General features: G+C 67.8%; 50 protein-coding genes, 4 tRNA genes and 3 pseudogenes (2 of these 57 only partly in view). 29 read left to right on the top strand and 28 right to left on the bottom strand.

Annotated elements, in window-relative coordinates:
- The 5 genes from E1288_RS09900 to E1288_RS09875 all read right to left on the bottom strand — a co-directional run.
- Positions 1-2082, bottom strand: the 5' portion of a protein-coding gene (locus tag E1288_RS09900) for a tetratricopeptide repeat protein (protein WP_132483520.1). Its footprint begins 1806 nt before the window's first position; only the first 2082 of its 3888 coding nucleotides appear in the window; the start codon lies at positions 2080-2082; its stop codon lies off the left edge, out of view.
- 269 nt (positions 2083-2351) lie between these two features.
- Positions 2352-3581 (bottom strand): SAM-dependent methyltransferase, encoded by a 1230-nt coding sequence (locus E1288_RS09890; RefSeq protein ID WP_132483518.1) that lies wholly within the window; start codon positions 3579-3581, stop codon positions 2352-2354.
- 19 nt (positions 3582-3600) lie between these two features.
- Entirely contained in the window at positions 3601-4980 is a 1380-nt protein-coding gene (locus E1288_RS09885) for an FAD-binding oxidoreductase (RefSeq protein WP_132483516.1), read from the bottom strand.
- 234 nt (positions 4981-5214) lie between these two features.
- Positions 5215-6192 carry an adenylate/guanylate cyclase domain-containing protein gene (locus tag E1288_RS09880; RefSeq protein WP_235883456.1) on the bottom strand — a complete coding sequence of 326 codons (978 nt, stop codon included), beginning with the start codon at positions 6190-6192 and terminating at the stop codon, positions 5215-5217.
- Positions 6173-6625 carry a universal stress protein gene (locus E1288_RS09875; RefSeq protein ID WP_093275862.1) on the bottom strand — a complete coding sequence of 151 codons (453 nt, stop codon included), beginning with the start codon at positions 6623-6625 and terminating at the stop codon, positions 6173-6175. Before E1288_RS09875 ends, E1288_RS09880 begins: the two co-directional genes overlap by 20 nt.
- Before the next feature lie 337 nt (positions 6626-6962).
- Here E1288_RS09875 and E1288_RS09870 point away from each other — a divergent pair, with 337 nt between their 5' ends.
- From E1288_RS09870 to E1288_RS09860, 4 genes are all read left to right on the top strand, one after another.
- On the top strand, positions 6963-8414 hold the full coding sequence (locus E1288_RS09870) for an amino acid permease (RefSeq protein ID WP_132483514.1): 1452 nt from the start codon (positions 6963-6965) through the stop codon (positions 8412-8414).
- Between the two features lie 40 nt (positions 8415-8454).
- Positions 8455-8577, top strand: a complete 123-nt coding sequence (locus tag E1288_RS49810; protein WP_268951823.1) for a hypothetical protein — start codon at positions 8455-8457, stop codon at positions 8575-8577.
- Between the two features lie 150 nt (positions 8578-8727).
- Positions 8728-9660 carry a type I pantothenate kinase gene (gene coaA, locus E1288_RS09865; RefSeq protein ID WP_132483512.1) on the top strand — a complete coding sequence of 311 codons (933 nt, stop codon included), beginning with the start codon at positions 8728-8730 and terminating at the stop codon, positions 9658-9660.
- Between the two features lie 104 nt (positions 9661-9764).
- Positions 9765-10046, top strand: coding sequence for a hypothetical protein (locus E1288_RS09860; RefSeq protein WP_132483510.1), 282 nt, complete (start codon positions 9765-9767; stop codon positions 10044-10046).
- Positions 10047-10136: 90 nt separating this feature from the next.
- On the opposite strand, the gene E1288_RS09855 is transcribed toward E1288_RS09860, so the two are convergent.
- Positions 10137-11030 carry a helix-turn-helix transcriptional regulator gene (locus E1288_RS09855; protein ID WP_132483508.1) on the bottom strand — a complete coding sequence of 298 codons (894 nt, stop codon included), beginning with the start codon at positions 11028-11030 and terminating at the stop codon, positions 10137-10139.
- Between the two features lie 147 nt (positions 11031-11177).
- On the opposite strand from E1288_RS09855, the gene E1288_RS09850 reads away from it, so the two are divergent.
- Positions 11178-11759 carry a short chain dehydrogenase gene (locus E1288_RS09850; protein ID WP_132483506.1) on the top strand — a complete coding sequence of 194 codons (582 nt, stop codon included), beginning with the start codon at positions 11178-11180 and terminating at the stop codon, positions 11757-11759.
- Between the two features lie 244 nt (positions 11760-12003).
- Here the strand turns inward: E1288_RS09850 and E1288_RS09845 are convergent, their stop codons facing one another.
- A complete protein-coding gene (locus E1288_RS09845) occupies positions 12004-13671 on the bottom strand; it encodes a PucR family transcriptional regulator (RefSeq protein ID WP_408013190.1) in 1668 nt (555 codons plus the stop codon).
- Positions 13672-13819: 148 nt separating this feature from the next.
- Between E1288_RS09845 and pruA the strand changes: the two genes are divergently transcribed.
- From pruA to E1288_RS09830, 3 genes are all read left to right on the top strand, one after another.
- The gene (gene pruA / locus E1288_RS09840; RefSeq protein WP_132483504.1) at positions 13820-15448 is read left to right on the top strand and encodes an L-glutamate gamma-semialdehyde dehydrogenase; all 1629 of its coding nucleotides are present in this window, start codon (positions 13820-13822) and stop codon (positions 15446-15448) included.
- A gap of 167 nt (positions 15449-15615) precedes the next feature.
- The gene (locus E1288_RS09835; RefSeq protein WP_132483502.1) at positions 15616-16545 is read left to right on the top strand and encodes a proline dehydrogenase family protein; all 930 of its coding nucleotides are present in this window, start codon (positions 15616-15618) and stop codon (positions 16543-16545) included.
- Between the two features lie 141 nt (positions 16546-16686).
- The gene (locus E1288_RS09830; RefSeq protein ID WP_132483500.1) at positions 16687-17334 is read left to right on the top strand and encodes a Pr6Pr family membrane protein; all 648 of its coding nucleotides are present in this window, start codon (positions 16687-16689) and stop codon (positions 17332-17334) included.
- A 50-nt stretch (positions 17335-17384) separates the two neighbouring features.
- On the opposite strand, the gene E1288_RS09825 is transcribed toward E1288_RS09830, so the two are convergent.
- Entirely contained in the window at positions 17385-18035 is a 651-nt protein-coding gene (locus E1288_RS09825) for a hypothetical protein (RefSeq protein ID WP_132483498.1), read from the bottom strand.
- Positions 18036-18409: 374 nt separating this feature from the next.
- Here E1288_RS09825 and E1288_RS09820 point away from each other — a divergent pair, with 374 nt between their 5' ends.
- From E1288_RS09820 to bla, 3 genes are all read left to right on the top strand, one after another.
- On the top strand, positions 18410-21268 hold the full coding sequence (locus E1288_RS09820) for a DEAD/DEAH box helicase (protein WP_235883455.1): 2859 nt from the start codon (positions 18410-18412) through the stop codon (positions 21266-21268).
- 192 nt (positions 21269-21460) lie between these two features.
- Positions 21461-22237: an SWIM zinc finger family protein gene (locus E1288_RS09815; protein ID WP_132483496.1), complete on the top strand. Its 777-nt coding sequence runs from the start codon at positions 21461-21463 to the stop codon at positions 22235-22237.
- Positions 22238-22512: 275 nt separating this feature from the next.
- A complete protein-coding gene (bla, locus tag E1288_RS09805) occupies positions 22513-23400 on the top strand; it encodes a class A beta-lactamase (RefSeq protein ID WP_408013201.1) in 888 nt (295 codons plus the stop codon).
- On the opposite strand, the pseudogene E1288_RS48690 reads toward bla, so the two are convergent.
- Positions 23400-23522, bottom strand: a pseudogene (locus tag E1288_RS48690) (thioredoxin-disulfide reductase); the annotation flags it as partial. The gene bla and the pseudogene E1288_RS48690 overlap by 1 nt on opposite strands.
- A gap of 408 nt (positions 23523-23930) precedes the next feature.
- Between E1288_RS48690 and uvrA the strand changes: the two are divergent.
- Positions 23931-26789 carry an excinuclease ABC subunit UvrA gene (gene uvrA / locus E1288_RS09795; protein WP_132483492.1) on the top strand — a complete coding sequence of 953 codons (2859 nt, stop codon included), beginning with the start codon at positions 23931-23933 and terminating at the stop codon, positions 26787-26789.
- A gap of 28 nt (positions 26790-26817) precedes the next feature.
- The gene (glnA, locus tag E1288_RS09790; RefSeq protein ID WP_132483490.1) at positions 26818-28242 is read left to right on the top strand and encodes a type I glutamate--ammonia ligase; all 1425 of its coding nucleotides are present in this window, start codon (positions 26818-26820) and stop codon (positions 28240-28242) included.
- Positions 28243-28387: 145 nt separating this feature from the next.
- Here glnA and E1288_RS09785 read toward each other — a convergent pair.
- The 4 genes from E1288_RS09785 to E1288_RS09770 form a co-directional block, all read right to left on the bottom strand.
- Positions 28388-28462: transfer RNA gene (locus E1288_RS09785), tRNA-Val, on the bottom strand.
- Between the two features lies 1 nt (position 28463).
- Positions 28464-28535 (bottom strand) — tRNA-Cys (locus tag E1288_RS09780).
- A gap of 47 nt (positions 28536-28582) precedes the next feature.
- Positions 28583-28655: transfer RNA gene (locus E1288_RS09775), tRNA-Gly, on the bottom strand.
- Between the two features lie 143 nt (positions 28656-28798).
- Positions 28799-29224, bottom strand: a complete 426-nt coding sequence (locus tag E1288_RS09770) for an SsgA family sporulation/cell division regulator (protein WP_093261194.1) — start codon at positions 29222-29224, stop codon at positions 28799-28801.
- Positions 29225-30144: 920 nt separating this feature from the next.
- Here E1288_RS09770 and E1288_RS09765 point away from each other — a divergent pair.
- Positions 30145-30564 carry a TIGR02611 family protein gene (locus E1288_RS09765; RefSeq protein ID WP_235883454.1) on the top strand — a complete coding sequence of 140 codons (420 nt, stop codon included), beginning with the start codon at positions 30145-30147 and terminating at the stop codon, positions 30562-30564.
- A gap of 57 nt (positions 30565-30621) precedes the next feature.
- Positions 30622-30693, top strand: a tRNA-Val gene (locus E1288_RS09760).
- A 117-nt stretch (positions 30694-30810) separates the two neighbouring features.
- Here the strand turns inward: E1288_RS09760 and E1288_RS09755 are convergent.
- From E1288_RS09755 to E1288_RS49805, 3 genes are all read right to left on the bottom strand, one after another.
- Positions 30811-32058, bottom strand: a complete 1248-nt coding sequence (locus tag E1288_RS09755; protein ID WP_235883453.1) for a tyrosine-type recombinase/integrase — start codon at positions 32056-32058, stop codon at positions 30811-30813.
- Positions 31950-32291, bottom strand: coding sequence for a helix-turn-helix domain-containing protein (locus tag E1288_RS09750; RefSeq protein ID WP_132483488.1), 342 nt, complete (start codon positions 32289-32291; stop codon positions 31950-31952). The genes E1288_RS09755 and E1288_RS09750 overlap by 109 nt, the downstream gene beginning before the upstream one ends.
- A 1013-nt stretch (positions 32292-33304) precedes the next feature.
- Positions 33305-33721, bottom strand: a complete 417-nt coding sequence (locus E1288_RS49805) for a helix-turn-helix domain-containing protein (protein WP_268951822.1) — start codon at positions 33719-33721, stop codon at positions 33305-33307.
- Between the two features lie 2 nt (positions 33722-33723).
- On the opposite strand from E1288_RS49805, the gene E1288_RS09740 reads away from it, so the two are divergent.
- The 4 genes and pseudogenes from E1288_RS09740 to E1288_RS09725 all read left to right on the top strand — a co-directional run bounded on the left by E1288_RS09740 (position 33724) and on the right by E1288_RS09725 (position 38374).
- Positions 33724-34599: an alpha/beta fold hydrolase gene (locus E1288_RS09740; RefSeq protein WP_132483486.1), complete on the top strand. Its 876-nt coding sequence runs from the start codon at positions 33724-33726 to the stop codon at positions 34597-34599.
- A 41-nt stretch (positions 34600-34640) separates the two neighbouring features.
- The gene (locus tag E1288_RS09735; RefSeq protein WP_132483484.1) at positions 34641-35639 is read left to right on the top strand and encodes an NADP-dependent oxidoreductase; all 999 of its coding nucleotides are present in this window, start codon (positions 34641-34643) and stop codon (positions 35637-35639) included.
- 72 nt (positions 35640-35711) lie between these two features.
- Complete coding sequence (locus E1288_RS09730; protein WP_132483482.1) at positions 35712-36602, top strand: alpha/beta fold hydrolase; 891 nt, start codon at positions 35712-35714, stop codon at positions 36600-36602.
- A 612-nt stretch (positions 36603-37214) separates the two neighbouring features.
- Positions 37215-38374 (top strand): annotated as a pseudogene (locus tag E1288_RS09725) (thiolase family protein).
- Between the two features lie 354 nt (positions 38375-38728).
- Here E1288_RS09725 and E1288_RS09720 read toward each other — a convergent pair.
- From E1288_RS09720 to E1288_RS09710, 3 genes are read right to left on the bottom strand one after another with little or no spacing between them, the layout of a single operon-like run.
- A complete protein-coding gene (locus tag E1288_RS09720; protein ID WP_165968047.1) occupies positions 38729-39976 on the bottom strand; it encodes an MFS transporter in 1248 nt (415 codons plus the stop codon).
- A complete protein-coding gene (locus tag E1288_RS09715; protein ID WP_132483478.1) occupies positions 39973-40494 on the bottom strand; it encodes a PaaI family thioesterase in 522 nt (173 codons plus the stop codon). Before E1288_RS09715 ends, E1288_RS09720 begins: the two co-directional genes overlap by 4 nt.
- A gap of 7 nt (positions 40495-40501) precedes the next feature.
- Positions 40502-41557, bottom strand: a complete 1056-nt coding sequence (locus E1288_RS09710; protein ID WP_132483476.1) for an aldo/keto reductase — start codon at positions 41555-41557, stop codon at positions 40502-40504.
- 129 nt (positions 41558-41686) lie between these two features.
- On the opposite strand from E1288_RS09710, the gene E1288_RS09705 reads away from it, so the two are divergent.
- Together E1288_RS09705 and E1288_RS09700 are read left to right on the top strand one after the other, a co-directional pair.
- The gene (locus tag E1288_RS09705) at positions 41687-42094 is read left to right on the top strand and encodes a tautomerase family protein (protein ID WP_132483474.1); all 408 of its coding nucleotides are present in this window, start codon (positions 41687-41689) and stop codon (positions 42092-42094) included.
- Between the two features lie 42 nt (positions 42095-42136).
- Positions 42137-42619, top strand: coding sequence for a winged helix-turn-helix transcriptional regulator (locus tag E1288_RS09700; protein WP_132483472.1), 483 nt, complete (start codon positions 42137-42139; stop codon positions 42617-42619).
- 40 nt (positions 42620-42659) lie between these two features.
- Here E1288_RS09700 and E1288_RS09695 read toward each other — a convergent pair whose 3' ends face one another.
- Entirely contained in the window at positions 42660-43262 is a 603-nt protein-coding gene (locus tag E1288_RS09695) for a TetR/AcrR family transcriptional regulator (protein ID WP_132483470.1), read from the bottom strand.
- A 164-nt stretch (positions 43263-43426) separates the two neighbouring features.
- On the opposite strand from E1288_RS09695, the gene E1288_RS09690 reads away from it, so the two are divergent.
- The gene (locus tag E1288_RS09690; RefSeq protein WP_132483468.1) at positions 43427-44506 is read left to right on the top strand and encodes an alkene reductase; all 1080 of its coding nucleotides are present in this window, start codon (positions 43427-43429) and stop codon (positions 44504-44506) included.
- A 37-nt stretch (positions 44507-44543) separates the two neighbouring features.
- Positions 44544-45257: an SDR family oxidoreductase gene (locus tag E1288_RS09685; RefSeq protein ID WP_132483466.1), complete on the top strand. Its 714-nt coding sequence runs from the start codon at positions 44544-44546 to the stop codon at positions 45255-45257.
- Positions 45258-45630: 373 nt separating this feature from the next.
- Here the strand turns inward: E1288_RS09685 and E1288_RS09680 are convergent, their stop codons facing one another.
- From E1288_RS09680 to E1288_RS09670, 3 genes are read right to left on the bottom strand one after another with little or no spacing between them, the layout of a single operon-like run.
- Positions 45631-46467 (bottom strand): anti-sigma-D factor RsdA, encoded by an 837-nt coding sequence (locus tag E1288_RS09680; protein ID WP_165968052.1) that lies wholly within the window; start codon positions 46465-46467, stop codon positions 45631-45633.
- Positions 46464-47054: an RNA polymerase sigma factor gene (locus E1288_RS09675; RefSeq protein WP_132483464.1), complete on the bottom strand. Its 591-nt coding sequence runs from the start codon at positions 47052-47054 to the stop codon at positions 46464-46466. The genes E1288_RS09680 and E1288_RS09675 overlap by 4 nt, the downstream gene beginning before the upstream one ends.
- Positions 47038-47286, bottom strand: a complete 249-nt coding sequence (locus tag E1288_RS09670; protein ID WP_132483462.1) for a hypothetical protein — start codon at positions 47284-47286, stop codon at positions 47038-47040. The genes E1288_RS09675 and E1288_RS09670 overlap by 17 nt, the downstream gene beginning before the upstream one ends.
- A 916-nt stretch (positions 47287-48202) precedes the next feature.
- On the opposite strand from E1288_RS09670, the gene E1288_RS09665 reads away from it, so the two are divergent.
- The 5 genes and pseudogenes from E1288_RS09665 to E1288_RS50335 form a co-directional block, all read left to right on the top strand.
- Complete coding sequence (locus E1288_RS09665) at positions 48203-49174, top strand: alpha/beta hydrolase (RefSeq protein ID WP_132483460.1); 972 nt, start codon at positions 48203-48205, stop codon at positions 49172-49174.
- A 138-nt stretch (positions 49175-49312) separates the two neighbouring features.
- Positions 49313-50320, top strand: a complete 1008-nt coding sequence (locus tag E1288_RS09660; protein WP_132483458.1) for an AraC family transcriptional regulator — start codon at positions 49313-49315, stop codon at positions 50318-50320.
- A 70-nt stretch (positions 50321-50390) separates the two neighbouring features.
- Complete coding sequence (locus E1288_RS09655; RefSeq protein ID WP_132483456.1) at positions 50391-50753, top strand: hypothetical protein; 363 nt, start codon at positions 50391-50393, stop codon at positions 50751-50753.
- A gap of 100 nt (positions 50754-50853) precedes the next feature.
- Entirely contained in the window at positions 50854-51153 is a 300-nt protein-coding gene (locus E1288_RS49800; protein WP_132483591.1) for a transposase, read from the top strand.
- A 30-nt stretch (positions 51154-51183) separates the two neighbouring features.
- Positions 51184-51761, top strand: a pseudogene (locus E1288_RS50335) (IS1634 family transposase); the annotation flags it as partial.
- Positions 51762-52089: 328 nt separating this feature from the next.
- Here E1288_RS50335 and E1288_RS46830 read toward each other — a convergent pair.
- Complete coding sequence (locus tag E1288_RS46830) at positions 52090-52638, bottom strand: carbohydrate-binding protein (protein WP_207954274.1); 549 nt, start codon at positions 52636-52638, stop codon at positions 52090-52092.
- 759 nt (positions 52639-53397) lie between these two features.
- On the opposite strand from E1288_RS46830, the gene E1288_RS46825 reads away from it, so the two are divergent.
- Positions 53398-53634: a hypothetical protein gene (locus E1288_RS46825; protein WP_165968050.1), complete on the top strand. Its 237-nt coding sequence runs from the start codon at positions 53398-53400 to the stop codon at positions 53632-53634.
- 83 nt (positions 53635-53717) lie between these two features.
- Here E1288_RS46825 and E1288_RS09635 read toward each other — a convergent pair whose 3' ends face one another.
- From E1288_RS09635 to E1288_RS09620, 4 genes are all read right to left on the bottom strand, one after another.
- On the bottom strand, positions 53718-54425 hold the full coding sequence (locus tag E1288_RS09635; protein WP_235883452.1) for a vWA domain-containing protein: 708 nt from the start codon (positions 54423-54425) through the stop codon (positions 53718-53720).
- A 3-nt stretch (positions 54426-54428) separates the two neighbouring features.
- Entirely contained in the window at positions 54429-55490 is a 1062-nt protein-coding gene (locus tag E1288_RS09630) for a protein kinase domain-containing protein (protein WP_132483452.1), read from the bottom strand.
- The gene (locus E1288_RS09625; protein ID WP_132483450.1) at positions 55487-56452 is read right to left on the bottom strand and encodes a protein phosphatase 2C domain-containing protein; all 966 of its coding nucleotides are present in this window, start codon (positions 56450-56452) and stop codon (positions 55487-55489) included. The genes E1288_RS09630 and E1288_RS09625 overlap by 4 nt, the downstream gene beginning before the upstream one ends.
- Before the next feature lie 110 nt (positions 56453-56562).
- Positions 56563-57671, bottom strand: partial view of an SPFH domain-containing protein gene (locus E1288_RS09620; RefSeq protein WP_165968049.1) — the 3' portion only. It continues 637 nt past the right edge of the window; 1109 of the gene's 1746 nt are visible here — the last part of the coding sequence; its start codon lies off the right edge, out of view; its stop codon occupies positions 56563-56565.

Below are 57671 nucleotides of genomic sequence, written 5' to 3'. Positions count from 1 at the left end.
CGTCCGGCTCAGTTCCAGCAGGAGGAACCGGGAATCCGGATCCAGCGCCAACTCCTCGCGCAGCAACGCGGCGGCCTCGTCGTAACGATCGGCGACGCGCAGCGCCTTGACCTGGTCCTGCACGGCGACCATCGGACTGTTGCCGCCACGGTTGCGGCGGAACAACTCGATCGCCGCATCGACACGGCCGAGGAGCAACTCCCACCAACCGAGCTTCCGGATGACGTCCTCGTCCTCGCCGAACTCCGCGGCCAGCCGGGCCGCGAGGGCGTCGACCTCGTCGAACCGGCGCAGCTCCGCCAGTGCGTCGAACCGCTTCAACAGGGCCGACACGTTCCCGGGATCCAGCCGCAAGGCGCGATCGGCTGCCTGGAGAGCCTCCTCGTGACGACCCTGCCGGGTGTACTCCGCGATCAGTGCCTCGCTCAGGTACCACGGCTCACCGCATGCCTCGAGGCCGTCCTCCAGCGCAGCGACCGCGTCGTCGTACCGGCCCTGGCAAGACAAGGCCAGGGACAGTTCCTCGTGCAGTTCGGGGGCGGTCGGCACCTTGCGCAAGCCCGCCCGGGCGGCCTCTTCTGCTTGGTCGAACCGCCTGGTCAGGCGGAGGATCAAGGCCCTTGATTCCAGTGCGTCGACATGGGCCGGCGCCACGTCGAGCGTGCGGTCCACCCACTGGAGTGCGGTGTCGTAGTCCGCCCGGGACCGGTGGATCCGGCCGACCAGGTAGCGCAGTGCCGGTACGTCAGGGAACCGGCGCTGCGCGTCCTGCGCCGCGGCCAGCTCTTCGTCGTGGCGGCGCAGCCGGTCGAGCAGGTTGCACCTGGCGAAGATCAGATCTAGGTCGTAGGGGCAGTCGTCCAGGAAGCGGAGGTACTCCTGCAACGCCTCCTCGTTTCGGCCCTGCGAACTGAGCACGTTGACCAAATCGAGCCGGATGTCTTCGCCGGAGCGGAACTGCCGCAGTGCGGACCGGGCCGCCTTCTCCGCATCCTCCAACCGGCCCGCGCCGCGCAGCACGCCGATCTCCACGGTGCGGGCGTACGTCCGGTACGGATCGATCCGCACCGCGGTCCGCGCCAACTCGACCGCCTCATCGTGCCGGTCCTGGGAGGTGCGCAGCCACGCGAGTTCCAGGAGCAGCCGGGGCGATTCCGGGTTCACGGCCAGGGCCGCGTCGAGCACGGTTTCGGCGTCTTCGGTCCGCTTCGCGTCCCGGAGGAACGTCGCGTGCCAGTCCGCGACGAGCGGGTTGCCCGCGGCGACCGCGACGGCCCGCTCGATGCGCTCGACGGCCAGTTCGTCCTGGCCTCGTCGGCTTGCGATCAGGGCGTGCTCGATCAGCAGGTCCGGCGAGCGCGGAAGCCGGGCGAGCGCTTCGGCGGCTGCTTGTTCGGCCGCGTCGAACCTGGTCAGCAGCCTCAGGAGCGAGATCTTGCGGTCGTGCGCGAGCGCGTGCCACGGGTCCGCTTCGAGCGCGCGGTCCAGGGTGCGCAACGCCGACTCGTAGCTGAGCTGCTCGATCTCCAGGTAAGCCAGCGAATCCAGGAGGTCCGCCTCGTCGGGGAGCCGTCGCAGCGCTTCGCGCATCGCCGCCACGGCGTCGTCGAGCTCGCCGGCCGCGTGCAATGCCAGGCATCGCCATTCGATGGCGTTGACGTCGTCCGGGGCGATCGCGAGCGCTTTCTCCAGGTGCCGCATCGCGTCGTCCGGGCGCTCCATCGCCACGAGCAGGCGCCCGAGCGCCACGCGGACGACCACGCCGTCCGGGAAGCGCTCAACCGCGGATTCGGCGAATTCCAGCGCCTCGTCGTAGCGGTAGTCGCGTGCCAACGCGGCGACGAGCCAGGCGTGCGCACGTTCGGAATCCGGGTCGAGTTCGACCGCCCGCTCGAGCTCGATCAACGCGGTTCCGACGGCGATCCGGTCCAACGCCACCCGGCCCCGCAGGATGCGCAGTTCGGCGCTGTCCTCCACGGCGAGAGCCGCGTCGGCGGCCTGCTGCGCCGCGTCGAACTCGCAGCGGCGCCGGAGCAGGTCGATGTCGCTGAGATCGCGCACTTCCCCGGAAATCTCGCTCATCCCTCACCTCGTGTCGGCCACCGGCAGTTTGCCAGCAGCGAACACCACTTCGGGGGAGGAATGCGCGGATCGGCGGGGTCAGCCCTCGGCGGCGGCTTCCAGGGCCGCGATGTCCGCCGTTGGTGCCCACGAACTGCTGCCCGGCCGGCTCGAACAGCACGGTCATGACCGTTCCCGGCTCGCCCGGGACGCAGGTCAGGGCCCGTGCGTACTTCGTGTCGCCATAGCAGCACAACGTACGCACGGGCCCTGACCAGTGGCAACAGCGCCTACCAGGCCGGGCGGAGCGGGTAGTGGGCGTCGGTGTCGTCCAAGCGGACGCCGAGGACCTGGTGCAACTGGACGATGTTGCGCTCGAAGCCCAGCCGGCAGGCGGCCATGTAAAGCCGCCACACGCGAGCCCGGTCGAGCCCGGCCTCCGCGACCGCCTCGTCCCAGTGCTCCTCCAGGTTCTTACACCAGCCGGCCAGCGTCAGCGCGTAGTGCTCCCGGAGGTTCTCCTCGTGGCGCACCTCGAAGCCGTTGTCGTTCATCGCCGACACCAGCGTGCCCACCGGCTCCAGCTCGCCGTCGGGGAACACGTAGCGGCTGATGAACTTGCCCGGCCGCGAGCCGTGGCTGCCGTCCGGCCGGGTGATGCAGTGGTTGAGCAGCCGCCCGCCGGGACGCAGCTTGCTCGCCAGCAGCGAGAAGTAGCCCGGCAGCTGCGCCAGGCCGATGTGCTCGGTGAGCCCGATCGAGCTGACTGCGTCGAAGCCGGTCTCGGCGACGTCGCGGTAGTCCAGGTAGCGCACCTCGGCGAGGTCCGCCAGGCCGCGTTCGGCGATGGCCTTCTGCGCCCACTGCGCCTGCTGCCGCGACAGGGTCACGCCGAGCGCGCGCACGCCGTAGTGCTCGGCCGCGTGCATCACCATGCCGCCCCAGCCGCAGCCGACGTCCAGCAGCCGCATGCCTTCCTGCAGGCCGAGCTTGCGCGCCACCAGATCGTGCTTGGTGAACTGCGCTTCCTCCAAGGTGGACGTCTGCTCGGGGTAGACGGCGCAGGTGTAGGCCATCGACGGGCCCAGCACCCATTCGTAGAACCGGTTGGACACGTCGTAGTGGTACGCGATCGACGTGCTGTCGCGGCGCTTCGAGTGCCGCCAGCCGCGCGGGCGGTGCTCGACCGCCGGCGGGCGCACCGGCCACCACAGCCGGTATCCGACGAGCTTCACCGCCAGCTCGCGGCGCAGGCTCGGCGGGATGTCGTTGAGCGCGACGGCCGGGAACGCAGCCAGCGCGGTGTACATGTCGCCGTGCACCTCGATCGCCCCGGTGACGAAGGCGCGCGCCAGACCGAGCTCGCCCGGCGCGGCGGCGAGATGCGAAAGTGCAAGCGGTGAACGGATTTCCACGCACGCGTCCGCCCCGGGTCGTCCGGCGCGGCTGCCGTCGAACGCGCGGATCTCCACCGAGAGGTCGCTTCCGAGGATGCGCGCGAACACCTCTGCCCAGCCCATCAGCGGATCTCCTTCCTGCTCACTTTTTCCCCACGCATTTCTCGTAGAGGCCGGGAAACCGGCCCTGCGGGTCGTAGCGCTCCTTCAGCTGCCGGTAGGCGGGGCGGTTGTAGAGCTGCCAGAACTCCGCTTCCTCGAAGTAGGAGTCGGAGTACAGCGACTTGTGCCCGTCGAGCTCGGTCACCGCGCGCTCGATGGCCCGGTTGAACCGGCCCGGGGCCTCGCCGCGCCGCAGCGGCACCGTGGCCCAGAAGCCGACGTTGACGTAGAGCGCGTCGGGATCCATCGGGTACAGCGGCCAGCCCTTGCCATCGCGCAGCTGCACCGGACACAACCAGACGGGAGCGATCCCGATGTCGCGGTGGAAGAACTCCAGGAACTCCGGCAGCCGCTCGACCGGGATCTCCACGTCCTGGATCACCGGCTCGTTGAGCCCCTTACCGCGCAGCGTCGCGATCCGGTCGGTGACCGCGTGGCGGCGGTCCCAGGCCACGATCCGGCGGTACACGTCGGAGCGGCGGTACTGCTGCGGCCAGAACCGGCGGACGAGCGGGTGCTGCGCGCCGAGCGCTCGGGAGCACCAGAACCAGTCGGTGTCCCAGCGCCACAGGTAGTCGCGGATGCCCAGGTAGTCGACCTGCCGCTGCTGGACGGACCGGTAGTAGATCTGCTGGCCGGTGTAATCGCTGGAAAACGGCGCCTTGTCCACATAGGTCCCGAGCGTCAGGTACTGCTCGCGGGCGCCGAACACGGTGCCGTCGAGGAAGTCGACGGGCTCCCCGTCGTAGCTGCGGTCGCGGCAGATCTCGGCGATCGCGGTGGCGCACTCCTGCGCGGAGCCGAAGCGCACGTGCCGCAGCCGGACGTACGGCTTGACCTGCTCCAGCTCGATCTCCAGCCGCAGCGCGTAGCCGAGCGTGCCGTAGGAATTGGGGAATCCGCGGAACAGGTCGGCGTGCTCGTTGTCCGGGCGGGCCCGGACGACCTCGCCGGAACCCGTGAGGATCTCCATCTCCCGCACGGATTCGTGCGGGAGGCCGTTGCGGAAGGAGGTGGACTCGATGCCCAGCCCGGCGACCGCGCCGCCCAGCGTGATCGTCTTGAGCTGGGGCACCACGAACGGCATGTGCCCGGACGGCAGCAGCGCGTCGACGATGCTCTCGTAGGTCGCCATGCCCTGCACCTGCGCGGTGCGCGCGGCGGAATCCACTTCCAGCACCCGGTTGAACCGCCCGACGTCCAGCCCCGGCCCCTGCGACGGCGCGCGGAAGCGGAACAGGTTCGAGGTCGGTTTGGCCAGGCGCACGGGCGCGCCGGCCGGCAACCGGCCGTACTGCGCCACCAGAGCGGATACTTCGTCGGAATGGCTTCCTGCCGCGACTGTTCCCCGATCGGCCATGTCCCGACTCTATTGCCGGTCAAGCCCGCAGGCATCCCGCTTTACGCGGCGCGAACATGACCGCAACGCGGACAAAGAGGCCAAATCGACCCGACTGGGACGAGGCCGTCGACCTGCGGAGACCGCAAAAGGCCAGGTGATCAACGCCGGGCGGCCCTATACCAGGCATACTTGCTTGTCGCATGCAAGTGAAACGGGATTTGGATCACATTGAATGCGCCCGTTCGTGTGGCGTCACTCCGATCGGCGCAGCGCCCAGGCCCGCAGGCCGCGGAAGCTCTGCACCTTCGTCGGCCCCACCGAGATCAGCCGGTATTCGGCACGCCCCCGCAGGGCGGCCGCCACCTCCCGGTCCACCAGCACCGAAGCGGGGCGGGCGACCGAGGTGAGCCGGCTCGCGATGTTCACCGTCGACCCGTAGACGTCGCCGAAGCGCGCGAGTACCGGGCCCATCGCGAGCCCGATCCGCAGCGGCGGCAGCAGGTCGGTCTTGGCGATCTCCTCGTTCAGCGTCAGCGCGATCTCGGCGGCCTCCGCAGCGTTGTCGGTCACGAACAGCACCTCGTCGCCGACCGTCTTGACCACCCGGCCGTAGTTCTCGGCGACCACCCCGCCGGCCAGCGACTCGAAGCCGTCGATCAGCCGGGCCAGCTCCAGCTCGGTGAAGTCCCGGATCAACCGGGTGTAGCCGACGAGGTCGGCGAAGCCGATCACCTGCACCCGCTCGTCGGCGCCGGGATCGCGTTCGGCGAGCTCCCGCGCCGCGGTGGCCGCCAGGTGCCGCCGCCACACGTAGTCCTGCATCCGCTCCATCACCGGCAGGATCACGTCGGCGACCTGCGCGGTGGTCGCCACGTCCACCGCGAACTGCTCGCCCAGCAGCGACTTGAAGATCCCGACCTGCCACTCCGCCAGCCTGGACATGGTCTGGGCCAGCGACCGCGCCACCGCCGACTCCAGCTCCGGCGGGATCACCTCTGCCGAGACGAGCTCGACCAGCGAGCGCAGCGCGGCGACGTCGGCGTCGGTGAACACCACGGCGTCGTCTTCGACGTGCGCGAAGCCCATCGCCTGCCACAGCTGCTCGGCGCGGCTCACGGGCACCCGGGCCGCCGCGGCGACCTCGTCTTTGGTGTAGCGCGCGGGCCCGCCGAGGATGGTCTCCTCGAGCTCGCGACCGCGCATCGACGGCTTACCGCGCGGTTCGGACAACGAGCACATCGCAATCGGCCCGGCGGCACACCTCGGACGGCACCGAGCCGAGGATGCGCCCCTTCAACGTGTTCAGCCCGCGACTGCCCACCACCAGCAGGTCGGCGGCCTCCTTCTCGGCGGCGGCCAGCAGCACCGACACCGGCGCCCCGACCGAGGCGAACGTCTCGACCGCCGCCGCGCCCGCCGAGCGGGCGACGTCCGCCGCCTCGCGCAGGGTGTCCTCGGCCGGGGCCGAACCGATCACCTGGAACGCCTCGTCGCCGAGCGCGTCCTTCGCCTCCTCCACCTCCCGCGCGCTGCTCGGGTAGTAGGCGCAGACGATCACCAGCCGGGCCGTCGATTCGCCGGCGACCCCGGCGGCGCGGGCCACCGCGCGCAACGAGGGCGCCGAGCCGTCGGTCCCGACGACGACGGTTCGGTAACTGGACATCACAACTCTCACTTCCGCCGCGGGGCTGGCCTCGGGTGGACTCCGGCGTGAACACTAACGATCGCGATGCCCGCGGGTCACGGGTCGCTACCGATCAAGCCCGGCTGTGAGGCAGGCTTCGACCCCTCACCGGCCAATTTGTCCGGTTGGCCAAACCGGCTGGGAAACTCTCATCCGACCCCACAATCAGATTGCACATCGTCGACGCGTAGGTTTCGCCGCAACGTGCAAACCCATTGGTGATGCAGGACACGGACGACGTTGCGCGGGACGTCCACCGGGCCGGATCACGCCATGTACGTACCGTTTCGCGAGAACAAATGCATCGGGAGAAGCCGTGACCACACCAAGTCTCCAACCCGGGCGAGGGATATTCCGTCGCAAGCCGATCGACTCGATCATCGAGGACGGCGGCGACACCGGGCTCAAGCGAACGCTGGGCCTGTGGCAGCTCACCGCGATCGGTGTCGGCGGCATCATCGGCGCCGGCATCTTCTCCCTGGCCGGCGCCGTGGCCAACGAGAAGGCCGGGCCGGCGGTGCTGATCTCGTTCCTGATCGCGGGCATCGCCAGCGCGGCCGCGGCGTTCTCCTACGCCGAGTTCGCGGGCATGATCCCCAAGGCCGGTTCGGCCTACACCTACGGCTACGCGGTGCTCGGCGAGGTCGTCGGGTGGCTGATCGGCTGGGACCTGCTGCTGGAGTACACCGCGATCGTCGCGGTGGTCGCCATCGGCATCTCCGGGTACTTCAACGAGCTACTCGGCTTCCTCAACATCGATCTACCGCTGTGGATGATGGGCGCGCCGGGCACCGAGGCCGGTGCCGCGCCGGAAGGCAGCTACAAGATCAACCTGTTCGCGGCGCTGCTGTGCCTGCTGATCGCCTTCATCCTCAACCAGGGCATGAAGAGCGCGGCGCGCTTCGAGACGATGCTGGTGTACCTGAAGGTCGCCGTGGTGCTGGTCGTGATCGTCGTCGGCGCCTTCCACATCAACGCAGGCAACTACAACCCGTTCTTCCCGTTCGGCATCAGCGGTGCGTTCGCCGGTGCGGCGACGGTGTTCTTCGCGGTCTTCGGCTACGACGCGATGAGCACGGCGGCCGAGGAGTCCAAGGACGCGCAGCGGCACATGCCGAAGGCGATCATGTACTCGCTGGCCATCTCGATGGTGCTCTACGTGCTGGCCTGCCTGGTGCTCACCGGCATGGTCCCGTTCCAGCAGATCAGCAGCGAGAGCGCGTTCGCCACCGCCTTCGCCGACGTCGGCCTGCCGGTGCTCGGCGCGATCATCGCGGTCGGCGCCATCCTGGGCATCCTCACCGTGCTGTTCACCTTCATGCTCGGCGTGACCCGCGTGGGCTTCGCGATGAGCCGGGACGGCCTGCTGCCGAAGTGGTTCTCCAAGACCCACCCGGTGAAGCAGGTGCCGAGCCGCTTCACCTGGCTCATCGGCATCGCCTCGGCCGGGATCGCCGGTCTGCTGCCGATCGGCGAGGCCGCGGAGCTGACCAACATCGGCATCCTGCTGGCGTTCGTGATCGTGTGCGCCGCCGTGATCGTGCTCCGCTACAAGCGGCCGGACCTGCCGCGCGGCTTCAAGTGCCCGGGCATGCCGATCGTGCCGATCATCGGCATCGTGTTCTCGATCTGGCTGGTCACGTTCCTCGACCCGGTGACCTGGCTGCGGTTCGCCGCCTGGTTCGCCATCGGCCTGGCGATCTACTTCGCCTACGGCTACCGCAAGTCGAAGCTGAACGAGGTCATCACGACCGAGCCGCCGAAGTGACCTGCTGACCCCGGTCCACGACCGGAACCCGGAACGCCGGATGACGCCCCTCCCCCTGCGTCGTCCGGCGTTCCGGCGTTCAGGCGCAATTTCAATGGAAATCGAAGGTCCGATTTCCATTGAAATTGCGGAAATGGAAGTTGTTGTCCGCGAAGCGGAATGAGTCGCGATCGATCAAGGGTGTTCGCTGTGTCTCAGCGTGCACTGGATCACAGCGCGGCGGGGCTCCGGCGTCCTAGGGTTTTCCCGGGCGTCGCCGGAAGTTCCCGGGGGCGTTGGAGTTCCTGCCGGGCCTCAATGCCGAGGGGTACTTGTGACGCGCGTTCGCGAACTGAGCCCGTATGTCGAGCTGCACCGAGCGCAGTGGCGGGAGCTGCGCGATTCCCTGCCCCTACCGCTGTCCGAGGACGAGCTCGTCGCCCTGCGCGGGCTCGGCGAGCCGGTCGACCTCGCCGAGGTCGCCGATGTCTACCTGCCGCTGTCGCGGCTGATCAGCCTCCAGGTGGCGGCACGCCAGCGGCTGCACGAGACCACCACGACGTTCCTGGGCGAGGAGACGAACGGCACGAAGGTGCCGTTCGTGATCGGCATCGCGGGCAGCGTCGCGGTCGGCAAGTCGACCACCGCGCGGATCCTGCGCACGCTGCTGGCGCGCTGGCCCGACCACCCGCGGGTCGACCTGGTCACCACCGACGGCTTCCTGTACCCGAAGGCCGAACTGGTGCGCCGCGGCCTGATGCACCGCAAGGGCTTCCCGGAGAGCTACGACCGGCGGGCGCTGCTGCGCTTCGTCACCGAGGTGAAGTCCGGCGCCCCGGAGGTCACCGCGCCGGTCTACTCGCACGTCGCCTACGACATCCTGCCCGGCGAGCGGAACGTGGTCCGCAAGCCGGACATCCTGATCATCGAGGGCCTGAACGTGCTGCAGCCGGGCCCGAGCCTGGCGGTGTCGGACCTGTTCGACTTCTCGATCTACGTCGACGCACACACCGACCACATCGCCCGCTGGTACACCGACCGCTTCCTGGCGCTGCGCAGCACGGCGTTCGCGAACCCGGACTCGCACTTCCACCACTTCTCGGAGCTCTCCGACGAGGAGGCCCGCGCCGAGGCCGAGCACCTGTGGCGCACGATCAACGAGCCGAACCTCGTGGAGAACATCCTCCCGACCCGCCCCCGCGCGACCCTGGTGCTGCGCAAGGACATCGACCACTCGATCAACCGGGTCCGCCTCCGCAAGCTCTGATCCGCAAGAACGATCACGGCGAACCCGCGGCTCCAGTAACCTCCGGTCGGCCACACCGAAACTGGAGCAACGAGATCGACGGCCACCCGCGCGCGGGCACCGGCGTGGTCGTCTCGATCCGCGTCGAGCCGAACCGGGCTCCGCAGGAGATCTGGGTGTGGGACGCCCGAATCGGCGCCCTGCAGATGGACCTGGGCTACCTGGAGGCGCTGGCGCTGACCAAGGGGACCTTCGGCTGGCAGTACCTGTTCACCGACGCGTCCCTGGCGCGCGACGATTTCCACCACACGGCGCGATACCTGAAGTCGATGCTCCGCGTCTTCCCCGAGATCTTCCCCCACCACGACTACGCGACCCTGCAGGAGCGACTCGCCGCCCGGCTCTGACCTTCCACCCGGCGATCCGGCCCGCCACGGACGAAGCCCGCTGGATCACGGCCCAGGTGATCAACACCGAACGCGGCTCGGCCGCTGGCGTCACCGCGGGTCTGGTTCCGGGCTGCGGAGGGGGCGCGGGATGGTGCTCGCGAAGGTGAGGTCGGCGAGGAGCTTCAGCGCCGCTTCCGAGGACGAGCCGGGCTCCGCGTTGAACACCGCGATCCGCTGGCCTTCGTCGTCCGGGATTTGCAGCAGTTCGGTGCCGAGCGTCAACGCTCCGACCAGCGGGTGGTGGTACGACCTGCGGTCGTGGGCGCAGCCGCTGACCGGGTGGGCCGCCCACAGCGCGGCGAACTCCGGGCTGTTCATCGTCAGTTCGCCGATCAGCTCGGTCAGCTTCGGATCGTCCGGGTACCGCCCCGCGATCAGCCGCAGGTCGGCCGCGGTGTCCTTGGCCTTGCGCGCCCAGTCGCCGAACAGCTCGCGCAGGTGCGGGTCGAGGAAGAACAGCCGCGCCCAGTTGGGCCGGTCCGCGACCCGCTGCGGGGCGTCGAAGTCGAGGTGAGCGGCGAGTAGCGCGTGCGCCATCCGGTTCCAGGCCAGCACATCGGTGCGCCGCCCCAGGACGAGCGCGGGAACATCGCCGAACGACTCGATCATGACGCGGATCGCCGGGCGGAGCTGCTCGGGCCGAGACCTCTTGCGCCCCTTGGGTTTCCGCCTCGCCAGGCCGTAGAGGTGCGCCCGTTCGTCCTCGTCCAGGCGCAGCACGCGGGCGACGGCGTCGAGCACCGCATCGGAGGCGTTCGGGCTCTGCCCCTGCTCCAGGCGCGTGTAGTACCCGGCGCTCACCCCGGCGAGCTGCGCCAGCTCCTCCCGGCGCAGTCCGGGCACTCGGCGACGACCGCCGTAGGTGACGATCCCGGCCTCCTCCGGGCCAATCCTGGCCCGCCGCGAACGCAGGAACTCCCCCAGCTCGGAACGCTGATCCACGCCGCCCATCATGCCGCCTCCGGCGGCGTCGAACCTGCACCTGCCAGGTGCAGGCACCGCGGGTGTACACGCCGCAGAGGGCTGGGTAGCGCTCGCCGGGCGTCGCAGGCTGGTTCCCGCAACATCGAACATGGTGAGGAGAACATCGTGAAGGCGATCGTCATCGGGGCAACGGGAATCATCGGCGGCGCGGTGGCCGAGGCACTGGAAGCCAGCGGTCACGAGGTGCTGCGCGCGGCGCGCCGCGGGCCGCTGCGGGTCGACATGGAGGACCCCGGCTCCATCGACGCGCTGCTGGAGTCGGTGGGCCCGGTCGACGCGATCGTCTGCTGCGCGGCGAGCGGTCGGCTGGCCTCGCTCGTCGAGTCGTCCGACGCCGAGTTCACCCTTGGGCTGCAGGGGAAACTGCTGGGGCAGATCGCGTTGGTCCGCCGGGCTCCGAAGTACCTGCGGGACGGCGGATCCATCACCATCACCAGCGGCAGGTGGGAGGCGCTGCCGGGCGGCTCGTTCGCCGCCGTGGTCAACGCCGGCCTGGACGCCTTCGCCCAAGCCGCGGCGGTCGAGCTCCCCCGCGGCATCCGCCTGAACGCGGTCAGCCCGGGCTGGGTCCGGGAAACCCTGGTCCGCTTGGGGATGGACGGCACCCCGGGCACTCCGGCCGCCGAGATCGCGGGCCGCTACGTGGAAGCGGTGGAATCCGGCGTCCAAGGCCGGCGCCTGACGTGAACCGGGTCCTATGTGGAGGGATGGTCGTCGGCGACGGGTGGGCACGAAGCCGGGCCTGAAGGGGCAAATCCGCCCGGAAGGCCTCGGGGTTCCGCGAGACTGGCCCGCACGTACCGCCGAAGGAGTTTCACCCATGGATCCGTCCCAGCCCTCGACCGTCGCCGAGTGGCGCGAATTCTCCAGGACTACAGCACCGAGTTCCTCGCTGGTGGCGACCACCCGCAAGGACGCCACCGAATAGCGGTCAGCGGCGGGCGGCCCGGCGGGACAGCAGCAGCTGGAGGTGGGCACTCAGGCGTTCCGTCGGGTTGGTGAGGTCGATGCCCGTGATCTCGCCGGCCCGGCGGACCCGGTAGCGCAGCGTGTTCGGGTGCACGTGCAGGCCGTCGCTGGCTCCCCGGACGTCGCCGAACGCCTCCAGGTACGCCAGCAGCGAGCGGGCCAGATCGGTGCCGTGCTCCGCGTCGTGCTCGTGCAGCACCGCCAGGCGGGAGTCGCGGAAGCGCTCGTTGCCCTGCAGCACCGTCAGGATCTCGCTGATCACCACCTGCGCCCGGACGTCCGAGATCGTCGCGATCTCCGCGCGCAGGTCGTGGGTCATCGCGTCGAGGATGCGGTCCGCCTCGGTGCGCGACTCCGCCACCTCGTCCAGCGTCCGAGCCGCCGAGCCCACGCCCACCTGCACCCGCGCCCGCAGGTGCTGCTTGGCCGCCGCCACGATCTCCCGCGTCAGGCTCAGCGCCGACGCCACCGCCGAGCGTTCCGGCAGGTCCGGCAGCAGCACGTACACCCGCGAGCCGATGGTGGTGACCAGCGCGCTGCGCCGGTAGGCCGAGGCGTGCACCGAGATCAGGCTGGTCATCTCGGCGCGCTGCAGCTCCAGTTCGGAGCGGTCCGCGCTGGCGTCCGGCGGGCGCAGCGTGAACACCACGACCACCGCGGGCTTCGCCGGGTCCGCGCCGATGTTGTCGGCCACCGACTGGGCGTCGATGAGGCCGTCGAGCAGCCCGGTCAGCAGGTTCTCCCGGAACCGCGGCCCCGCAGTGGCCTCGGTGCGCTGCCGGATCAGCTGCAGCGCCGCCACGCGCGCCGCGCCCAGCAGCGCCCGCTCGGAGTGCTCCGACAGCGGCCGCTTGCCCTCCTGCACCCAGATCGTGCCCAGCGGCTGGGTGCCCGCGTGGATGCCGACCGCCATCCGGCGGCGGATGCCCAGGTCGGGCCGCTCGTCGATCCGCACGACGTCCTCGCCGGCGCGCAGCCGCTGGTAGACGCCCCACTCCCGGAGCATCGCCAGGTACGGCTCCGGCCCCTGCCTGCCCAGGATCGACAGCCGGCGCAGCTCGTCGACCTCGTCGTCCGAGCGCGAGTAGGCGAGCACCCGGCTCGCGGTGTCCTCGATCGCGACGATGCCCTCGGTCATCGCCGCCACCGTCTGGGCCAGCGAGAACAGGTCCCCCAGCGCCTCGCCCAGATCCGCGTCGGTGGTCAGGCGGGCGTTGTCGACGGCCGAACGCGCGAAGGACTCCAGCCGCTCCCAGCGGACCTCGGGCCGCACGCCCAGCAGCGCGATCCGGCAGTCGATCGCGGTGTCCCGCAGGGCTCGCGCATCGGATTCCGAGTCGACCTTCACCGCCACGGCCGCCGCGCTGTCGCGCGCCGCCGCACGCACCAGCCGGGCGGCCGCCCGGCCCCGTGCGCCGATGACCAGCACGAAGTCGCCGTTGCGCCCGCTGCCGGACTCCTCCTCCGGGTCGACAATGACGACGTCGCGCACCTCGACCTCGAAGCCGCGCGGCGCCGCGAGCACGTCGACCAGCGGCTCGCCCACGGCGATCAGGAGTTGGCGCAATGGCACCCCCACCACGGCGACGCCCACCGCGTCCACCGCCGGGGAGTTTTCGACCTCGTGCAACCCAGGAACCCCACTTGTTCAACCGGACAATCCGATATTGACAACGATAGCCGAATGGACAAGCCCGGGGCGCTAACGAAACCTTAATCTCCCAAGTAACAGGACCCTTGTCCCAGACAGCGACTCTCGCAAGGAGGCGAAATTGGCCATGGACGCCATCACTTCGGTCCCGGTGCCCTACAACGAGCCGGTCAAGGGCTACGCGCCCGGCTCGCCGGAGCGGGAGTCGTTGCAGAAGCGGGTCGCGGAGCTGGAGTCCGAGCGCATCGAGCTCACCCAGACCATCGGTGGCGTGCAGCGCCTCGGCGGCGGTGACGAGTTCGACGTGGTCCAGCCGCACGACCACCAGCACGTGCTGGGCACCGCCGCGCAGGCCACCACCCAGGACGTCGCCGACGCCGTGCAGGCCGCCAAGGACGCCGCCCCCGCGTGGGCCGCGACGTCGTTCGACGAGCGCGCCGCCGTGCTGCTGCGCGTCGCCGACCTGCTCGCCGGCCCGTGGCGCGACACCATCAACGCCGCCACCATCCTGGGCCAGTCCAAGTCGGTGCAGCAGGCCGAGATCGACGCCGCCTGCGAATTCATCGACTTCCTGCGGTTCAACGTGCACTACGCGCGGCAGATCATGGCCGAGCAGCCGCGGTCGGTTCCCGGCGAGTGGAACCGCATGGACTACCGCCCGCTGGACGGCTTCGTCACCGCGATCACGCCGTTCAACTTCACCGCCATCGCCGGCAACCTGCCCACCGCGCCCGCGCTGATGGGCAACACCGTGGTGTGGAAGCCGACCCCCTCGCAGCAGTTCGCCGCGCACTTCACCATGCGGCTGTTCGAGGCCGCCGGCCTCCCGGCGGGCGTGATCAACCTCGTCACCGGTGACGGCCAGGCCGTCAGCGAGGTCGCGCTGACCGACCCGGGCTTCGCCGGCCTGCACTTCACCGGCTCCACCGCCACCTTCAAGAAGCTGTGGCGGATCGTCGGCGACAACCTCGACAGCTACGGCAGCTACCCGCGCATCGTCGGCGAGACCGGCGGCAAGGACTTCATCGTCGTGCACCCCTCGGCCAACCCGGCCCCGCTGGCGACCGCGTTCGCCCGCGGCGCTTTCGAGTACCAGGGCCAGAAGTGCTCGGCGGCGTCCCGCGCCTACGTGCCGCGCTCGATCTGGGAAGGCGGCCTGCGCGACGAGCTGGCCGACCTGACCCGCTCCGTCCGCTACGGCGACGTCACCGACTTCTCCTTCTTCGGCGGCGCCGTCATCGACGCCCGCGCCTTCGCCAAGCACAAGGCGGCCCTGGACCGCGCGGCCAAGACCGACTCCATCGAGGTCCTCGCCGGCGGCGGCTACGACGACTCGGTCGGCTACTTCGTCGAGCCCACCGTGCTGGTCTGCGACGACCCGGCCGACGAGGTGTTCACCACCGAGTACTTCGGGCCGATCATCGCCGTGCACGTCTACGACGACGCCAAGTACTCCGAGATCCTCGACGTCGTCGACTCCTCCAGCCCGTACGCGCTGACCGGCGCGGTGTTCGCCACCGACCGCAGCGCCATCGAGCTGGCGCACCAGAAGCTGCGCGGCGCGGCCGGCAACTTCTACGTCAACGACAAGCCCACCGGGTCGATCGTCTCCCGCCAGCCCTTCGGCGGCAGCCGCGCCTCCGGCACCAACGACAAGGCCGGTTCGCTGCTGAACATCCAGCGGTGGACCAGCCCTCGGGCGATCAAGGAAACCTGGGACGCCCCCACCGGTATCTCCTACCCCCACATGGGCTGAGCGTTCGGGGCGCCCTCGGCCGAGGGCGCCCCGAACCCCCGAGCAGTTCCCCACTCCGGACCCTTCGCCCGTTCGGCGAACCGCGGCACGCACTTTCGACTGCAGGCAACGCGGAAGGCAGGAGATCCCCGAAACCCCCGAGCACAGCTGCAAAGAAGGAGACCACGATGCTGCGCAGCACCCTGCTGGCCGCCGCCCGTTCCCAGGGCGTGCGCCGACTCGTGGAGGCCAACCCGCTGACCAAGCCGGTCGTCGAGCGGTTCGTGGCCGGCACCACGCCCGAGGACGCGGTCCGGGCCACCCGGGCCCTGCGTGACCAGAACATGTACGTCACGCTCGACCACCTCGGCGAAGACACCCTCGATGCGCAGCAGGCCACCGACACCGTCCGCGCCTACCAGCAGATGCTGGAGGTGCTCGCCACCGAGGGCCTGGCCGACCGGGCCGAGGTCTCGGTGAAGCTCTCCGCGGTCGGGCAGTTCCTGCCCAGCGACGGCGAGAAGATCGCCCTGGACAACGCGCGGCTGATCTGCGAGGCCGCGGCCGCCGCCGGCACCACGGTGACCCTCGACATGGAGGACCACACCACCACCGACTCGACGCTGGGCATCCTCCGCGACCTGCGGGTGGACTTCCCGTGGGTCGGCGCGGTGCTGCAGGCGTACCTGCACCGCACCGAGCAGGACTGCCGCGACCTGGCGGGCGAGGGCTCCCGGGTCCGGCTGTGCAAGGGCGCCTACTCCGAGCCCGCCTCGGTGGCCTACCAGGACAAGTCCGAGGTGGACCGCTCGTACGTCCGCTGCCTGAAGATCCTGATGGCGGGCGAGGGCTACCCGATGGTGGCCAGCCACGACCCGCGGATGGTCGCGATCGCCGCCGACCTGGCCGCGCGGTCCGGGCGCAGCGCGGACAGCTACGAGTTCCAGATGCTGTACGGCATCCGGGCCGAGGAGCAGAAGCGGATCGCCGCGGAGGGCAACAAGCTGCGGGTGTACGTGGCCTACGGCGACGAGTGGTACGGCTACTTCATGCGCCGCCTCGCCGAGCGCCCGGCCAACCTGGTCTTCTTCCTTCGTTCGCTGATCTCCCAGAACTGATCCGGCGCCCCCGAACGGCCCGGCCCGATTCCCTTTCGGGCCGGGCCGTTTCCCATGCGCCGCAGATCACGTCGGCACGCCCGGTTCGCGTCGTTAATCTGAATCTTGAAAGATTCTTCGCGTTTCTGGGTGGGACACAACATGCACAGGCCGGCCGCAACGCTCTTCCGGATCGCCGTGGCGCTCGCGGCCGTCGTCGGGATCTACCTGAGCACCAAGGACGGCAGCTTCACCGGCGCCCTGGTGTACTTCACCATCCAGAGCAACGTCGTGGTGGCCGTCGTGTTCGCCTGGGCCGCGGTGGCGACGGCGTGCGGAGCGGGACACCCGCCGAAGTGGCTCAAGGGCGGCACGACGCTCTACATCGCGATCACCGGGCTGGTCTACAACCTGGTGCTGGCCGGGCAGCCGTTCCAGATGACCGCGACGCTGTCCGGCGCCTGGGAACTGGGCAACCAGCTGGTGCACCTGGTCACCCCGATCGCAGCGGCGGTCGACTGGCTGCTGTTCGACGAGCACCGCCGGTTCCGCTGGGCCAACGCGCTGCACTGGCTCGCCTACCCGTTCGGCTACCTGGCGTTCGCCCTGATCCGGGGCGCGCTGCTGGACCGGTACCCGTACCCGTTCCTGGACGTCAACACCCTCGGCTACGACGGGATGGCGCTCAACGTGGTGATCTACGGCGGAGCCTTCTGGCTCCTCGGCCTGGCGATGGTGGCCGTCGACCGGGCGCTCCCCCGCAACGCGCCCGCGGTCGCAGTCCCCGCCGTGCCACGCGTCGCGGCCTGACCTTCGCGCGCAGTTTCAATTGAAACCGCACGCACCACCGGAAACGTGCCTCAGGCGCGCTGCTTCCGGCGGTGGTGGAGGTTCGCCAAGGCCGTCACCGCGAAGGCGCACGCGCACGCCACCAGCATCGCCAGGGCCATGCCGAGCTTGTTCGTCGCGATGAACGGCGGCACGAACGCCGGCAGGTAGGCCGTCGCTTCCGAGCCCGTCCAGCCCACCAGCGCGCCACCCGCCGCCGCGCTCAGCAACGCGCCCGCGAAGACCCGCTTGTCGGCGAGCAGGAACGGGTACGCCGCCTCCACGAAGGTGCCGAAGCCGAAGTTGACCGCCGCACCCGAGGCCGCCAGCGCGCGCTCGCCGCTGCTGCGCGGCAGCACCACGTTCGCCAGCGTGATCCCGAGGCTGACCATCACCAGGCCCACCATGTCGATGGCGCCGAAGAAGCTGTGCCCCTTCTCCCCCATTTCGACCAGCACGAGCGGCAGGATCACCGCGTGGTAGACGCCGCCGATGATCGCCGGCCACATCACCAGCCCGGCCACCGCACCGGCCAGCAGCGGGTTGAACTCCACCAGCTCCTCGATGCCGGCCTTGACACCATCGCCGATCGCGCTGGTCAGCGGCGCGAGCGCGAAGTGGACGACGAGCCCGCCGAGCAACCCGGCGAGACCGCCGACGGTGCTCGATGCCGGGCACTTCATCGCCGAGGACGAGCCGCGGAAAACCGCGGCGGCACTGCTCGACTTCTTCGGCCGCCCCGGTTTCGACGTCCCCGGTTCTTCCGCATCGGCATAGCGCTCCGAAAGACCCGTTCGAGAAACGGCCGGAATCACGTTTTCCGCGACACCACCGCAGCAGCGGAACCGCAGGTCAGCAACTCCTCAGAAGGCATCCGAGGCGATTTGTCAAATCGCTTCGCTGACAGGATCTGCGGCATTTGTCAAATCACTTCGCGGCCAGGATTCGCGGCATTTGTCAAATAGCGCGCTGAGCTGGATTTCTGGGCAGCACAACGATTCTTGGGTACCGTTGTTCGGCAGCGGGGAAATCGTGGCATCGCGGTCGGGGGACAACTGTGCCCGCCGACCGGCCTGAACGGAGGACACCCATTACCGCTCCGGCAAGCACCAGAAGAACCGGCATCCCGGCGCGACTGCAAGCGACCTTCCGGCCGCACGGCCCGCTGCCGTCCGCCGGGCAGCTCGCCCTGTGGGGCACCGACGACCCGTCCGCGGCGGCGACCGAGCTCGGCTTTCCCCTTGGTGCGCAAGGGGAACTGCCGACCGTCCTGCCGTCCGGGCGCGGGGTCGGGGCGGCCGACGTGCCCGCCGTGCTGATCCCGGTCTGCGACGCGCTCGCGCCGCTGGCGGCGCTGCCGAGCCCGGACCGGTGGCCGGGTTGGCGCCGCCCCGGCGACTCGCTAATCGCCTGGAGCGTCGCGGCGAAACTGGCCCTGGAGCACGTCGCCGCCGGGCACCTCGTACCCGAGGTGCGCGACGACATCGCTTGCTGGCGCCTGGCCAACCCCCATGACGACCGGCTCGCCGCGCTCGCCGAGGCCCTGCCCCCGGCCGCGCACGCGCTGCGCCGTGGCGACGCGCTCTGGACCGCGGCGGAACTCCTCGCCGCCTTCGGCGACGCCGTCGCGGACGCGTGCGCGCGGAGCACCGCGATCGCCGGGAACGGCTCCTGGGGAGGCAGGTGGGTCACCGCGCTGACCGGCCCGGATCCGGCGGTGCGGCTCGACGAGCAGACCAGGTCCGAGGTCCTGGCCTGGGCCCGGCCGCTTCCGGCGGGCCCGGCCGGTCCGCTCGGCGGCCGGCTCCGCCTGCGCCTGGAGGTGCCCGCCGACGACGGCACGCCGTGGGCGCTGAGCTTCCACCTCCAGGCCGCCGCGGACCGGACGGTGTCGGTTCCGGCCGCGCGCGCCTGGTCGGCGGGCTCCGCGACGCTCCGGCTGCCGGGCGGTTCCATCGGCGCGCCGCAGGATTCGCTGGTGCGCGGGCTGGCCGAGGCGGCCCGGATCTTCCCGCCGCTGGACGCGGCGCTGTCCGAGCAGTGCCCGACCGAAGCCCTGCTGGACGTCGCGCAGGCGGCGGAGTTCCTGGCCACCGGCGAGGCCGAGCTGACCGCCGCGGGCATCGCCGTCGACGTGCCGACCGATCTCACCGGAGTGCGCCGCCTGCGTGCGCGCCTCCACTCCCCGGATTCGGCGCGGTTCCGCTGGGAGGCCGCCATCGGCGACCAGGCGTTGACGGCGGACGAGCTCGACGAGCTGATCGCGGCGGGCCGCCCGCTGGTGCGCTGGCGCGGCCACTGGGTGCGCGTCGACCTGTACGAGGCGAAGAACGTCCGCGCCGTGCTTGGCAAAACGCACACGCTGTCGGAGTCCGAAGCGCTGGCGGCGGTTCTGGAGGGGCGCCGGGCCACCGAGCTCGGCGAGGTCGAGGTGTCCGCCGGCGGGCGGCTGCGGACGCTGGTCGAGCGGCTCGGCGAGCCGTCCCGGGAACCACGGCTGGCCGGCATCGACGCGACGCTGCGCGGCTACCAGCAGCGCGGCGCGGCCTGGCTGCAGAGCATGGCCGAGCTGGGATTCGGCGCGGTGCTCGCCGACGACATGGGGCTCGGCAAGACGCTGCAGACCATCACGCTGCTGGCCGCCCGCGCCGGTGCGCGGCCGCAGCTGGTGGTGTGCCCGACGTCGGTGGTCGACAACTGGCAGCGCGAACTCAACCGCTTCGCCCCGAAGCTGCCGGTCGTGCGCCACCACGGCCCGCGGCGGCCCACCGCTCCCGGAGCGTTCGCCCCCGGCTCCGTCGTGATCACCACCTACCCCCTGCTGCGCACCGACGCCGCACTCCTGTCCGAAGTGGACTGGGAGGTCGTGGTGCTGGACGAGGCGCAGCAGATCAAGAACCACGCCGGGCAGACCGCGCAGGCCGCCCGCCGCTTGCGCGCGGGCGCCCGGGTGGCGCTGACCGGCACGCCGGTGGAGAACCGGCTCGCCGAGCTGTGGTCGATCATGCACTTCGCGAATCCCGGCCTGCTGGGCGGTTTTCCCCGTTTCAAGGAGCGGTTCGCGGTGCCGGTCGAGCGCTGGCAGGACGCCGACGCCGCACGACGGCTGCGCTCGGTCGTCGCGCCGTTCCTGCTGCGCCGCCTCAAGACCGAGGTCGCCACCGACCTGCCGCCGAAGGTCGAGTCGGTGGTCACCTGCACGCTGACCGACGAGCAGGCCGCGCTGTACCGGAAGACGGTGCGGGAAACCTTCGACGACGGCCTGGGCGCCGGCATCGGGCGGCGCGGGCGCATCCTCAAGCTGCTGACGGCGCTCAAGCAGATCTGCAACCACCCCGCGCACTTCCTCGGCGAGACCGGGCCGCTCCCGGGCCGCTCCGGGAAGCTCACCCGCGCCACCGAGATGCTGGCCGAGGTGGTGGCGGCCGACGACCGGGCGCTGGTGTTCACCCAGTACCGGGCGATGGGCGAGCTGCTCGCCGAGCACCTGGCCGCCGAGCTGGGCCTGCCCGCGGTGCCGTTCCTGCACGGCGGCGTCTCGACGGCGCGGCGGCAGGCGATGGTGGACGCCTTCCAGCACGGCGACACCGCCCCGCCGCTGCTGATCATCAGCCTGAAGGCGGGCGGCACCGGCCTGAACCTGACCCGCGCCACGCACGTCGTGCACTACGACCGGTGGTGGAATCCGGCGGTGGAGGACCAGGCGACCGACCGCGCGCACCGGATCGGCCAGTCCCGCCGCGTGCACGTCCACAAGCTGGTCGCACACGGGACGCTCGAAGAGCGGATCGCCGACCTGCTGGAGCAGAAGCGCGCCCTGGCCGACGCGGTGATCGGCAGCGGCGAGACATGGCTGGCCGAACTGACCGACGACGCGCTGCGCGAACTCGTCGAACTGTCCACGGAGGACTCATGAGCGAAAGTGGCTTCCCCGTTCATGAGATCCGCCCGCAAGATACGGAGGACTCATGAGCAGCCCTGTGTCAACCTCAGTCCTCCTCAACCGCACCCCAGGGGACCGTGACGCGAACCAGCCACGAGAAACCACGCAACGGGAGATTGGGCTGAACGCAACCACCACTGTGAATCGCGGAGAGGCGGACCAGTCATGAGCGGCAAGCAGCGGACGGAATCCTTCGGCGCGACGTGGTGGGGACGGCGCTGGCGGCGCGCGCTGGAGTCGCTCGGCGCCACCTACCCCAACCCGCGCCTACCCCACGGAAGATCGCTGGCGCGCAAAGGCGCGGTGCAGGACCTGGTCGTCGAGCCGGGCCGGATCCGGGCCCAGGCGCACGGGCGCGGCCGTGCGCACGACATCGTCCTGACGCTTCCGGTTTTCTCCGACTCCGATTGGGAAAAGGCCGTAGAGGCGCTCGCCGGTAAGCTCCGGCACGCCGCCGCCCTGCTGCAGGGCGAGCTGCCGGAGGACGTCGACGACACACTGCGCGAAGTCGATCTGTCGCTGTTCCCGCGAACCGGCGAACTCGGCTCGACGTGCACCTGCACCAGCAAGAACGAGCCGTGCGCGCACGCCGCGGCGGTGCACTACGTGCTGGCCCCGATGCTGGACGCCGACCCGTTCCTGCTCACCAGGCTGCGCGGCCGCGACCGGGAACCGCTGCTGGCCGCATTGCGCGCGGCGCGCTCCGGCTCGGCCGAACCGGAGCGCCCGACGATCGACCGGCTCGACCCGGAAACGCTGTTCACCGCGCGCGGCGACCTGGCCGCGATCGCGGTCCACCCGCACCGGCCGGACGGCCGGGTGCCGGAGGCGCTGCGGCTGCTCGGCGAGATCCGGGGCATCGACCGGGAAAGCTGGCAGCACCTCGTCTCCGCCGGCCAGCACGCCCGCAACCGGGCGTGGACGCTCGCCGAAGGAACGTGAACAGGTCAGGAACGCTTGCGGTTCAGGAACTCCGACATGTACCGCCGCGGTTCGCCGGTGTCGAAGGCCGCGCCGAACTCGGCGACGGGCGGTCGTGAGCGGATTTTTCGCGCAGGCCGGGCTCGGCGACCGGGCGTCAAGTGCACTCATAGCGAACTGCTATCGGCCAGCGGCGTTCCACGGATTGGCGCGATCCGCCGAGTGCTGATTGATTGTTGCCAGGCCGGGCGCCCGGCCGTTGACCTGAACGGAGAACTTCGTTGCAGCACCGAGAAATCCGCATCGGACGCCGGACGATCCTGGGTGCGCTGCTGACCGCTCCAGTGGTAGCGGCGTGCGGTTCGGCCGGATCGAGCGCGCCGCCGACCAGCGCTCCCGTCGCCCCGAGCAACGATCGCCTGGTCGAACTGGAGCGGAAGTTCGACGCACGCCTGGGGCTGTACGCCCTCGACACCGGCACCGGTGCCACGATTGCCCACCGGGCGGATGAACGATTCGCGTTCTGCTCGACGTTCAAGGCGTTGGCGGCGGCCGCGGTCTTGCACCGCAACCCGCTGCCACACCTGGACGAAGTCATCACCTACACCGAGTCCGACCTCATGAAGAGCGCGGTCATCACGGGGCAGCACGTGGACACGGGGATGACGATCCGCGAACTGTGCGAAGCCGCAGTCCGCTACAGCGACGGCACGGCCGGCAACCTCCTGCTCCGCGATCTCGGCGGGCCGGCCGAGCTGACCGCGTATGCGCGCAGCCTCGGCGACGCGGTCACGCGGATGGATCGGTTCGAGCCGGACATCGTGGAAGCCACCCCGGGAGACCCCCGCGACACCACTTCCCCCCGAGCCTTCGGCGCCACTTTCCAGAAGATCGTGCTGGGGGACGCCCTGCCGGCGGAGAAGCGCGCCTTCCTCCGCGGTCTGCTGGAACGCAACACCACCGGCGCCCAGCGCATCCGGGCCGGCGTACCGCAGGGATGGACCGTGGCCGACAAGACCGGGACCGGCGACTACGGAACGCTCAACGACATCGCCGTCGTGTGGCCCCCGAACGCCCCGCCACTCGTCCTCGCGATCATGTCCAGCAAGGCCACCAAAGATGCCGAATACGACCAGGCCCTCATCGCTGAGGCGGCGGCGCATGTAGCGGCCACTCTCATCTGACCGCTGACGGTGGTGTCACCGACGACCTCGGTGACCGCCTTGTTGGTCAGCCACTTGATCTTCTCGTTGGCCCGGGCCCGCTCCAGCATGATCTTGGAGGCGCGGAGCTCCCCGGGGCGGTGCGGGCTTCCCGCCAGGATCGGTCAGGGCTTTCGGCGGCCAAAGCGCCGTACGCCCGCTGACCAAGGGCGCTGGAGGAACCGCGACTAGGCTGCGCCGCGGCGGCCGCTACGCAGGTTTCTGGGCCAGGACACCGGCAGCAAGTGAATGAGTCGGTAAATCGCCACACAACCGGCGCCGCTTCCGACAATTCCTTGCCCGACCTGCCACCAGCTGCCCTCGCAGATCAGATATGCACCAACCCTTCCCATCGCGGATGATCAACGATGATCGGCGCAGCCAACTGGACACTCGGGCCTGGGTGGGCCAGGGGCTTTGCCGGAGGGCCGAGGCCTGCCGCTGCGGTGCGTCCCGGCGCGGCCCTGTGCCAAACTGGCTGTGTTGTCCTGACGTGGTCTGGATCTTGAGCCGTGGCGGACCGCTTGGTCGTGCGTGGCGCGCGTGAGCACAACTTGCGCGGCGTGGGTGTCGACCTGCCTCGGGACAGCTTGATCGTGTTCACGGGTCTGTCCGGTTCCGGGAAGTCCTCCCTGGCGTTCGACACGATCTTCGCGGAAGGCCAGCGCCGATACGTGGAGTCGCTGTCGGCGTACGCGCGCCAGTTCCTGGGCCAGATGGACAAGCCGGACGTGGAAGTCATCGAGGGCCTCTCGCCCGCGGTGTCGATCGATCAGAAGGCCACCAGCCACAACCCGCGGTCGACGGTGGGCACCGTCACCGAGGTCTACGACTACCTGCGGCTGCTGTACGCCCGCGTGGGCGAGCCGCACTGCCCGGTCTGCGGCGAGCGGATCAGCAGGCAGACCCCGCAACAGATCGTCGACCAGGTGCTGGCCCTGCCCGAACGCACCCGGTTCCAGGTGCTGGCGCCGGTGGTGCGCGGGCGCAAGGGGGAGTACGCGGAACTGTTTGCCCGCTTGCATTCGCAGGGGTATGCGCGGGTGTCGGTGGACGGCGAGGTGCACCACCTCGACGACGTGCCGAAGCTGAAGAAGCAGGAGAAGCACTCCATCGAAGTGGTCATCGACCGGCTCGTGGTCAAACCGGGGGCGAGGCAGCGCTTGACGGAGTCGGTGGAGGCAGCCCTGGGACTGGCGGACGGGGTCGTGATCGTGGAGTTCGTCGACCAACCGCCGCGGTCGCGGGACCGGCAGTGGTCGTTCTCGCAGAACCTCGCGTGTTCCCGCGGCCACCCCATCGGCGTGCAGGACTTCGAGCCGCGGTCCTTCTCCTTCAACTCCCCGTACGGCGCATGTCCGGTGTGCACCGGGATCGGGGTGCACCGCGAGGTCGACCCGGAACTGGTGATCGCGAATCCCGAGTTGTCGCTGGCGGATGGTGCCGTGGCGCCGTGGCAGGGCGGTCAGACCAGCGAGTACTTCCAGCGCCTGCTGAGCTCCTTGGCCGATGCCCGGGGCTTCTCGATGGGCACCCCGTGGCGGCGGCTGCCCGCGAGGGTCCAGAAGGCGGTGCTCTACGGCTCCGACGACCAGATCCACGTGCAGTACCGCAACCGCTACGGCCGACGGCGGTCCTACTACGCCCGCTTCGAAGGAGTGATTCCGTTCCTGGAGCGCCGCTTGGAGCAGACCGAGTCGGACTACGTGCGCCAGCGGTACGAGGGTTACCTGCGGGAAGTGCCCTGCCCGGAGTGCGCGGGCACCCGCTTGAAACCGGAAGTCCTCGCCGTCACGCTGGAGCACAAGACGCTGGGGAAGCGCTCGATCGCCGAGGTGTCCGCGCTGTCTGTGGCGGGCTGCGCCGAGTTCCTGCGCGGCCTGGTGCTCGGCCGCCGCGAACGCGCGATCGCAGGCCGGGTGCTCTCGGAAACCCAGGCGCGCCTGGGTTTCCTGCTCGATGTCGGGCTGGACTACCTGTCGCTGGATCGCCCGGCGAGCACGCTCGCCGGGGGAGAGGCCCAGCGGATCCGCTTGGCCACGCAGATCGGCTCCGGGCTGGCCGGGGTCCTCTACGTGCTGGACGAACCTTCGATCGGCCTGCACCCGCGGGACAACCACCGCCTGCTCGCGACGCTGACCCGGCTGCGGGATCTGGGAAACACGCTGATCGTCGTCGAACACGACGAGGACACCATCCGCGCCGCCGACTGGGTCGTGGACATCGGTCCCGGCGCGGGTGAGCACGGCGGGACGATCGTGCACAGCGGTCCGCTGGACACCTTGCTGGCCAACCAGAAGTCGCTGACCGCCGAATACCTGACGGGTCGCCGCAAGATCCCGGTGCCGGCCGTGCGACGTGCGGTCGACCTGAAGCGCGTCCTGACGGTCCATGCGGCGCGCGAGCACAACCTGCGCAGCATCGACGTGTCCTTCCCGCTGGGCTGCATGATCGCCGTGACCGGGGTTTCCGGCTCGGGGAAGTCCACTTTGGTCAACGACATCCTCTACAACGGACTGGCCCGGAAGCTGCACGGCGCCCGCGCGGTGCCCGGAAAACACGGCTCCATCACCGGAATCGACAGCCTCGACAAGGTCGTCCACGTCGACCAGTCGCCGATCGGCCGCACGCCGCGTTCCAACCCCGCCACCTACACCGGGGCGTTCGATCCCATCCGCAACTTGTTCGCCGCCACCACCACGGCCAAGGTCCGCGGTTACCGGCCGGGGCGGTTCTCCTTCAACGTGCGGGGCGGACGCTGCGAAGCATGTGCCGGCGCCGGAACCATCCGGATCGAGATGCAGTTCCTCCCCGACGTGTACGTGCCGTGCGAGCAGTGCGGCGGGGCCCGCTACAACCGCGAAACCCTGGACGTGCGCTACAAGGGGAAGACGATCGCGGAGGTCCTGGACATGCCCATCGAACAGGCGCTGGAGTTCTTCGGGGCGTTGCCGGGCATCGCTCGCCGCCTGCGCACGCTGGTCGACGTCGGGCTGGGGTACGTGCGGCTGGGGCAGCCCGCGCCGACGTTGTCCGGTGGCGAGGCGCAGCGGGTGAAGCTCGCCACGGAGCTCACCCGGCGTTCGAACGGGGGCACCGCGTACATCCTGGACGAGCCCACCACGGGACTGCACTTCGATGACGTCCACAAGCTGCTCGACGTGCTGCAACGGCTGGTGGAAGTCGGCAACACGGTGATCGTCATCGAGCACAACATCGAGGTGGTCAAGACCGCCGACTGGATCATCGACCTGGGGCCCGAGGCCGGATCGGCCGGCGGTCGGGTGGTCGCCACGGGCACTCCCGAAGCGGTCGCCGACGACGAGACCAGCTACACCGGGCAGTTCCTGCGCCGTGCGCTCGCTTCCTGAAGCCAGATCAAGAATTTCGGAGGTAGCGATGTTCAACAGCCCGCAGGAGGTCCTGCGGTTCATCTCCGATGAGGGCGTGAAGTTCATCGATGTCCGGTTCTGCGATCTGCCGGGCATCATGCAGCACTTCGCCGTGCCCGCCGAGCCGTTCTCCGCCGAGATCTTCGACGAAGGCATCGCCTTCGACGGGTCGTCGGTGCGCGGATTCCAGGCGATCCACGAGTCGGACATGCTCCTGTTGCCCGACCCCTACACCGCTCGACTGGACCCGTTCCGCGCCAAGAAGACGTTGAGCCTCAACTGCTTCGTGCACGATCCGTTCACGCTGCAGCCCTACTGCCGCGACCCGCGCAACATCGCGCGCAAAGCAGAGCAGTACCTCGCCGACTCCGGCATCGCCGACCTGGCCTACTTCGGGCCGGAAGCCGAGTTCTACCTCTTCGACTCGGTGCGGTTCGCGAATGCGGAGAACACCTCGTTCCACGAGATCGACGCCGTCGAGGGCTGGTGGAACACCGGTCGCGCCGAGGACGGGGGCAACCAGGGTTACAAGATCAAGTATAAGGCGGGTTACTTCCCGGTCCCGCCCACCGACCACCTGGCGGATCTGCGCGACGAGATCGTGCTGAACCTGATCGATGCGGGTTTCACCGTGGAGAAGGCCCACCACGAGGTCGGCACCGCGGGCCAGGCCGAGATCAACTACAGGTTCAACACGCTGCTGCACGCCGCGGACGACCTGCAGCTCTACAAGTACATCGTGAAGAACACCGCGTGGCGGCACGGCAAGACGGCCACGTTCATGCCCAAGCCGCTGTTCGGCGACAACGGTTCCGGCATGCACACCCACCAGTCGTTGTGGAAGAACGGAAAGCCGCTGTTCTACGACGAGACGGGCTACGCAGGGCTCTCCGATCTCGCGCGGCACTACATCGGCGGCATCCTGCACCACGCGCCGAGCCTGCTGGCGTTCACCAACCCCACGGTGAACTCGTACCACCGCATGGTGCCCGGCTTCGAGGCGCCGGTGAACCTGGTCTACTCCCAGCGCAACCGCTCGGCCTGCATCCGCATCCCGGTCACGGGCGCCAGCCCGAAGGCCAAGCGCATCGAGTTCCGCTGCCCGGACTCCTCCGGAAACCCGTACCTGGCGTTCGCGGCGATGATGCTCGCCGGCCTGGACGGCGTCGCGAACAAGATCGAGCCGCCCGAACCCATCGACAAGGACCTCTACGAGCTACCTCCGGAGGAGGCCGCCGATGTCGTCCAGGTTCCGCCCTCGCTGGACGCGGTGCTGGAAAGCCTCGTGGCCGACCAGGATTTCCTGCTGCGCGGCGACGTCTTCACCCCGGACGTGATCGAGACCTGGATCGCCTTCAAGCGGGAGCACGAGATCGACCCGCTGCGACTGCGCCCGAACCCGTACGAGTTCGAGCTGTACTACGACGTTTAGCAGCAGCTGGCCGCGTTCGCCGGGGATGCGGCGAGCCTGGGCTCCGGCGGGTCCCGACGCCTCGATGGCAGCGGCGAGGTGATCTGACAGTAGGAGCCCCAACCGAAGAAGATCATCGGCTGGGGCTCTCACCTGGCAATATTGATGGTGCGCGATACTGGGATTGAACCAGTGACCTCTACCGTGTCAAGGTAGCGCTCTCCCACTGAGCTAATCGCGCGAGGCGGAGGCGGGAATCGAACCCGCGTACAGGGCTTTGCAGGCCCTTGCCTAAGCCACTCGGCCACTCCGCCGGACTCCGCATCCACACCGAAGTCGGCTGGACCGCCAGAGAATCCAGAGCGGACGACGGGACTCGAACCCGCGACCCTCACCTTGGCAAGGTGATGCGCTACCAGCTGCGCTACGTCCGCCTGCCTGCGACTTCGAAGCCTGGAGAACCTCCGGGCCCGTCCGCCGCGTTGCACAGTGAACTCTAGACCACGCCCACGACCGCGATCAAAGGGGGGTCCCATCGCCCGGCGCACCGCCGCGCCGGGCCGATCTTCCCCCCGGATCAGCCCAGGTCGTGGGGCAGCAGCCGGGTCAGTGCCTCGTCCACGTCGACCCACAGGTTCTCGTTGCCCGGCACCACGACGTCGTAGGTCCGGTCGAGGAAGTCCGCGAGCTCCTGCGCCGAGGCCTCGAAGACCGCGTGGCCGGACGGCGAGCTCAGCTCGATCGCCACGACCTCGGGGTCGTCGACCACCGGCCGGATCGTCACGTCGCCCTCGCCCGCGTGCGCGATCAGCCCGTCGGCGAGCAGGTCGCGGGCGAACACCCACTCGACCCAGCCGGCGCGGCCGGTGCGGAACGCGGCCACCACCGCGTACGGATCCCGGGTGTCGTAACGCAGCTCGACCTGAACCGGCACGGCAGGTGCCTGCGGAGCCAACAGATCGAACACGGCCGTCGAACGGAGTGTCACGTGATCGTTACGCATTGTCCTCCCCTTTCCGCTCCTTCCCGGTCCGCTTATCGACCGAGCAACACAGTTGTGACGCCTCATCGGGCCGAAACGCTCGCAACTCCCGCATAGATCACCCGTACGGGGCAGGCCCCAATTCGCTGGGCAATCAAGCGAACGCGCAGCGTGTTCGCGAGACTCCGGTTTCGGGGCGAACACGGATCCGATCACCCCATTGCGAGACAGACCGGAACCGAAGTCCACACCGGAGGAAGATCCGCCGCGAACGAACTCGACTCCAGGACGTTGAGTCGCAGGACCAGCACTCCACCCAGTGACCGAACTCCACTACGTTCCGTAACCGAGCGAATCGCTCTTGCACCGGGCCTTCGATCCGTCGCCCCCGCCTTGCGGGACCCGCCGCCGCGCCCGGTCTGACCACCAGGTTTACCGCTTCGTCGAGCTCGCTTGACGTCCGCTCAAGAATAGGCGATCGGAACACCCGGCATTCTCGCAGCGAGGCCCGCCGATGAGACGCTCGCCACCACAGTTCCCCATATCGGGCTAATGGTCCGAACCGTCTCCGTTATCGGCCACGCGTGCAACCGAACGCCCGATCGAGAGTGGCGTCACACTGTGACCAGGATCGAAGACCGGCGACAGGGCCAAAGGACCCGGCACCACCCACCACCGGCGATGATTCCGGTCACATTCGAACCGCGGCGGGCGAACCCGCACCGGCCAACTGCGCGCTTGACACCCCAGCCGCACGGCGACGGCCACAACCGGCCCAGGCCCGTATTCTGACGCACATCGGACACCGGGGCGACCACTGCCCGACGAGAGGTGCCCAACACCGACGACCGTTCGCAACCGGCAGGTGAACAGCCCTGAACGACACGACCAAGTCGGGACCCCGCGACACCGACGCGGAACCCACTACCGACCAGCAGCGCGTGCCCAGGCTGCACGCCCTGCGGCGGCGCCTGCACGCCTTCCGCGAACACGTCCGCAGCAAGCCCGGCCTCAACATCTCCTACCGCGTCGTGCTCGGCGTCTTCGGCACCGCCGTGCTCCTCGCCGGCATCCTGATGATCCCCTACCCCGGCCCCGGCTGGCTCGTCGTCTTCGCCGGCCTCGGGATCCTCGCCACCGAGTTCCACTGGGCCCACCGGGTCAACATGTTCGCCAAGCGCTACTACCAGCGCTGGGTGCGCTGGCTCGCCCGCCAGCACCTCGCCACGAAGCTCGCCGTCATGGGTGCCACCTGCCTCGTCGTCCTCACGACGCTGTGGCTGCTGGGCCTGTTCAACACGGTCGGCGGGTGGCTTGGCCTGCACTGGACGTGGTTGGCATCCCCCCTGTTCGGCCCCTGAAAACGATCGTGTATTGTTCTTCTCGTCGCCGGGAACGGGGACGGAACAACAGAACAAGGGCGATTAGCTCAGGGGGAGAGCGCTTCGTTCACACCGAAGAGGTCACTGGTTCGATCCCAGTATCGCCCACAGTGTGTTTTGCCTGGTCAGATGGCCTGTCTGTGGTTTCCACGGACAGGCCATTGATCGTTTCGGGGAGCAGATTGGGAGCACGGCGTGCTGACCACATTCGTGAATCCGAAGTGGTCACGCCGCTTCCCACCCTTGGCTGTCGTCCCAGGTCCATCCACCGTCTTGTTCCCAGCGACGTTGTAGGGCGGCGAGCGTGGTCTCGACCATCGCATCCGTGACGTGTGAGTAGTCGTCGTCGGTGTCCTTGCGTTTGTGCCCGAGGCGCACCAGTCGCAGGATGCGTGGGACGTTGTCTTCGACGAGCCACGTCGCGTGAGTATGACGCAAATCATGAAAGTGCATTTCCTGCTTGAGCGGTGCCCATCCACGTTCCTCGTCTCCGGCGAGCGCGGGCAGCCAGAACCGCCGGCGAAAGTTGGACCGCCGGTGCAGTCCCCCGTTGGCCCCGGTGAACACGAACCGCGCGTCGGGGTTTCGCTCCCGGTGCTCGGTGAGGAGGTCGACCAGGAACGGTGGCAGGTGCACGGCGCGGACGCTGGCCGGAGTCTTTGGTGGGCCGAGTTCGAGCCGCCCTGCGACCTCGTGCAAAGCACCGAATTTCGGGTCGATCTCGATGCGCGGGTCTTCGTCGAGGTACGTGCGGATCCACTGCAGGCCAGCCAGCTCGCCCCATCGCAGGCCGGTATAGGCATCAGTGATGGTCATCAGCCCGGCATCTGGCGGCATGCGCCCGGCCAGCGCGTCGACTTCGTCGGTCGTGGCGTGGGGCCGTTCAGGGCGGTCCTCGAAGTTGATGCGCAGTTTCCGGCACGGATTCGTACCAATCAATCCGCCCTCATCCACGGCTTCGCCGAGAATCATCGAGAAGAGGACGAGGATGTCGTGCACGCTCTTGTCGGCCAGGTTCGGGCGCAGTGTCTTGTTCACCCATCCCTTGACCGCGATGCGTGTGATGTCGCCTAGGGCGGTGCCGGACCAGCGGGTCAGGATGTGATTGCGGATGTGGGAGTCGTAGGTCGCCCAAGTTACGTCGGCGACGCGGTGCGCATCCGACCACTCGCGGATCCACTCGTCGATCGTGGTGCGAGCGCGCCGGGGGTCGGTGAACTGGTGGCGTCGCTGGTCGGATTCGACGTCGGCCGCGCGGTTGTCCGCCTCGCGCCGGGTGGCGAATCCTTTCTCCGTAAAGACGGTTCCATCTTTAAGACGATAACGGACGCGGAAGCCGTCTCCGCGTTCTTCTACCCATGCCATTAAGGGGATCTCTTTCCTGAAAGAGTGAATATGGCTGTGCCGGAAATCCGGCACAGCCATATCCACGCTCTGCGCATGGAAAAAAGCAAGCGAAATGTGTTCAGACACCAGTGAAGGTCCTTGTCGGAGAAGCGGAGGTGCTTGCCGAGAAAGGTGCAGGGAATCGCACGCTGGCTGGCCTTGCGGCGAAGCCAGGATTCCCTGACAGCAAGCCGTTCCGCTGCTTCGGCTGGGGTATAAACGGGGATGGGTTGCGAGGCTGGGTCGTCACTGCCGTGAGGGACGTCAGTGCGCGGCTGGTCCGATGGATTGCAGTCCTGAATATGAATATGAGGAAGCATTGGGCGATCTCCTCGTAGGTTCACGAACAAAGCGCTCTGGCACCGCGCGGTGCAGCGCCCGTTGACAACCCTGAACTCCGAAATAAAGGCCCTTCAGGGACAACCGGACCCCAGGTTTCTTCAAGTCCTAGTCCTCTCGCCCCTTTCCCCGCCCCGCCTCCGGCACCGGTCCCGCACCGCTGACGCAATCCGCGAACGTCCTCGCCTCGCCCGCCGGGCCCGGTTGGTGCGGCAACTGGCGGTGGTATCGGTGAGCGCCGTCGCAGCGGTGGGCTGTGGATACCGGCGGCCTCCGCCGAGACCACGCACGCTGGCCGTGGCCGACTCGGTCGGTCGGTGAAGTGCTAACCCACATCCGCAACTGGCTGGTGGGCATCCGCGCACGGCTGCCAGCGACACCACGGGATGGGTGAACCACCGCCACGAGCACCGTGACAGGCCAGCAAGCGACGAGACGCAATGCTCCCGACGAGACTCGAACCAGTAACCCTTCGGTTAAATGGCTGGTCCTGAAGATCTTGCTCTCAGTCGATCTAGCTGGGGATTTTACTTTCGTCCCGAATCGAGCTGAATCGGCGTGGTTTATGGACCGTTTTTGGACCGTGCGGCCTGTCTCCACCCGGTCGATGGCGAGACTGCATCCAACCACACGAAGGAGCCACAGCCCGGGGTGCCCACCGCTCGCCACCAATGCGGTTCAGATCGCTGCAAGACGCCAGCTGCGGCGGAGGAGTCGCCCATCCAGGCAGGCGGGAGACGTAGCGGCTGGTTGGTCAGTAGGCGCAGGCGTTCGCTGCTGCGGTCGCTGCAGCCGCTGCGGGTCGGTTGGGCGCAGCGCCCCACCTGCCGTCATGTGGGCCCAAACGCGGGGTCCTCACCACCGTCGCCATCGGCGACGCAACGAACTGGGACGCCATCGTCGCCCAGCATGGGCTGACCGGCCTGACCCTGGCACGCCTTTGCCCAACTCGGAGCAGGTCACCGGACGAACGAGGCCCTGATCGTCGCTGGGGTTATGCCGCGAGGTGACGGGCCAGGACGGCGATGATCTGCCGGCGGATGTGGTCGAGGATCTCCGGGAGCGTGAAAGCGTCGTCGATGGCGGCGGCGAACTTCTGGTTCTGCACCATGATCAGCAGCTCCGCCTTCGTACCTGCGTGCAGGTACAGGGTGCCGATGGCGACGCCTGCACGGTCGGCGATCTGCTGCATGGTCACGCGGCCGACGCTTCGCTCGGCGAATAGGGCACTCGCTGCGGGCCATGATGCGACGCCGCTTGTCCTCCTTCGCTCGCTCCCGCCATCCCATCGCGCCGGGATGCGGGTCCATAGCGTCCTCCCTTGACAAAAGATACTGAGTGAACTCAAACTTGAGCGTACTCGGTTATGAGGTAACGGAGCAGCCGACTTCGCGGACGAAAGGGAGGGCATCCATGGAGCGCACAGCTCAGGGACCAGGTGCCGCGTCGGTGCGCTTTGTCGACGCACCGACGCTGACCGTCGCCGCGGCGGGTGCGGAGTTCGTCTACCGCGATCTCGGCAGCGAACGTGCGGGCGGTTTGCCGTTGGTGGGTTTGACGCATCTAGGAGCGAGCCTGGACAGCTGGGACCCGGACGTCGTCGACCCGCTCGCTGCTGAGCGCCGCGTGATCCTGATCGGCTACCGCGGGGTGGGCGCCTCGACCGGCAAGGTTCGAGATCGGTTCGAGGAGATGGCCGCCGATGCGATCGCGGTGATCCGCGCGCTCGGCCTGTCCCGAGTGGATCTGTTCGGATTATCGATGGGCGGCATGGTCGCCCAGGAGGTCCTCCGCCTCGCTCCGGACCTGGTGGACCGGGTGATCCTCGCCGGGACCGGCCCGCAGGGCGGTCCCGGCCTGACCCAGATGACCGGTGTCATGGTCCGCAGGATCGTGCGCGGGGTGGTGACGTTCACGAACCCGACGACGCTGCTGTTCTTCACCCGCACCCGGAACGGCAAGCAGGCGGCGAAGGCTTATCAGGCGAGGTTGAAGCGGCGGCGCGCCGGACGAGACAAGCCCGTCCCACCCGCCGTGTTCCGTGCGCAACTGCGCGCCGTGGACCGGTGGGGACACCAGGAGCCACCCGCGCGGCCGTTCGACTCGGAAAGGCCCGTGCTGGTCTTGCACGGTGCCAGCGACCGGATGGTCCCGTCCGGGAACGCTATCGCCCTGCTGCAGCGGTTCCCCGACGCACAGGTGCAGATCTTCTCCGACTCTGGTCATGGCGTCGTGTTCCAGAACCGTCAGGCCGTCACCGACCTCACCGGCCGCTTCCTGCACCGTTGACCACCATCACCCCACAGACAGATTCGGAGGAGACAAAGATCATGCGAGCGTTCGTGTTCGACAAGTACAAGCAGCCCGTCCACGAAGCGGAGGCGCCCGAGCCCACCGTGGGTGACCACGACGTGCTCGTGCGCGTGAACGCGGCCAGCGTCAACCAGTTGGACGAGAGAATCCGAGAGGGCCAGTTCAAGCCAATCCTGCCCTACAAGACCCCGCTGATCCTCGGTCACGACGTCGCAGGCACGGTCATCCGCATCGGTTCGAAGGTTCGGGACTTCAAACCCGGAGACCGGGTGTTCGCCCGCCCCAGGGATCACCGGATCGGGACGTTCGCCGAGCGCATCGCAGTCGACGAAGCCGACCTCGCGCTCGCCCCGGAAAAGATCAGCCCCGTCGAGGCGGCATCGTTGCCGTTGGTGGCGCTGACCGCCTGGCAGGCACTGGTGGAGAAGGGCAAGGTCCGGCCGGGCCAAAAGGTCCTCATCCACGCCGGTGCGGGCGGAGTCGGCACGATCGCGATCCAGCTCGCCAAACACCTCGGCGCGCAGGTGGCAACCACCGCCTCGGGGAAGAACGCGGACTTCGTGCGGGAACTGGGTGCGGACGTGGTCATCGACTACCGCACCCAGGACTTCGAGACCGAGCTCTCCGGCTACGACCTCGTTTTGGACAGTCTCGGCGGGGAGAACCTCGCCAAGTCGTTGCGCGTCCTGCGTCCAGGTGGGAAGGCGATCGGGATCTCCGGACCACCCGACCCTGCCTTCGCGAAGGAAGCCGGTCTGAATCCGGTGCTGCGCCTGGCGATCGCGGCACTGAGCAGCAAGATCCGCAGGCAGGCGAAGAAGCTCGGGGTGACGTACGAGTTCCTCGTCATGCGCGCCAGCGGCGACCAGCTCCGCGAAATCGCCACCCTCGTCGACAACGGGTCCCTGCGGCCGATCGTGGGAAAGACCTTCTCGTTCGATCAGACCCCACAGGCCCTCGATGCACTGGCCAAGGGCGGCATCCGCCGCGGCAAGGCCGTCATCACCGGCCCCTGACCTCACGCGGCACGCCCGTCCCTGAGCAGTTCGACCGCCGTCGCCACCGACAACGATCAAGGAAACGTCCCCATGAGTACCACCGACAACGCCAGCAAACCGATCATCACCTCCTACGCGAACGCCCCAGCGAAGACTGTCACCGTCGGCGGGGACACCTTCGCCTACCGCGAGCTCGGGCCCAGGGAGGACATCCCCGTGGTCTTCTTCGCGCACCTGGCCGCGACCCTGGACAACTGGGACCCGCGCATCGTGGACGCGATCGCGAAGACCCGCCGGGTGATCACGTTCGACCAGCTCGGCGTCGGCGCGTCCAACGGCCGCGTCCCCGACACCATCGAGGAAGCAGCCGACGACGCCTACACCTTCGTCACGAAGGGCCTCGGGTACGACAAGATCGACGTCTTCTCGTTCTCCATGGGCGGGTTCATCGCGCAGGACCTGATCGTCAAGCACCCGACCCTGGTCCGCAGACTCGTCCTCACCGGCACCGGCCCGCGCGGCGGGAAGAACATCGACAAGGTCGTGGGCGTGACCTACTGGGACATCTTCCGCTCCGTCCTCACCCGCTCGGACCCCAAGGAGTTCCTGTTCTTCAATCGCGACAGGGTGGGCAAGAAGGCCGGGAGGGCGTTCGTGGAACGCCTCAAGGAACGCACCGTCGACCGTGACAAGCCCATCAGCACCAAGGCGTTCCGCACCCAGCTGAAAGCCATCCAGAAGTTCGGCCGCTCCGCACCGTCGGACCTCTCGGTGGTCACACAGCCGACGCTGATCGCCAACGGAGACAACGACCGCATGGTCCCGTCCGTGCTCTCCGAAGACCTCCACCGACGCATCCAGGGGTCCGAGCTGATCATCTACCCGAACTCCGGGCACGGCGGCGTCTTCCAGTACTGGGAGACGTTCGCCCCCGTCGCCGCGAAGTTCCTCACCAGCTACCCCGCACGAATCGACACCTGAAGGAGTCGTCCTGAGCGATACCGCGACAACGAAACCTAAGATGTCCAAGCACTTCACCTCGTCGATCCTGCTGTGGGTGCGCACCGACAAGCCCCGCCAGCTGGGCACGGACCGGTGGAAGGGCCCCGCACTCGGGCATCATCGCCGCCACCCCCGGCCTATCCGAGTACCAGCAAATCCACCTCGCCGAACACAACCGGCCGCTGGGCCACCACAGAGGGCGTCGAGACCGCGATCCCCGAAGATCGGAGGATCGACAAGATCGCGGGAGCCACCGTCGAGTACGCCCTGTCCCCACTGGCCTGGCGCACGCAGACCGCGCGGGCGTTCGAGGACGAGGTCAACATCTTCCGCCACACGTTCCTCCGTGCCGGTCCTCCCGGAACTCCCGCTGGTACGACGTCGCCCCGAACAGAGGTCCGGATCCCGGGCCATCACCCACCTGCGCCGCGCGAAAGGGTCGATCACGTTCCACAAGTTCCTCAAGAAGGAACTCACACCGCGCTCATTGCCACCGCAGAGCTGAAGAAACTGCGCACGCAGGGTGCTCCTCCCCCCGGAACGGGAAGACCGTGTCTCACACACCCCGCTCTGTGAAAGGAAAACACGCTCATGGCTGAGGCTGTCATCGTCGACGCCGTCCGCACTCCCCCTCGGGAAGGGTAAGCCCGGCGGAGCCTATTCAGACGTCCACCCCGTCGACCTGCACGCTGTTCCGCTTCGCGCGCTCGTGGAACGCACCGGGATCGACCCGGTCGTGATCGACGATGTCATCAGCGGGGCGGTCGGACAGGTCGGAGAGCAGTCCGGGAACACCGCCCGATGGGCCCTGCTTGCCGCGGGATACCCCGAGAGCGTGCCCGGGGTGACCGTGGACCGGCAGTGCAGGTCGAGTCAGCAGGCCCTGCACTTCGCCGCGCAGGGCGTCATCGCCGGCGCCTACGACACCGCCGTCGCCTCCGGGGTGGAGTCCATGTCGCGCATCCCGATCGGCTCGCAGTTCGCCGGGAAGAACTTCGCCGGCCCCACCGTCACCGACCGGTACGCGCCCGGCCTCATCCCGCAGGGAATCTCGGCTGAACTGATCGCCGCGAAGTGGGGATTCTCCAGCTCGACGACTACGCCGCGGCCTCCCACCAGCGCGCAGCTCACGCTTGGCAAGACGGCCGATTCGCGGACGAGACCGTCTCCGTGAACACGTTGGACACCGACGAGACGATCCGCCCCGACACCACCACCAACTCCCTCGCCGGGCTGCGACTGGCTTTCCAGGACGACACCTGGGCCGAGCGGTTCCCGCAGATCGACTGGAAGGTCACCGCCGGCAACAGCTCACCAGTCAACGACGGCGCCGCCGCCGTTTTAGTCAGCTCCCCCGAAGCGGCCGAACGTCACGGCCTGCGTCCCCGCGCCCGGGTCCACTCCTTCGCCGTCGCGGGCGATGACCCGATCATGATGCTCACCGGCATCATCCCCGCCCCCAGAAGGTCCTTGCCCGCGCGGGGCTGAGCATCGACGACATCGACGCGTTCGAAGTGAACGAGGCGTTCGCGTCCGTCGTGCTCGCCTGGCAGGCCGAAACCGGGGCGCCTTGGGAGAAGGTGAACATCAACGGCGGAGCCATCGCCTTCGGCCACCCCCTCGGCGGGTCCGGCGCACGACTGGCCACCACTCTGGTCAACGTGCTCGAGCAGACCAGCGGACGTTACGGGCTTCAGGTGATGTGCGAGGCCGGCGGACAAGCCAACGCCACCATCATCGAACGCCTTTAGAGCCAGCGAGGGTTTCCCGCCTCGGTTGCAGGGTGGCGGCATCGTCCCGCCACCCCACTCCCGCTTACGTGGCTCACTTATCGCGACAGCCGCAGACGGGGAGATGACGCGTTAGCACCCTTCGGCCGTCGCGGATCGGTGATGAACGTTGCGGATGCGCTACGCGGATTCGAAGGATAAGACGGCGACGCTGGGTAACAGCCGTCCTCTTCAGGCGAGTCCATCCAGCGGGATCCGCGGGCTCCCGCCCCTTCCGCGGCGACTCGTCGTTCGGGTTCAGCAGGCCAGCAGGCTTCATGGACGGGGCTGTCAAGCGCACCCGATGCACTGCTCAAACGAGGCTGAAGCGGCCCGTTATGACGAAGCTGGTTCTGTGTGCGGTGGAGTGCGTCGGTCCGCGAGCAGCAGCACCGCAACCGTTGCGGACAACACGGTCAGGGCGATCGCAGCGGCACCCACCGCGGTACCGAGGTTGGTCGTGGTGGCCAGCGCTCCGATGCCAATGGCAGTCACTGCCTGGAGAGTGTAGGCGATGAGGTACAGCAGGGAGAGGGTCGCGCCGCGGTGGTGTTCGGGGGCGAGACGGTTGATGAGGCCGAGGCCGCCGGTGAACGCGAGCGAGTAGGCGATGCCGCCGATGACGCACCAGGTCAGGAAAAGCGGGAGGGACTGGAACTCGCTGGCAGTGGCCATGATGGCCAAGCTGACCAAAGTGAGTCCGACGCCGACCCAGATGAGGGTGAGGGCGTTAAAGCGGGCGAGGAAGAGTCCGGTGATCCCGATGAACGCGGAGGAGGTGGCGAGGAGGGTGCCGATGATGGCGGTGTTGTTGGTGTGGGTGAACTGGTCGATCATGTGCGCGCCGAGGGAGAGGAAGATCGCTCCGACGCAGTAGGCCAGGGCAACCGACAGGGTCGCGATGACGAACCCGGTCCGGATCCCGGCCGGAACGAACGGGGACAGCGGTTGCCATCGTGACTTGGCGGGAGGGCGGTCGTCGTGTGAGAGCAGCAGTGCGGTGATCGAGGTGGCGGCGAGCGCGAGCAGGACGATGTAGCTCCACACCAGCGGCAGGGGCAGGTACTCGGCGCAGAGACCGCTGAGGAACAGGGCGAGGGTCAGGCCGGTGGAGGTTGCGACCGTGGCCGTGGTGCTGGCGAATCGGGGGCTGCTGGTGGTGTTGTTCTCGATCAGGGATGCGGTGGCCGCGCCCATCGCGAGCCCGGCCCCGGCGCCTTGGAGGACGCGTCCTGCGTAAAGGTAGGCCACGTGGGGTGCGAAGGTGAACACGAGGGCGGAGGCGCCGATGAGCGCGGTCCCGGTGATCATGATGCGCCGCCGGCCGAACAGGTCGGAAAGGTTCCCGAACAGCGGCAGCACGACGATCAGTGCGAGCTGATATGTCGCGAATACGGACGTCACCATGACCGGGGTGAGGTCCCATTTCTCGGCGTAGATGGGGTAGAGCACGCTTGGCGCGCCCGATGACCACAGCGCGAGGGCGAGGACGGATGCGGCTGCCCAGAATGCTCCCCGCCGGCCGAGTCGGCGGGGAGCATTCTGGGCAGCATGATGCGTGTAGGCGGTGGCCTGCCCGGTCACGAGGTTTCCGGGCGGACGATCAGGCAGGTGCTGGACGCGGTTGCCAGGACGCGGCCGTCGTTGTCGCGGATATCGGCGTCGGCGAACGCGACGCTGCGGCCGCTGCGGGTGACCCATCCGTGGGCGGTCACCTGGCCGGTGTCGGCGGTGATGGGGCGCAGGAACGACACCTTGATCTCCAGGGTGGTATAGCCGACGTTGGCCGGGAGCGTGGAGTGCACCGCGCACCCGCAGACGGAGTCCAGGACAGTGGCGAAGAACCCGCCGTGCACGGACCCGATCGGGTTGTAGTGCGACTCGTCCGGCACCGCCGTCATCACCACGTCTCCCTCCCCCACCGTGAGGAACTCCAGTCCAATGTGGCTGCTGATCGGCGGGGCCGGGGCATCCCCTGCGGCGACGGCGCGCAGCTGATCGAGCCCGGACTTGGCGAACAGTGCCCGTTTGTCCTTCCCCGGGACCTGGTAGTGGATGGTGCGCGACCGCTCCTCGGCCGGTCCGTGCTCGTGTGTCGTCATGATCGCCTCACGCCACCGGGATCACGGGCACGTCGAACGACTCCGCGAGGCCGCCTTGCAGGCCGTTCAGTGCTTTCGCGTTGGCCTGGTGCGGGATGCCGAGGTCGATGGTGCTGATCTCGTCGAGCCGGTCGTACTGCTCGCCCGTCAGGTCGAGAGTGAGGGCGGCGAGATAATCGTCGAGCTGCGTGAGACGGCGGGGACCGATGATCGGCACCCCCGGGGTGACCAGTCGCCGGGTGCGCTCCCGCACCCAGGCGGTGGCGACCTGCGCGGGCGTGTGGCCCACCTGCTCGGCGACCTCGATCACGGCGTCAACGATCGCGGTCTTCTGCGCATCGGTCTCGGTGTGCACCAGGTTGCCCCAGTCTGTCAATCGCCCCTCCCGGCTCTGCCGGTACTTGCCGGTGAGCAGTCCACCGCCCAGAGGGGACCAGAGGGCGACGCCGAGGCCGAGCGCTTCGGCCATGGGCAGCAGTTCGCGTTCGGCGGTGCGCTCGACGAGGCTGTATTCGACCTGGATGCCCGCCACTGGCGTCCACCCCGACACGTCCGCCAGCAGCGACGCACGGGAGATGCGCCAGGCGGGGAAGTTGGAGAACGCGGCGTGGAGGATCTTGCCCTGCGTCACCAGATCGTCCAGCCCTCGCAGGAGTTCGTCGATCGGTGTGAGGGCGTCGGGGTAGTGCACCCAGAGCACGTCGATGTAGTCGGTGTCCAGCCGGGTCAGGCTCTCCTCGACGGAGATGCGGAGGTTCTTGCGGGCGTTTCCGGTGCGGGACAGCTGCCGGTCCGGGCTCGAGCCGACGGTGAACTTCGACGCCAGCACCAGATCGTCACGGTCGGCGTGGATGAACTCTCCCACGAGCTGCTCGGACTGGCCGGCCTGGTAGGTGTCGGCGGTGTCGATGAAGTTCCCGCCCGCTTCCACGAACCGGTCGAAGATCGCCTTCGCCTCGTCGCGTTCTGTGCCGGCTCCCCACCCGGTGCCGAAGTTCCCCGTGCCGAGGGCGTACTCGGATATCCGCAGCCCGGTGCGGCGTCCGAACGTGGTGTAGCGCATGCGTCGTTCCCGTCCGTCGCGGGCGGGATACCGCCCGGAATCCTGGAGGCATCGACCCTACCGATGCTAGGTTGGTTATGACAATCCAGCACATAATATGCGCCCTTGAGGCGTGGAGAGGAGCGCCGGATGCCGGTGTTCCAGGTGCACGTCCCGGCGGGCAGGTTCTCGCCCGAGCAGAAGCGCGCCCTCGGGCAAGCGTTGCCGGAGGCGCTGCAGGAGGCGCTCGGCATCCCGGCGGAGGACCAGTTCGTCACGATCACCGGTCACAGGCCGGACGAGCTGCTCCTGGACCCGGAGTACATGGGGATGGAGCGCAGCGGCGACGCGGTGATCATCACGGTGCTGTTCACCGCGGAGCGCCCGCTGTCGGACAAGCGTGCCCTGGTCCGTGCGATCTGCAGCAAGGCCACCGCGGCGCTCGGGATCGCCGGGGACGACGTGTTCGTCGCGCTGATACCGGTTCCGAAGGAGAACTTCTCCTTCGGCCGCGGCGAACTGCAACTCGCCCCCGACTTCGACCAGACACCCGCCTGACCTGGCACCGGGAGAACAGGCGCGCCGAGGAGGATGGCAGGTATGCCCCGACAGTCGCCGACGCTCGCGCGTGCGCTGGAGAATCCGTGCGCCATCGTTCGGAGCCTGGGAGTGCTCAGCGACTCCTGGAGCTTCCTGATCGTCCGGGAGGCGTTCCTCAGCACGCGGACGTTCGCGCAGTTCCGTGAGCGGCTCGGTATCGCCTCCGACGTCCTCAGTGCACGGCTGTCCGCGCTGGTCGAGCACGGCGTGCTGCAGAAGAGCCCGTATCGGGAGCCCGGTCAGCGCTCGCGCGACGCCTACGACCTCACCCCGGCTGGCGAGGAGTTGAAGGTCGTCATGGTCGCCATGCAGCAGTGGGGCGAAGCACACGTGCGCCAGAGGAAGGAGCCGCGCGTGCTTCCAGTCACTACCGATACGCGCGAACGCGTCCGTGCCGGCCTGCTCGATCCGCACGGCAGGATCGTCCCCGACACGGAAGTGGCCTTCGTCCGCACGAACGCCGCCGAGGCCGCGTCCACGTGAGACCACCCGACGGCCTGCCGTGGCGGGTGCGCAGTCGGAGTCAGCGCGGAAGGATCGCCGCGACCTGGGTGCGGATGCTCGCGAGGATTTCCTCGATACTGGAATCCACGTTCACGCTCGCCGCAAGGCCCAGGAACATGATGGCCGAGATCACCCGCGCCAGCGTCGACGCTTCCGCCTCTGCCAACCCCGCGTGCTGGGTGAGGATGCCGGCCGTCGCCTCCTCTGTCTGCCCCACGATGGCGAGCGCTTCGGCGTGGTGGGGTTCGGTGGGGTCGCCGAAGACCATCTCCCGCAGGTAGGTGCGGCCATTATCAACCTGGACACGGTTGCACTCCACCACCGGAGCCAGAAGCGCCACCACCGCATCCACCGCACTCGTCTCTTCCGCTGCGGCGGTGCGCCCGCGTTCCAGCGCCGTGGCGTAATGGGCGTTCTGCACGAGCAGGAGCAGTTCGCCCTTGGTCTTGGCGTACAGGAACAGGGTGCCGGTACCGATGTCCGCCGCGTCGGCAATCTGCTGCGTGGTGACCTCGTCCACACCGTGCTCCGCGAACAGCTCGCTAGCAGCCGCGGTGATGCGCTCGAGCTTGGCCTGCTTGTTCCGCTCGCGTCGCCCGAGCGGCTGTGACGCTACTGACATCGGTCATCCCCGGAATAAAATACGACTAGGCTCAGTTCTGAGTGTAGTCACTGTTGTCTGGGCTCGGAAGTGCCTCGGCTCATACTCCCACGCCGGTACGAGACCACCCGGTCGCGCATCGGAGGCAGTGGCGATCCGTTCGTTGGAAAGGAACCTCACCCGTCATGACCTCCCTGTCTTCTCTGTGGCAGCCGTTCACGCTCGGCCGGATCGAGCTTCCGCACCGGCTCGCGCTGGCTCCCATGACCCGTAACCGTGCCAACCCCGATGGCACCCCCGGGGATCTCGCAGCCGAGTACTACAGCCAGCGGGCCTCGCTGGGACTACTGATCACGGAAGGTACGCAGCCCTCGGAGGACGGGCAGGGGTATCCGGCCACCCCCGGCATCTACACGCCCCAGCACGTCGCCGGGTGGACAAAGGTCGCCGATGCGGTGCACGAGAAGGGAGGGCACCTGTTCATCCAGCTCATGCACGTCGGCCGCATCTCCCACCCGGACCACACCCCGCACCACCGGCAGCCGGTCGCCCCGTCGGCAATCTCAGCCGAGCAAGACATGTTCACCGTCGAGGGCTCGAAGAAAACCCCAGTTCCGCGCGAACTGAGCACCTCGGAGATCCAGGACGTGATCGGCGAGTTCCGCCACGCAGCAGCCTCCGCGATCGCCGCCGGCGCGGACGGGGTGGAGATCCACGCCGCCAACGGGTACCTGCTGCACCAGTTCCTGGCCCCCAACGCCAACCATCGCACCGACGAATACGGCGGATCGATCGAGAACCGGGCTCGGTTCGTCATCGAGGTCGCAAGGGCCGTCGCAGAGGAGATCGGCGCGGACCGCACCGGCATCCGCATCTCCCCGGCGTTCCCACTCGGCGGTCTCGACGAGGGCGACGCAGAGGCCGTGCGAGCCCAGTACCGCTACCTCGTCGGCGAGCTCGCAAAGCTGAACCTGGTCTACCTGCACGTGCACCACATCGGCGACGACGAGCTGCTGACCTCCTTCCGTGAGGCGTGGCCGACGGCAGTACTCGTCGTCCGATACGGACGCGAGCGCGACGGCATCACAGCGGACGTCGACGCCGGCCTCGCCGACATCGCCCCGCTGGGCCGGTTCGCCCTCTCAAACCCCGACATCGTGGAGCGGCTGCGCACCGACGCCCCGTTCAACGACCTCGACCTGGCCACCCTCTACACCGGTGGCGCGAACGGGTACACCGACTACCCGACCCTCACCCACACCTGACGTCCACCGATCTCAGAGCGAACAGGAATCACGCATCATGACCTCACTCGACGGAGCCGTCGTCCTCGTCACCGGCGCGAACGGCGGCATCGGCACCCGCTTCGTCCGCGAAGCCCTCGCCCGCGGCGCCGCCAAGGTCTACGCCACGGCCCGCAACCCCCGCGAATGGGAAGACGAGCGCATCGTGCCCCTCCCCCTCGACGTCACCGACCCGGCCTCCATCCAGGCCGCCGTCGAGGCCGCAGGGGATGTAACGGTGCTGATCAACAACGCCGGCGCAACCGTGACCAGCCCGGGCATCCTCACCCACACCGACGAGGAGATCCGCCGCAACGTCGAGACCAACTTCCTCGGCCCGCTGTTCCTCGCCCGCGCCTACGCCCCGGTCCTGTCGGCCAAGGGCGGGAACACGGCGATCATCGACATCCACTCCGCCCTGTCCTGGTACGCCGTCGCCGGGATCTACTCGGCCACCAAGGCTGCCCTGTGGTCCGCGACGAACTCCCTGCGGCTCGAGCTGCAGCCCGCCGGTGTCCAGGTCGTCGGGGTGCACGTCGGCTGGGTCGACACCGCCATGGCCGCCAGCACCACCGACCCGAAGCTCGACCCCGCGGTCCTCGTCACCAAGGTGCTCGACACGACCGAGGCCGGCGAGCACGAAGTCCTCGCCGACGAGACCTCCGTGCAGGCCAAGGCAGGCCTCTCCGCCCCGCTCGAAGCCGTCTACCCCCAGCTCGCCACCGGAATGTAAACCCGACCGCCAAAGGGGTGCCGCGACCGATCGGACGCGGCACCCCTTTGACACTGTGACACCGGCACACGCGCGATCGAAGCGGGTTACCCAAGTGAAGGTGCGGGCCGCACCTGGCCCCATCACGGCCGTGATTGGCGGACAACGGGTGAACAGACCGCCCGGCCTCGACAAGACGCGCCAATCACAGCCCTTCGGACCTCGCGGGACTCGAACCAGTAACCCTTCGGTTAACAGTCACGAGCTCGACGCGACCGACCCCTGCTGCATGACGAGGTCTCGATACGACAGACCAGCCTCCGGGAGTTGGTCGAAGTAGCAGAGCCGTTCAGTTTCTTGCGATCGGGATTGGCTGGGCCGCGCGGCGCGCGGCTCAGCCCTCCGGAGTAGGCGGGGCGGTCGGGTGCGTGGGGGAGCTCGGCATGTTCGACAGGTGTTCGTTGTCGTCGATTCGCGCTGTCAGCGAGGCGTACGCGGCCCTCAGGTCGGACAGCCCGTGCTCGTCGTCGACGCCCCGCATCTGCTCCTGCGCGGAACGCAGCGCTGCCTCGGCGGCGTTGCGGTTGCCGTTCTCGAGCGCGCCCTCGGCGGTGTTCAGGTCCTCGCGAGCCGAGCTCGCGGCAACCACCGCGCGGGTGTGGTCGGCGTAGAGAACCTGGGCCACGCCCCACAGCATGTCGCCGGGCTGCGCATCGCGAGCGGCCACGCCGACACCGGTGAAGGAGATCATCAGAACGACGGCGGCGGTGGCCACCGGAACCAGATGACGGCGACCACGCCTGCGCTGCGGGCGGTTTCCCGCGACGATCGCTGTGGCCGCGGCGTCAGTGTCGACCAGATCGCCGATTGGCACCGCGTCGGCATCCTGCCGCCAGGCGACCAGCAGCGACTCCAGGCTCGGACACGTGGACTCGGTCGGCATGGACACATCGGGGTTAGTCCCACCGAGAGCGTCGAGTAATGCGTCGTCATCCTGCAGTGCGGTCAGGTCGACCGTAGGCGCGGAGTTTCGGGTTTCGCGGGCCCTGTCATCGTGGAAGATTCGGTCGATGACCTCGGCTGGGTCTATCGACGTCATTGTGGCGGTGGCATCCAGGTGCCGACCGGCGGCGGACAAGAGCCGGTCGATGTCGGCATCTCCGGTCACTACGGGAATCTCTGGCCCGGCCGCCGAGGCAGGGCTCGCCATCCGGTCGTCGTCGGTGGTCATTGCGCACCTCCCGTCGGGTTCCTGACGCGCCCGATGCCCAGTTCAGCGAGCACGTCAGGGCCAATGGATCGGCGGAGCTTCTCCCGGGCTCGGTGAAGCTTTGTCGTAACGTTGGTGCCGGTCAGGCCAAGTTGAGCGGCGATCTGGCCACGCGGCACACACGCGATCGCAAGGTCAAGGATCAACCGCTCCTCATCCGGCAGTTCTGCCATCGCGTCGGCGAGAACACGCAAGGCGCTACGCGCTAGGTGACGGTCCTCGTAGCTTGCCTCTTTTTCCTCAAGGTTCACCATGTCCGAGGGATCGTGGAGTTCGCCGGCACGGCGCCGAGATCGCTGTTCCTCCCGAGCCTTATAGCTCATCGCGACGTACACGAAGGCTAGGCGCCGTCCGCAATCCGCACCGGCCAGTTCCTTTTCCCAAGCTCCCCACGCGATGCACAGGGCGTCTTGAGCGATGTCCTTCCCGGCGGCCTCCGGCAGCCCGCTAAAACCGGCGTACCGCCTCGCAACGGACGCCAGTTCTCTGTCGTTCTCCTTCATGAACGCCTCGAAGTCACGCCGTAGGTCTTCATCGTTTACAGGCATCTCTCTCCGCCTTGGCCAGTTCACCCTCGCCGAGGCGGGAATCGGACACGCGCACGATGATGAGTGCCCGGCCACGTCGGGACTTGTCAATCAGCAGGGTTCCATCAGGGGTGTTGGAGAGGACCGATTTGTAGGTTTTTCTTCGTGATCGCTCGATGGCCAGTGCCAGCAGCATCGCCGCTGCGAGCCCTACTGGCCACGGCGCGTTGGCCAGAAAACCCATCAAGATCATGACTGGCGTCCGTTCGTCGGTCGTTATTCCGCTGTCATCTGGATATGACCGACGGAGGCCAGATGTCACAGCCTCGACCAAAATTCGCGCCAAGAATGACGTCTACCTGCGGGGCAGTCGGCCCCGCGCATTGCGGGGATGGTTCTACCGGACGGTCGTCGGCGATGTTCTCGGCTTCGTCGGCCCCACGCACGCGGGGATCGTTCCCTGCCCTGCTGACCATTCGGGGTGCTGATCGCGTCGGCCCGGCGCATGCGGGTGTCAATTCCCCGGTGCGCAGCGCGCCCTCAGCGACAGCTGTCGCTAGGTGGCGAGGCGGGCGGTGGTGAAGGGATGGATCATCCACAGCTTCGCACCACGAAGAGTCCGCCGTTAGGCCATGCTCCACGGGACTCCAGGCTAAGGCGGCGGGATAGCCATCACCCCGCCACTGGCCGTGTAGATCTCAGCTACGTCCAGCGCGAGGATGAACTGCTTCATCTGCAGGCCGACGAGCAATCCGGGTCTGCTCAGGGTTTGGTTGACAAAGTCTGGGCAGACCTGGGGCGCACCGGCCTACGCCGCGTGTGCTTGTGCGACCCCTCGGGCGAAGCGAGCCTGTCGAAGGTCCGTTTCGGCGGGTTGTGCACCGATGTTTGCGTTCTTGGACTTAGGACGTGCACGTTCAGCACACCCGGTTCTCTGCGGTCTTTGAAAAGCTGGGCGTGCAAACGATTCATTCGCGGATGGAGGATGCGGCGTCCCGCCGCTAGCCTCCGAGACCATCCAGGGCCATGTCGCGCATCTTCCGGACCTGTGTCCGGGTGCCACCGCGCCCGGGGTTGAGGCCAGCGCCCTGCTAGGCCAGTTCTTCCGGGCGGCAGCTCACCCGGTCAACCGAACATCGTCATCCGCACCCAGATGAGGAGTCGCAATCATGTCTGAGTACGTTCCGATGCCACCGGTGCTCGAACCGGCCGCCGCCGAGTTCGCGGCTGCGACTGCCAAGCCGCCGTTTCTGTTCGACCTCGGCCCGGTCGACGGCCACAAGACCGTCGACGACGTCCAGTCCAGCGACATCGCCAAGCCCGCGGTCGACGACGAATGGATCACCGTCGACGGCGGCCCGACCGGATCGGTGGAGGCCCGCATTGTCAAGCCCGCCGGGGCCACCGGTGTCCTCCCGGTGATCATCTACCTCCACGGCGCCGGTTGGGTGTTCGGCAACGCCCACACCCACGACCGGCTGGTCCGCGAACTCGCCGTCGGCGCCAATGCGGCTGTGGTCTTCCCCGAGTACGACCGCTCCCCCGAGGCCCGCTACCCCGTCGCCATCGAGCAGAACTACACCGTCGCCCGCTGGATCGTCACCGACGGCGCGAGCAAAGATCTGGACGCCACCCGCATCGCCGTCGCCGGCGACTCGGTGGGCGGCAACATGTCCGCTGCCCTGACGCTCATGGCAAAGGAGCGCGGCGACGTGCCGCTGGTGCAACAGGTGCTGTTCTACCCGGTCACCGACACCGCCTTCGATACCGACTCGTACCACGAATTCGCCGAGGGCTACTTCCTGCGCCGCGACGCCATATACTGGTTCTGGGATCAGTACACCACCGACCCCGCGCAGCGAGCGGAGATCACTGCGAGCCCGCTGCGCGCAAGCGTCGAGCAACTCAAGAACCTGCCGCCGGCGCTGGTCATCACCGGCGAGGCCGACGTGCTCCGCGACGAGAGCGAGGCATACGCCAACAAGCTGCGTCAGGCCGGCGTCCCGGTGACCGCCACGCGTTACCAGGGCATCATCCACGACTTCGTGATGCTCAACGCCCTACGCGAAACCTACGCCGCCGATGCCGCCATCAACCAAGCCACCACCACACTGCACGCAGCCCTCCACATCACCACCTGACCCAAGCTGGGTGACTCTGCCGAGACCCGGAGCGTGCACAAAGTATCGCTCTGCGCGCCGCGCGCCCGTAGGGTTTCGGTCGAAGCTGGGAGGCATCCGCAGCAGCTGCCGATTGCTGCGCCTAATGGAGACTGCCACATGAAAATCCTCTTCGACGCTGGGCAATTCGCCCCGAAGGATCGCGCCGCGGCTTTCGAGGCCGCGTTCGCCAATGCCGTATCACCAACCCGGGTCCGCTTCCTCACCGAGCACCCGGCGTCCATTCAAGCCCGTGTAGCTGGGACCCAACTGCACCGCAATGTCACGCTGGTACATACCGTCAACACCAGTGCCGTGCACGAACGTACCGAGGAACACCGGAACCGGACCGGACCAGACCGGATCGCGTTCGTCCTGTTCGACGGCGCGCCCGGCTACTACGAACACCACGGTTACCACCGACCGTTGCGTCGCGGCAACCTCTTCCTCACGGATCTGAACGCTGCATTCAATTACCGCTGTCAGGGCACCGGCGCGGGCTTTAGCATCCAGGTCGAGCGTTCCCAACTGGAAGCGAGCGTGGAGACCATCCGCTCGGCCGACCACCGTCTCGCGACCAGCCCCCTGTACGGCGTGGTCCACGATCACCTGGCTTCCCTGGCCACTTACGCCCCGCTGCTGACCAGCCACCAGGCCCGTGAGGCCACCGCTGAGGCGACCGTAACCCTGCTGAAGGGACTGGTGGCCAGCACATCACAGGACGATTACCAACGCCGCGCCGCTGTCCACGACCATCTCCTGGGCCGGGTCACGCTCTACGTGCGCATGCACGCCGCCGACCCGGACGTCAACCCTGACCAGATCGCTGCAGCTCACGCAATTTCGGTCCGCAAGCTGTTCCAGCTGTGGCAGTCCCAACCGCTTTCCCTCAACGAAACAATCATGCAGCTGCGACTAGAAATCGCTCAGCGACGCCTGCTCGCGCAGCCGAACCTCACCATCGCCGCGGTGGCCCGCGCCTGCGGGTTCGTCGACGCATCGCACTTCTCCCGCCGTTTCCGCAACGCCCTGGGCTACACGCCAACCGACTGGCGTGCCTTGCACCGCAGCGTCCCAGTACCGCCCAACAATGCCGCCACTGCGCCGAATCCGGCTGTTGTTCGGTGATGTGCACGCGCACGAACCTACTGCCGCGTACTCGTACCCGTACAGTGATGCCGGGCTCCAGCGTACGCAGATGATCGGCGACGAGGAGACCCGTCCGGGCGTAGGCGTCGGCGCCAAGGTCGTGGCGCGGGAGATCCAGCCGCAGGCACAGGTCGCAGCGCTCCGCGACGGACATCCACGTCGGCTTGAGGCCGGCGGCGAGCGCTGGCGGGTGGATGGTGGCACCGAGCAGGTGCAGGCGGTCGACGTGCAGGCAGAACTACCCTCGAATCTGCTCGGGGAACTACTCCGGCAGGTGAACGCGCTGCAGCAGGACGTTCTCGCACCGCGCGGCTTGAACTCCGTTGGTCTCAAACCGTGCGCTGGAACGACACTCGCCTCGGTGAGCAGAATCGCGGCCGCGGGCACGGGCGTGCTGAGACCAGGAGCCTGAAAGTCCTTGCCTTGGACGAGGGTCTGCGGCCGGAGTTGCTGAATGCCCGGCAGGCACTCCGGATCCGGCGCTGGCGCCGGCCGAAAGTTAGCCCGCCAGCATCGAGACAGCCTGCTATCTGACCGATCTGCCACCCACCGCCGCCACCCCAGCTGACCTGGCGGAACTCATCCAGGGCCATTGGGCGATCGAGAACCGCCTGCACCTGATCCGTGACGTCGCCTTCGACGAAGACCGCCACCGTGCCCGCACCGGCAACGCACCCCAGAACTTCGCCATCCTCCGCAACACCGCGATCACCCTGCACCGCCAGCACGGAGCCACCCACATCCGCCCCGCACTCCGCGCCGGCAACCGCAGGCCCGAACGACTCCTGAACCTACTGCCCGAAACAACCTAAACCGAACAGATCAACTTTGCACACGCCCTGCCTGCCGGGCGCCGCGACAAGCGCCGTGACCAGGTACGTTACTACCAATACAAACACGACCGGGCCCGCCGGACGCTCAAGGGAATCGACGAGCCAAGGCCGAGCAGGCCGTCGCGGGCAAGACCGCGGTCAAGCGCAACCGGTTCGTCAAGCTGGACAACGCAACGAAGACGGTCAACCGGGAGCTGGAGGCCAAGGCCCGTGCGCTGGCCGGGATCAAGGGCTACGTCACCAACATCGCCGAGCCCACCCCGGAGAAGGTCATCGACGCCTACCACCAGCTGTTTCAGGTCGAAAAGAGCTTCCGGATGGCCAAGTCAGACCTGGCCGCCCGCCCGATGTCCACCGCACCAAAGACTCGATCGAAGCCCCTCACGATCGTGTTCGCCGCCCTGGCCGTCTCCCGCTGGATCGAGGACACCACCGGCTGGTCGATCAAGAAGTTCGTCAAAACGGTCCGCCGCTACCGCACCATCCAGATCCAGGCCGGTGAACACGTCGTCACCGCAGCCGACCCGCTATCCAACGACGTCCAACAGGTCCTCGACGCCATCCGCACCCGAACAAGTACGCACTAACCTGGCCCAAGTCGGGACGCCAGCAGTGTTGCCGGAAATTCGACCGGCGCAGCGGCGCCCGGTCCGGGGTACAGAACACCCACGGGCTATCGTGCGACTGCATCAAGGTCTCGTAGGCCGTGGCGATGCTGGCCGGCAGCGACACCCACCGAGTCCCAGCTGGGCTCTTCGTCCGCCCGACTTCCCTGACCGGCCAGCGCCACCACCGCCTCATCTGATCTTGATCACAGTATGCCGCCACACCGCGGGGGGGCGAAGTCACTTCACTTATCTGCCCGGCCGGAATGGCCCGGAAGGGCTGTTCCATTGTGGACGGTTTATGGCGCGGTCAGCGGTGGAACTGGATCCAGTTGAGGTACATGAAGTCCTCGGGCTTGTCTGCGACGAAGGTCAGGTACACGGTGTGCTTGCCCGTCACGGGGCCATTTACGAGTTTGACCGGCACATTCTTCCATTCCCGCCGCTTCTCGGGCGACACATTGATCTTGCCGATCAGCTTGCCCTCCGGGCCATCGAGTCGGACGTCGATCTTCGCATTCACCCCGTCACCGACCCAGGTCCACAGCTGGGCTGAAACCTCTGTCGCCGGCACCGAACCGAAATCGACGTTCGTGAAGCGAATGGAGTCTCCGCGGGAGAGCGGGCCGATGTAGCCATCTTGGTTGACGGCGATGCCCCCGGACTGCCAGTCGAAGGATTCCGCGTCGAGCCCGCCGTAGGCGCTCCAAGCGGAGGCGCTGGGCGGGAAAGTGAAAGACGAGGTTGGCACGGTTGACGTGGGGCCTGAGTGGTTCTCGTTCGTTGCCACGCTGAGGCTGGCTAGGCTGAGGCTGGCTAGAAGGGCAATAAGGCCGGCGATTACCAGAACGATCAGCACGCCGACCACCGCCAGCGTTCTCCGATCACGTCGGGACGGCCGAGAGGACTCCACCGGTGCGGAACTCTCCGTTTCGCGAGGCATGTCCTCCGGTGCGGAGCCTGACCTGGAGGCGGGGGACGAATCCGGGCTGCTGACCCGAACCCGTGAGAGGGGCGTCGCGGATTCGTCCGGCCGGGACAACGAGGGCGTCGAGGTATCCGGTGGCTCCGTGTCCTGTCGACGGGGCGTCACGGCCTCGTCGGATGCCAGCCGGACTTCCGTGGACGTCGTGCTGCCCGGTTCGCGCTTACACCGGCGGCAGACCGCGGCCTCGGCGGCGTTGTTAGTGTTGCAGCCGTCGCAGACCCACACCTGGTCGGACATGTGCTCTCCCGCCTACCTTCTTCCAGTCCCGCGAGGCGGTTTGAACGCGAAAACGTCGGCGCTGCTCGGTAACGGATGAAAGCTCAACCATTCCTCGGTGTCTGGAACCCCGACGACGGATAGCTGCCGGAACGTCGGCGACTTGCGTTCCTCATCAACACGGCCCGGCGGTACCTCATTCGCGGGCGGCGGTGGTTCGCTTACCTGCGCTGCCGCGGGTCCGACAGGTTCGACTCGATCCGACTCATGTAACTGATCAACGAGGTGGGAAAGCTGCGGTCGGCATTCAGCCGGAAAGAGCAGAGAGACGGACATCGGCTCTGGCCAGGACGCCCCGATCTTTGCCCGGAGGTCGAACCGGAGCACAACCGATCCGTCTGACGTCCTGCGCTCTTGAACATTCGCGGAGACACACGATTCGATCGGAAGATTCAGCCGAATGCTTCTTCGCTGTTTCTGAGTCTCGTGGATTTTGATCCGGCCCGCTCGCAATTGCAGTATTACGCCGTGACCTTCCACAAGGAAGGCCACACGATCTGGGGCATCGAACCGCTCGTCCCAGTCCACCACCCGCACGTGGCCCGTGGGGCGACCGCGCTCGTCGTACCAGCGCGACTCGAACTCATTTGAGGAATCCGGACCCCAGCTCGCCCGCACCCTTTGCGGGTGTCTCTTCCGGTTTCTGGGTCGCCGCCACATCTCGCACCGCCTTGTCAGAGACTGTGGGCAATGGTGTTGATGATCTCGTCCATCTCCCACTCATGAACGCCCTCTCCCGCCTTAGACGGCAAGAACAGCGTGTTGTTCCAGCTCTCGGAGATGTCGACCCAAGGTTGGGTTTCCGGGGCGAAAAGCAGCAGTCGCTTGGAGGAGTTCTCCATGATCGCCTTCTGGCTGTGCGCGAAACCCCACTGATCGAATGCCTCGGCCATCGAGCGCGGAATAGACTGCGGATAGGTGCGCGCCCGTATCTGGTCCGGTGAGCCGAGAGGGTGCGCGGGGGCATCGGTGAACACCACGATCACGTGGCGCCGCCGGTCGAGTCCCTGCTCCCAGTCGGACGCCATCGCGAGGGCCAGCGCCTCCATGCCTGATTCTGGCGCGTCTCCCCCACCCGATGCGCGCAGGCCACGCACGAACGTATCAAAATCGTGGGCTTGTTCGGGGAAGGTCAGGAAACCGGTCTGCTCGATGGCGTTGTCCGGACTGTCGGCGAAGTCTCGGAACGCGATGACCTTCAGCCGCAACTGGCTGATGCTGCGTCCCTTGTCCTCCATCACCGAGCTGAGCTGCTGGTGGAAGGACAAGGCGTTTTCCTTGACCTGATCCAAGGTGGGTCCCATGCTGCCGGTCACGTCGATGCACAACACGATGTCCACGGCATACTTCAGGTTGTTGTTATTCGGGCCGCTCCCGGTCAACGTTTATCTCCTTTGCTCGTCTCGGCCTTCAGGATTGCGCCCGTCCAAATTGATGCGGACGCGCGACTGGGTACCGCTCGAAGGGCTTGGGGGCTCTTTCCCACCGCCGAAGTTGATCTGCAGCCGCCCGACCTTCACTCGGTAATCGTCCTCCGGCGCAGGGGGATTTGTTCGCAGCGCGAGTTGCTCCTGTTGTTCCAACAGGTCCTGGACATCGGCGATGTGCGGTCTGGAGCCCGGGTCGGCGCGTAACAACGCGCGCAAGGTGTGCAGCAGTGCCGGACTCAGCCGGTCGTCGAACTCGAGCACGTCTCCCGCGTTGACCGCCTCGGCTGGAGAGCCGTGCCGCTTGTCGTAGCCGGGCAGTGCGCCGGTGAGGTAGGTGTGCGCCATCAGGCCGAATGCGAACATGTCGACGGCGGTGACCAGCTGTTCAGGTCCGATTTCAGGGTCGGCTTGCACATACCGTATCCACTCCGGTGCCCCATATAGCGCGTCCCCGCCGATCACCGTGCGCTCGGGCGGGGCTCCGGACATGTAGGCGTCGTCGAAGTCGATCAGCTTGGCAGTAAAGAGGTCACTGCCCGGCGGTTGGTGCAGCAGCACGTTCTGCGGCTTGAGGTCGCCGTGCACGATGCCCTTGCGATGCAGCAGCCGCAGACTGTCGGCCAGGGTGCCGAGCAGCACGCTCTTCTGGTACGGCGTGAGCAGGTGTGGGTCCGCCAGGTCCGCCAGATGCAGCCGCCTGGTGACCTTGTAGTAGCGGCTTCCCTCGAAGAAGAAATCGACTGCGGTGACCAGGTTCCCAGCATCGAGGTCCTCCGGGTCGAGGAGTTCGATAACCGACCAGTGCCGCTCCTCGAATTCCTCGCATTGCGCGACGATCGCACGTTTGGCCTCCGGGCTTCCCATGAAATTTTCCCGAGGGCGCTTCGGGTCGAGGAACTCCTTGATGAAGAACTCCTGGCCGTCCTTTTCCGCGAACGCCCACAAGCATTTACCCGCATCGGTGTTCGTGGGTTTGCTGGTGATGTGGTAGTCGCCGATGACGTCGCCTTTCTTCACGGACGTTCCTGCCCGTGCTGCCGCGGCATCCGCTGCTCGTAGGACCCGCGGTAGAGCTTCCAGGATTCCATTCTCGCGGCGACGAACGATTCCCGGTCCCCGTCCGATGCTCGTCTGGTGGGCTCGATGTGTTCGGCCTGAAGCGCCGATCTGCGCCACTCGAAATCGGCGCGCAACTGATCGAAATCGTCGAATCCCAGCGCTACCAGTGCAAGCGATGCGTCGTCGCCGGTGTAGGAACTCACCGTTTGTGTCAGGAGCGTGCTCCAATCTGTTAAGTCAGCGGCGTTCGCCATCGTGTCGAGCAGCAGGAACTCGAACTCGGCCGGCGTGTTCAGGTAACCGAAGAAGCCATCCGTGGCGCACACGAGCAGACAGGGGATCGCCGCGTGACCGGGAGCGGCGTGGATTGTGAATCGGCGGTTCGCGGACACCATGTTGGTCATCGGTGGGTCCTCGGTCAGCAGCACCAGTGCATCACCCGACTCGGCGTCGTCGCGACTGACCTGCTGCAGGCCGTGTTCGGAGTCAAGCAGGTAGCAACGGGAGTCCCCGGCCCACAACACTTGCCACACGACCCTGTCGGGATGCACCTCGTAACGCAACGCCGCCACGGTCGTCGGCAAATCCCGCCGCATAGACCCGGCGATCCTGCTTCGGCTGGCGCCACGCACTTCGCCGAGCCGCTCGGCGAGATGCTGCTCCAGTGAAGCCGCATGGTCTTGGACACCGTGCTGGCCGGTCGTAACGAACCACTCTTCCGTCAGCCCGCGTGCTGCACGCGCCGCCACCCATGCGTGACTGCGCTCGACGCCCTGCGCCGAGTGTCCGGCGCTGGCTGCCCCGGCGCCACCCGCGCCATCGAATACCGCCGCGAGGCCCGCATTGTGCGACCAGTCGTGGAGCAAGAGTGGCTCGGCGTCCTCACCGCTTCCGGCTTTTCTTTCCGTCCACACGCCCATGGCGAACAAGCCTGGACGACCGTGGCTCCATACTGCGCTTTGTGGCGTGCCAACTGCTTGGATTCGCACCAAGGTCGTTGCCTCATCTCCCGCCGTCGTGAGCGCCCTCGTTACGCATCGTCGTTCTCGGGCTGATGCGATTTTCCCGTTCCGCGTACGCGGTTAATCTTCGGGGTTTGCCCGTTCTCGGGGTCGGCCGAGTAGGCCTCACCATCCACAGTGGATCGCATGGTGCCGCGAACTCGGCTCACCCGTTCCGTTGTCGCGGTGGCAGAATCGTCGTCAGCGGGCTGCGGCGATAGCTGGTGATCAGATCGGGAACCGCGCGCCGGGTCCAACTCCCGTGGCGAGGTCGCCCCGGGCTCCCTGCCAGGCCCGGCAAGGTACTTATTGATCAGGTTAAGGGCAGCGGGCAAAGGCATGTTTTGCGCGCTTGAATCGCTTCCGACGAACTCGGGCACGTCCATCTCCGCTAGTCGGTCCAGGAAGCGCGCGAACGCGACATGGTCCACGCCCAGCAGCCTGATTTCGTCCTCCAGTTCAGCGGTCGCGACCTTGCCTCGATTTCGCTCAATCGCGATCAACACCTCTTCAATTTTCGCTTCCATCTGAACGTTTTTCTCACGGTGTTCAAGGTAGTGCTGACGATCACGTTCTTGCTGAATTTTCTGCCGAAACCGGTCGATGTCAGTACCTTCCGGCTCGAATTCGCCCAGCGTCGTACGGACCGCTTCCACATCCCATTCGGCGAGGTCGTCACGCACCCGTCCCTCAAGTTCTAGACGCACCTCGTTGTGGTTGCCGAGGAAATCAAGAACTCGGTAGTCGGCTGCGGTGCTGTGGAAATACCCCTCAACGGTGCGACCGAGCACTCCTTCGACGAACCGCTGCACTGGGGTCGGGTCCGATGCGCCGCTCACGCCGAACGCATCGCTTTCATGCTCGCCGAAGAGGCCGACGAGCTGCGGTGCCGCCTTGGCCGGAATCCGAATGATCTGCGACATTCTCGAACTTAGCCGGTGGCCTTCGACGTTGATGACAATCTTGTCGAGCGCCGCATCGAAGTTGCTTCGTGGTTTGTCCTCTTTCCGCGTCCATTCCAGGGTGAGATTGCGGGTCGGGATGAGCACGATCCGCGCGAACCATGGATTGATCGCATACAGACCGCCATGGCTCAGCGTTTCCGCTTGTGCGCCACGCTGGCCGCCATTGGCAAGAA

The organism is Saccharopolyspora elongata (assembly GCF_004348985.1).
Classification (GTDB): domain Bacteria; phylum Actinomycetota; class Actinomycetes; order Mycobacteriales; family Pseudonocardiaceae; genus Saccharopolyspora; species Saccharopolyspora elongata.
Note: the sequence above shows the minus strand (reverse complement) of the source record. Positions and strands in the feature narration are given on the sequence as shown.

Excerpts from the sequence above, each read along its gene's own strand:
- E1288_RS09735 (WP_132483484.1), top strand. The coding sequence starts at position 34,641 with ATGCGAGCGTTCGTGTTCGACAAGTACAAGCAGCCCGTCCACGAAGCG.
- E1288_RS09625 (WP_132483450.1), bottom strand. The coding sequence starts at position 56,452 with ATGGGCGTGTGGACGGAAAGAAAAGCCGGAAGCGGTGAGGACGCCGAG.
- E1288_RS09740 (WP_132483486.1), top strand. The coding sequence starts at position 33,724 with ATGGAGCGCACAGCTCAGGGACCAGGTGCCGCGTCGGTGCGCTTTGTC.
- E1288_RS09815 (WP_132483496.1), top strand. The coding sequence starts at position 21,461 with ATGAGCGGCAAGCAGCGGACGGAATCCTTCGGCGCGACGTGGTGGGGA.
- E1288_RS09655 (WP_132483456.1), top strand. The coding sequence starts at position 50,391 with ATGATCGGCGACGAGGAGACCCGTCCGGGCGTAGGCGTCGGCGCCAAG.
- E1288_RS09715 (WP_132483478.1), bottom strand. The coding sequence starts at position 40,494 with ATGACGACACACGAGCACGGACCGGCCGAGGAGCGGTCGCGCACCATC.
- E1288_RS09830 (WP_132483500.1), top strand. The coding sequence starts at position 16,687 with ATGCACAGGCCGGCCGCAACGCTCTTCCGGATCGCCGTGGCGCTCGCG.
- E1288_RS09885 (WP_132483516.1), bottom strand. The coding sequence starts at position 4,980 with ATGGCCGATCGGGGAACAGTCGCGGCAGGAAGCCATTCCGACGAAGTA.
- E1288_RS09710 (WP_132483476.1), bottom strand. The coding sequence starts at position 41,557 with ATGCGCTACACCACGTTCGGACGCCGCACCGGGCTGCGGATATCCGAG.
- E1288_RS09660 (WP_132483458.1), top strand. The coding sequence starts at position 49,313 with ATGAAAATCCTCTTCGACGCTGGGCAATTCGCCCCGAAGGATCGCGCC.
- E1288_RS09680 (WP_165968052.1), bottom strand. The coding sequence starts at position 46,467 with ATGACCACCGACGACGACCGGATGGCGAGCCCTGCCTCGGCGGCCGGG.
- pruA (WP_132483504.1), top strand. The coding sequence starts at position 13,820 with ATGGACGCCATCACTTCGGTCCCGGTGCCCTACAACGAGCCGGTCAAG.
- E1288_RS09695 (WP_132483470.1), bottom strand. The coding sequence starts at position 43,262 with ATGTCAGTAGCGTCACAGCCGCTCGGGCGACGCGAGCGGAACAAGCAG.
- E1288_RS49810 (WP_268951823.1), top strand. The coding sequence starts at position 8,455 with ATGACGCCCCTCCCCCTGCGTCGTCCGGCGTTCCGGCGTTCAGGCGCA.
- E1288_RS09750 (WP_132483488.1), bottom strand. The coding sequence starts at position 32,291 with ATGCTTCCTCATATTCATATTCAGGACTGCAATCCATCGGACCAGCCG.
- E1288_RS09875 (WP_093275862.1), bottom strand. The coding sequence starts at position 6,625 with ATGTCCAGTTACCGAACCGTCGTCGTCGGGACCGACGGCTCGGCGCCC.
- E1288_RS09705 (WP_132483474.1), top strand. The coding sequence starts at position 41,687 with ATGCCGGTGTTCCAGGTGCACGTCCCGGCGGGCAGGTTCTCGCCCGAG.
- E1288_RS09670 (WP_132483462.1), bottom strand. The coding sequence starts at position 47,286 with ATGATCTTGATGGGTTTTCTGGCCAACGCGCCGTGGCCAGTAGGGCTC.
- E1288_RS09685 (WP_132483466.1), top strand. The coding sequence starts at position 44,544 with ATGACCTCACTCGACGGAGCCGTCGTCCTCGTCACCGGCGCGAACGGC.
- E1288_RS09770 (WP_093261194.1), bottom strand. The coding sequence starts at position 29,224 with ATGCGTAACGATCACGTGACACTCCGTTCGACGGCCGTGTTCGATCTG.
- E1288_RS09890 (WP_132483518.1), bottom strand. The coding sequence starts at position 3,581 with ATGGGCTGGGCAGAGGTGTTCGCGCGCATCCTCGGAAGCGACCTCTCG.
- glnA (WP_132483490.1), top strand. The coding sequence starts at position 26,818 with ATGTTCAACAGCCCGCAGGAGGTCCTGCGGTTCATCTCCGATGAGGGC.
- E1288_RS09665 (WP_132483460.1), top strand. The coding sequence starts at position 48,203 with ATGTCTGAGTACGTTCCGATGCCACCGGTGCTCGAACCGGCCGCCGCC.
- E1288_RS09690 (WP_132483468.1), top strand. The coding sequence starts at position 43,427 with ATGACCTCCCTGTCTTCTCTGTGGCAGCCGTTCACGCTCGGCCGGATC.
- E1288_RS09730 (WP_132483482.1), top strand. The coding sequence starts at position 35,712 with ATGAGTACCACCGACAACGCCAGCAAACCGATCATCACCTCCTACGCG.
- E1288_RS09835 (WP_132483502.1), top strand. The coding sequence starts at position 15,616 with ATGCTGCGCAGCACCCTGCTGGCCGCCGCCCGTTCCCAGGGCGTGCGC.
- E1288_RS09675 (WP_132483464.1), bottom strand. The coding sequence starts at position 47,054 with ATGCCTGTAAACGATGAAGACCTACGGCGTGACTTCGAGGCGTTCATG.
- E1288_RS49805 (WP_268951822.1), bottom strand. The coding sequence starts at position 33,721 with ATGCCCTCCCTTTCGTCCGCGAAGTCGGCTGCTCCGTTACCTCATAAC.
- E1288_RS09700 (WP_132483472.1), top strand. The coding sequence starts at position 42,137 with ATGCCCCGACAGTCGCCGACGCTCGCGCGTGCGCTGGAGAATCCGTGC.
- E1288_RS09825 (WP_132483498.1), bottom strand. The coding sequence starts at position 18,035 with ATGAAGTGCCCGGCATCGAGCACCGTCGGCGGTCTCGCCGGGTTGCTC.